This window comes from Flavobacterium panacis (genome assembly GCF_024649945.1).
GTDB classification, from domain to species: Bacteria; Bacteroidota; Bacteroidia; order Flavobacteriales; family Flavobacteriaceae; genus Flavobacterium; species Flavobacterium panacis.
The window spans coordinates 115,343-156,721 of the sequence record NZ_JANKMS010000013.1 but is presented as its reverse complement, the minus strand read 5'-3'; the positions used below and the strand labels follow the sequence as shown (position 1 = coordinate 156,721).

The following is a 41,379-nucleotide window of genomic DNA, read 5'->3' as shown; positions in this document are numbered from 1 at the left end:
GATTTTAGATTTTAGATTTTAGATTTTAGATTTTAGATTTTAGATTTTAGATTTTAGATTTTAGATTTTAGATTTTCTAATAAAAAAACTGGCAAATCAAAAAATGATTTGCCAGTTTTTTTATTAGATTTTGGCCCTTTGAACCTTTATAACTTTGAACCTTTGTCTCTCAAGAATTACGCTCCTCTCTGCTTTCTTCCCTTTTTACTATCTGCAAAATTTCCTATTTTGTAGGCTAGAGAAAACATTACATATCTTTTTAAAACTGTATTCTCTTCATCACGAATCGATGTAGAAGAAATGGTTCTAGTTGCACTTTGATTCTGATTTAAAACATCATACACTTTCACTTTCGCATATAATTTTTTATCTAAGAAACCATAAGACAAACTAGTATTCCAAAGAAAGAAATCTTTCTTAAAATCACCCGAAATATTTGAATTATAAGTATATCCAAAATCATTTCCGAAAATCAAATTGGCTGGCCAATAAGAAGTGGTCTGCATATTAATTCTATGAATTACATTTGAAGTTGCATCTCTTGAAAAGTTTTCATATTTCGTTTCGTTGTATGACAAACTATAAGATGGTGCAATCGAAAGCACTTCTCCATAATCATACGAAGCATAAACACTTGGCGTAACTACAATAGATTTTGCATTGTATAAAACAGCATTCGTAAATCCTTTATCAAAATTATAATTTCCGCTTAAACGAAGACCGTATCTAAATGTATGCGCATCTTTCTTAATCTGCTGATTCCAGTTCCCACCCATAGACATCGAATAAGTTCCCGAAATATTCACATAAGTCGTATTTCTTTTTCCGCTATCGTCATAAATAGAAGTCGAAACGATATCATTATTATAATAATCTCCTCTTAGATAAACGCTATAACCGGAACGCGATCTAAAATCAAAATTTTTGAAATCAATTCCTGCACTATTTTTCTCTACAGGATTTAAATCTGGATTTCCAATTACACTATTCAACGGATTATTTAAGTTTGCTACAGGCATTAATTGATTTGCAGATGGAAGCGCATTTGAATAATCATACTTAAATGTTAAATTTTTTGAACGATCAAACTTGTATCGAAGTTGTGCATTTCCGTAAGGAAGTATATACCTTTTATTTAAATCGGTTGCTTGATTTAAATACAAAGAATGGTTGTCAAACTCTACAATTGAAGTTCTGGAATTTAAATTAAGCGTAAATTTATTCTTCTGTAAAGTAATTCCAACCTTTGGAGAAATCGAATTTTGCTTCGATGAAGTAAAATTTGTTAACGATGTATTTAAATTAGAATAACGATCTGTTGCCTCATCAAAATCAAATGTTTTTTGATCGTTATTTGAATTCTGCCAGTTTAAATCAGTCCCAAAACGTACACGAAGCGAGTCTGTAATTGGTTCAGTATATTCAATATCAAAAGCGTAAGAATTGCTTTTTGAATTATTTTTTGCGTTCTGATTTCTTTCATCATTCGGTTTTCCATCTTGATGAAAAATAGTTTCAGAAATGTTAATTCCGTTCGAATTATTTTTAGAGTTGTTATTGTTAAAAACAACACTCAGATTTCGTGATTTTTTTTCAAATACTTTATTGAAGTTAATACTATTTGCAAAGTTTGTATTTGAACCTTCTGTATGAGAAGTTGATGTACTTTCGTTCAAAGGATCTCCGTTTTGATCTACAGAAGAAGTAAACGAAGAATTGGTATTATTCGAATTTGACTGATTTAAATTTGGAGCCACAACAAGACGCATTGTGGGGTCAATTTTATATTCTAATTGAAAATTGGCATTGTTTCCTGTATTTTCATTCTTGCTTTTAGAATCAGATTCTGTCACAATATTTCCAGTTGGCAAAAAACTAACCTGATTCGATTTACTATCATTTTTTGTCACAGCATTTGTAAAATTGTAACTGCTCATAAACTCCAAATCTTTTGTCCAATCATCGGAATAGTTAATTCCGGCCAAAGTAGATTGTGTAATTCCTTTTCCACCGCTGCTCGCTCCTTGATTGCCTCCTCTTGCATTTCTTCCGCCACCCATATTATCAAAAACCTCATCCATAGAAAATCCAGTTGAATTGATATTATTGGAAGAAGCCAAAACACTAATTTTTTGTTTATTCTTGAAAAAGTTCATCATCAAACTACTCTCGTAGCGCTCGTCCGAACCATATCCGCCAAGAACTTTCCCAAAATATCCCTTGTTTTTCTTTTCGTCAATGGTAATATTGATACTCGAATAATCTGAAGTCGATTCTTGTTTGGCAAGTTCTTCTTTTTTTGTTTTAAAATCTGAAACTTGAACTTTCTTAATAATATCTGCCGGAAGATTTTTAATTGCAATCGCCCCATCTTTATCAAAAAATGCTTTTCCGTTCACTAAAACCTGATTAACTTCCCGCCCATTAACTGTTATTTTCCCTGAATTATCGACATCAAAACCAGGCAGTTGCTTCAATAAAGCTTCCACATTAGCATCTGGGCGGACTTTATATGAAGGAGCATTAAATTCTAAGGTATCTTTTTTAATGGTAATTGGCGGTGCTTCAGATTTTACAATTACTTCGTTCAGAACATTTGCATTTTCGATCATATACAATTTTCCAAAGTCTTTACTTTCTGTAAGTCCTTTTAATTCTTCAAAGTAAGTTTGATAGCCTGTATAATTTACTTTTAGGAAAACTGGTTTCTCAAACTTTTTAGTATTGATAATAAAATTTCCGTTTTTATCCGTCGTAGCATATTCAATCATAGTAGAATCTTTTACTGTGGTAAAATAAACGGTAGCAAGTTCAAGTGGAAGCTGTGTATTGATATCAATCACAGTACCTTTAACAACAATATTGTTTTGGGCATTTGCCGAATAAACAAAAACTAAAAACAATAAAAACGAATAAAATCTGGTCATAAAATTAGGTTAGTTTGAATAGTAAGACTTAAAAAAACACAAAAGGTTTAATTGTGTTTTTCACATTTATTCAAATATAATGCCAATAAAAAATTGATCTTGTAATTTTATAGATACCAAACATAAAAAAGTCCCCTGCTTTAGGGGACTTTCATTTATTTTTCTCTAATATAAATATCGATTGGAACTCCTGCGAAATCCCATTTCTCTCTAATTTTATTTTCCAGATAACGTTTATAAGGTTCTTTTACATATTGTGGCAAGTTAGCAAAAAATACAAACTGAGGCGTTTGAGTTGGCAACTGCATACAATATTTAATTTTTACATACTTCCCTTTTGTTGCTGGTGGCGGATAAGCCTCAATTACTTTCAACATATATTCGTTGAATTTTGAAGTTGCAATTCTTTGTTTTCTATTTTCAAAAACCTGAACTGTAGCTTCAAGTGCTTTTAATAAACGTTGTTTTGTTAAAGCAGAAACGAATAAAATCGGCACATCTGTAAAAGGCATCAATTCTTTTTTGATTTTCTCTTCGTAATCACGAGTTGACATCGTATCTTTTTCTACCAAGTCCCATTTGTTTACCAAGATGACAACACCTTTACGGTTTTTCTCAGCCAACCAGAAAATACTTTGGTCTTGACCTTCAAATCCACGTGTTGCGTCGATAACCAATATACAAATATCTGCATGCTCAATTGCTCTAACAGAACGCATTACAGAATAAAATTCTAAATCTTCTTTTACTTTTGCTTTACGACGAATTCCCGCAGTATCCACTAAGTTAAATTCGAAACCAAAACGGTCAAATTTAGTATCAATTGCATCACGAGTTGTTCCAGCAATATCAGTTACGATATAACGATCTTTACCAATCAAAGCATTGATAAAACTAGATTTCCCAGCATTTGGACGACCTACAACTGCGAAACGCGGTAAATCTTCTTTAACCTCAATCTCTGGTTTTTCTGGAAAAGCTTCAATTAAAGCATCTAATAAATCTCCAGTTCCGCTTCCTGAAATACTTGCGAAAGTATAATAATCACCTAAACCAAGGTTGTAAAACTCAATTGCATCTTTCTCACGCATTGCGTTATCAACCTTATTTACAGCCAATAAAACTGGTTTTGTTACTTTACGAAGCAATTTCGCAACAGTTTCATCCATTGGTGTAATTCCTTCTTCAACATCAACCACAAAAATAATAACATCGGCTTCGTCGATAGCAAGTTCTACCTGTTTACGAATTTCGCCTTCGAAAACGTCATCAGACCCTCGAACGTATCCACCTGTATCAATGACAGAAAACTCTTTTCCGTTCCACTCGCTTTTACCATAGTTTCTATCACGGGTAACCCCAGATACTGAATCTACAATAGCTTCTCTTCTTTGTATCAGCCTATTAAACAGGGTCGATTTCCCTACGTTAGGTCTTCCTACTATCGCAACAATGTTATTATTCATTTTTTTGAATTTTAGATTCTAGATTTACAATTCCAGATTTCGTTTTTGACTAAATCCCAATAAATTATAAATCTAAAATGCCTTATTTAAATTTTTTGCAAAGGTAGTTAAAAAAAGTTGCTGAGCTACTAAGTTTCTAAGTACCTAAGTTTTTATATTTTTTAGTCGCAGTCGCAATCACAGTTTTAAGACTGAGACTGGAAACTGCGGCTGAAAACTCTTTTTATTGATTATATCCGAAACGTTTCAACATATTAGCGTTGCTTCTCCAGTTTTTGTTCACTTTTACGTAAAGTTCAATATGAATTTGTTTTCCGAAGAATTTCTCTAAATCGGCACGTGCATCTGTTCCTACTTTTTTCAAAGCAGCACCTTTATGTCCGATAATGATTCCTTTTTGTGTATCACGTTCTACCATGATTACAGAGCGAATTCTGATAATATTTTCATCTTCGTGAAATTCTTCTGTTACGATTTCTACGGCATATGGAATTTCTTTGCTATAATTCAGCAAGATCTTTTCGCGGATTGTTTCATTAACAAAGAAACGCTCTGGTTTGTCTGTTAATTGATCTTTTGGGTAATAAGCTGGAGATTCTGGCAATAATTCGATAATTCTTCCGAACACTTCTGGTACGTTGAAATTCTGCAAAGCCGAAATTGGGAAAATCTCTGCATTTGGCACTTTTTCTTTCCAGAAAGAAACTTGTTGCTCCAATTGTTCTTGATTCGAATTGTCAATTTTATTTAAAAGCAATAAAACTGGAATCTTAGCGTGAATGATTTTCTTAAAGAAATCTTCGTCTTTAAGATCTTGCTCACCGATTTCTACCATGTAGATTAAAATATCAGCATCTTCAAAAGCTGATTTTACAAAATTCATCATCGATTCCTGCATTTCGTAGGCCGGTTTGATGATTCCTGGAGTATCAGAAAGGACTAATTGAAAGTCTTCTCCATTTACAATTCCCAGAATTCTATGGCGTGTTGTTTGTGCTTTAGAGGTAATAATTGATAATCGCTCTCCAACGAAAGCGTTCATCAATGTTGATTTTCCAACATTTGGATTTCCGATAATGTTTACAAAACCTGCTTTATGTGACATTTGCATACTATTTTAGGATGCAAAGGTAGTCATATCAAGTCAATACAGAAAATAAAACATTTTTTAAAGTTTTCGTTGGATTTCTAAAAAATCGGCGTATCTTTGCACCCGAAACATCGCGGGATAGAGCAGTAGGCAGCTCGTCGGGCTCATAACCCGAAGGTCACAGGTTCGAGTCCTGTTCCCGCTACTAAGTAAAGCTTCAGAGAAATCTGGAGCTTTTTTTATTTTCTAAGTATTTCTTTTAAGATTTTTATTTTCGCTAAGTTTCTGAAACAAGATTCAGAGCTACGACAGCATTTTTTTATAAGTTCTCAGATGTTCCTTTTACTGCAGGACCAATATCCTTAGGTAAATTACGAAGTACAATTTTTAATGCTTCACTTGCTAAACCCGAACCAATTTCATCACCTTCACCATTTCTTACTAGATATTGATCGGTTTCAAAAATTGGTGTAACTGTTGGTGTGTCGTATGTATACGGATAACCAGTACATCGACTAAAACATAATGTCGTTAAACTTGTAAATGGAAAAAGTTTAGATAAAATCTTGTCTTTTACTGCTAGTTCAACAAAACTTTTGATTTCCTTATCGAATTCGTCATGAAGAATTGATTGCCATTTGTATTCAACCTCTTTTCCTTCATCAAAAGCTTTTGCTTTTTCCTCTGGAGCAACAAAAGAAAATTTATCCGCCAATTGCATTGTAGTCACTTTTGAGCTCAATCAAAAGTCAATGCATTCAGCAAGTAGATCAATATCGTTAATACCTCCATGCGCAAGACAAACTCCATCCCGCCAAAAATCGGACAAATAAAGCTTTTTTTCTGACGCAATATAAATTTGCGAAAACTTATTGTCTTTCTCGATTCGGGCATTCGCTCCAGGAAAATAATTATCCTCATTCTCGTTAAAAACCCTTAATTCAGATCCAATTTTATCAAATGCAAAATTTAAAGCAGAAATTAGTCCACCAGCTATTTCAATTTCTGGATAAAGTTTTTTTATCATCGTTGTAGTTCTTTAAATTATGCTGAGCTCTGTAATAGCTACTGCCGGCAATTATTTATCCTAGTTCTTAGAGCAAATTTCAAATACGATTAGATTCAGAAATAAGTTATTTATCAATTAGTTTTGAAACATTCAAGAGTTCATTCAATCCAACTTTATCAAATAAAACGCGGCCTACTTTAATATCTGACCATCCTTTTTTCAGTTTATAAGTAAAAGTAGGTACGTTATTGATCAATTCGCAATCCAGATAAAATGTAGAGATTTTATCATTTGTAAACTCTTTTAATTCCTGAATATGCGTAGAAATAAAAAAATAGGAATTTGTATACTTACTAAGGCCATTTATCGTTGTTTTGCAAATTTCTAAAGCGTCTTCGACATTTGTTCCGCTAAAAAGTTCGTCAAATACGGCAAAACTTCTGTTTCCTTCTGCTGCATTTAGCACAACATCTTTAAGATTCATTATTTCTGTCATAAAATGACTGTATCCGTTTAAAATAGCATCGCGTTTATTAATTCCAATTGAAAAATCATTACAAAAGGGAATTACAGCTTTTGATGCCGGAATAGCAAGTCCGAGATTTCCTAAATAGACACACAAACTAATAGATTTAAGAAAAGTTGACTTCCCAGACATATTGGGTCCATTCAATACAATCACATTACTGAAAGCCGTAAAGTCATTCTTAACTGGATTTTTGACTAAAGGATGAAAAAAATCATTTAAACTTATTTCGCTTTCTTTAAAAGTCGGAAAAGTGAAGTTTCTATTTTTAATCGCCAAGCTGATAGAACAATAGGATTCGAATAAAAACAAATCTTCCCAAAATGTTTCGATTTTTCCTTCTTCCTTTAGCTTCAAAATTTTATGGGTTAATTCTTTAAGATGTTTTCTTTTTAAACGTTTTTCTCTTATCATAAACTCATAATGTCTCAATTCAAAAAACGAAAGAAAAGACAATACTCTGTTTAAATCCTTTCTATAAATTTCAGGAAAATTTATGAGATTAATTCGCGAGAAATAGACCGATTCCAGCCTGTGAAAAAACAACACCATTTGATGCAGTTTGTTATTCAAAAGAATTTCATCAGGACTGGGACCTGAAAACAGAAAACGAGAACTTTTAGAATTTACTTCGCTAAAATTATTTAAGAAAAAATGAACCTCATTTAAATACAAAACGGTATACGAATAACTCTCCAAAACCTTCATATTGGCCATAAAAGCCTTGAGAATATTTTGTCTTTCTGCAATTTTATCCTCACTTTTTAAAGGAGTTTGCAATAAATAAAGAATCTTATTTTTGGTGAAAGAATTTAAAGAATAATCAAATACAGGCAATATCTCATTTTTAATATTTAAATCTTGAATGTTATTCATCTTTAATATTTTAATAAATTAATTTTTAATAGCTGTTGTAGCGATTACTCCAATTACAAAAAATTAAAAACTGTACAAATTCAAAGACATTTGCGCAGTTTTTTTTATGATACTTTCTGAAAACGGATACTATCTTATTTAAAGAAGTTGCTTTAATACTTTTTTACCGTTTTCATTAGTTGGATCTAATTCAATAGATTTTTTATACATTTTAATCGCATCTTCTTTTTTGTCAACTTGAAGTAATGCCTCTCCGTAACTATCATATATGTTGGAACTATTTGGAAAAAGCAAAGTGGCTGAAGCAAAAGTTAATAGAGAATTATCTGTTTTTTGACTTCTAAGAAATTGATATCCCAATCTATTAAAATCTCTTTCTGTTGCTTCATAACTATTTGGATTTTTTAAATATTCTTCAATTAACTGATTCGCTTTTTCTTTGCTTCCGCTCTCAAGCAAATTACCATATACTCTCGAAAGATTCTGCACAGGCATTTTATACGGTTTATTATCCATTATTTTAAAAATTTCATTGGCTGTCACAAAAACGGGATTTGCTGCATTAGACAATAAAATAACTGTTTCGTTTTTTGTAATGTTATGCATTAGCATGGAAGTAAGTCCTGTGATAAAACCGTCATGAAAAACTATTTTTTCATTTTCGTTACTATATATTTGGCAGCCCAGTCCATAAGCTATTTCTTTTTCTTCAAAACGATAAGATGCTGTTTTTCCATCATTAAGTTTTGCAGGTGTTAAAGCTTCTTCTAATTCTTTCTTATCTAAAAGTTTGTAACTAAATAATGCTTTTTGATATTTACCTAAATCTAAAGCGGTACTTACGATTCCTCCATTTCCATAAAAATTACTTCTTCTTTCTACGGGAAAAGTAGCTTCTAAATTTTCAATATTCACCAAATCCATCGAATACATATTGGGATAAGTGTACAACTCTGTCTGATTCTGTTCTTTAACTCTTCGATTTTCAGGAAGAAATGAATCTTTCATATTGGCAGGTTTGAAAATATTTTTATCGAGATATTCCCTAAATGCCATTCCTGATATTTTCTCTACTATTAAAGCTGCAAGACAGAAATTAACATTATTATATTCCCATTTATCTCCTGGTGAAAACGAAAGAGGAACTTTTTGATTGATAAATTCGGGTATAATATCCTGATTTGAAATCAGTTTATCTGGCTGGTTCTTCATTACTTCGGTGAACAAATTATAGTACTGCCCGAGTCCAGAAGTATTACTCAGCAAATGTCTGATGGTAACATTAGGATAAGGAAAATCGGGAAGATATTTCTGAACCCTATCATCAATATTTAGTTTCCCTTTCTGTTGGAGCTGAAGTACTGCCGTAGAGGTGAATGTTTTGGATACTGATGCAATTGGAAATCGAGATTTATCACTTATTTTCTCTCTCTTTTCGATATTAGAATATCCATAATAATTAGAAAAAATGTTTTTATCTGATTTGGAAATTAAAACACTGCCGTTGTAAAGATTATTTTTAGCTAATGTGGAAAAGAAATGATTTAGTTCCTGTCCGGAGATAATACTTGTAAACAGTAAAGCACTAAAATAAAGAAATACCTGTTTTTTCATTTTGATTGATTTGATTGATTGTTGATTAATGATTATCAGGCAAGATATGAAATATTTTTACTACAACAAATACAAGCACTTGTCACTAGCTAACTTATACGAGTATTCAGCAAATACAAAATCGCAAATCACCAAGCACCAAAACAAAACTTAACAATTAAATAATATCTTTTTCTGAATAACTGAGTTTATTTTTATAAATGTTTTCATAAATTTGCAATCTTCTAAGGAAAGTCATTTTTTCAAATATAAAATTATGATTTTCACACAAATACCACGAAAAAATATTTTTAAAAACCTACACTCAAAAACAAATCATATTATAATTAAATACAATGCTTAAAAAAAACAAACCCCAAGTTCTATTTTTTATTCTTTTAAATTTATTTTTTAGTATCACCTTATTTGCTCAAAAAAGCGTTTATGCTGGAATTGAAATCGGACGAAGAGCAATCAAAGTCTCGGTTATTGATGTAAATAATATCAAAAAAGCCGATTATAAAATTCTTTCATTCTGGACAGATAGAATTCCGTTTGCTGATCATATTGGTGCAACTGGAGAACTTACTGCAGAGGACATCAACAAAACCAGCGTTATTGTAGTTGACCAATTGAAAAAAATAAGAGCTGAGTATAAAATGCTTGATGAAAACATTTTCATTGTTGCTGCCCCTGTTTTTTCGAATGCGCGCAATCTTGACGTTTTAAAAAAGAAAATCTCTTCACTTACCAATAAAGAACTTGAAGTATTGGAAGTTAACGAAGAAGCAAAAACTTTAGTAAAAGGTGCTATTCCACCGGTTGATTATGCAAATGCTTTCCTTCTTGATATTGGTGCACAAACTACTAAAGGTGGTTATATTGACGAACTTAAAGACAATAAACTAGAGTTTATTCCTTTAGAGCTTGACTTTGGTACAATGACACTTACTGATGCAGTAGAAAAAACAGTGGTAAACAAAAGTCAAATTAATGATATGTCAACGTATCAGGAAAAATCTTTTGATTATAATCCGATTCTTCGTAAGAAAACACAAGCAATGTTTGATGCAAATCCGCTTTTAACGAAAAAAGATAAATTGTATTTATCTGGTGGAGCAGTTTGGGCATTTTCTACTCTTTATTTTGATGAAAACGTAAAAGATCATTATATCGCTTTAACGCTACAAGACGTTATCGATTACGATGCTATTCTGAAAAACAATTTTGGAAAGTTTACCAACCTTGCTAAAACCAACAAAGAAGCGGCAAGAGTTTTAAATACTTACGACCAGAAATACCTTATTTCGGCTAATAATATATTAGTAACTTGTTTAGAAAGTATTCCGAATGCGGCAACAAAGAAAATATACTTTGTAAAAGATGGTCAAGTAACTTGGCTGATGTCTTACATTGCAGATCGTTCTAAAAAAATCAATACTAATTTTTAGAAATCTACTCTTTTCAATATTTACAAAAGCTTCGAAGAAATTCGAAGCTTTTTTGTTTTTAAATTATAATTTACTAATAATCCAAATTGTATTCACTGATCATTAATTCGGGCTTTTTGTTGGAATATTTTATACTTATCGAATCTCCTGTTTGTTTATTCAGTTTCTTTTGCATTCCGTCAGACTCGATATAAACTTTGTCTTCAACTAAATATTTAATTCTGACATGTTTTCCTTTATACAAGGATATTTTGGTTATGATCCCTTTTGTAATCGAATAATCTTTATTAATAAACGCAATCTCGTCAGCTCTTTGATCACTAAGGTATTTCATAAGGCATGCAAAAAAAGCAATTATCCCCAATAAGATCAAAGCTAACTTAAAATAATCTTTACGAGTGGGTTTAATTACTACCTTTTCTTTACTAATTTGATTGCGTTCTTTCTTCACGAAATTTTGTTTGATTCTGTTGTACTAATTTCTTTTTATTCTACTTCTCTTATATTTTAGAAATTGATAAAGGGAGAATCTAAATACTTGAATGATAAAAAAAGTTATTAGAATCAGGCTTTATTATTCAAACAAGTTCATTTTAAGCAAACTATCTATGTAATCATTGCTTGTCTTGCTTAACATATCAAAATAATAAAACGCATGTCTTTTTAAATCATCTCCAAAAATTTCTGAATTATATAATCTCACCATTCCATTTCCTAAAGATTCTTTTTCTGTTCCCCTATCAATACCCCATTCATTTGGCGAAACCCTATTAATTGTTTTTATCGCAAAATAACCTCCAAAATTATATGCTGGTTGATGAAAGTAAGGGTGCCCAAATAAGCCTAAATTATTTTTTTCTATTAATTTAAATTTTCCATTTAGTTTAAAAATAATCAAATTAAAATAAGGCGTCTCCCAATCACCATCCTTCATTTTTTTAATCGTTTTTCCATAATTAACTTCAATTCCTATGAAATATTCATCTTGAAAATGCTTATATCGGACTTGATTTTTACCAGTTTGCAATATTTCATTAAAATTTTCAAATTTTAAATCCAACAAGTGATCATAATAGCTTATCCATCCTTCTATATTGTAAAATGGGTCTTTTAAATATGCTTTAGAGACATCTTCTTCTCTTACAATTTTGTCTTCGAAGCTATTGAAATTAGAAATTTCTTTATATAAATTGTTCTGCTCAATCGACCAGAATCTTTCTTTGGATAAATTCTCAATTTCAAGTTTTGCATCAGTCAATTTTTCTAATATTTTCGGCTCTCCATTTGTACCGTCGGTTGGAGTGTAATTATAAGAGAAATTGTTATCATCATAAAAAACATCTAAATAATCTAATCGTTTTAATATATCATCATTAATATTATTCATATTAACTGGACTTAAAAGAAATGAATATAATGCTCTTTCTAAGTAAGTATTTTTATATTTTTCAATTAATTTTAATGTATCTTCTTTTAGAATATTTATTTGATAATTCATTCTTTTATAATTCAGTTTCTATATTTAAATTTTGCTGAGGCGTCCTGGTAATAGGCACAACCATAAGATGCATAGGCATGAACTGGTTAGCACAGATTGCAAATCTGAGTAATCGTTGCGAAGATATATCAGCATAATCTTCATTACTTTTTCGCAAACATTTTAGTCCCCCACCAAATTAAACCAATTATCATAAGAAAAACTGCGGGATAAAATGACCATAATGCTATTTCATAAAATAGCATTTCAAAATCATATTTATCATTTATTCCTTGAAATAGGGAAAAACTATCTATTAAATAAGCAGCTAATGATACTTCTACAATATACAACAATCCAAAAAGTGTTAGATATTTATAGATTTTTTTTTCTTTTTTTAAATATAGATAGCTTTTAAAAAAAGAAAAAAAAATCAAGAATAAAAGAATTAAGATATAAATACTATTCATAGTAATTAATTTTTTGTTTTTTGTGAATTTTGTACATCTTTTGTTTTTATCTTCTGTAGTTGAAAATTCAAGTTTTCCAATTTTATTTGTCCAATCATTATAATCATACTCTGTTAGTGGAAATTTGTAGTCTATACCTGAAAAGATGAGTAAACGTAAAAGCTTAGCACTTCATAATAAAATAATAAAAAACATCTAAAATCAAACTCATTAAAAACAAAAGAGGTGACCAACGGGTCGCCTCAATTTTAATTATATCTCACTTAAGCTATATTATTTATCAGCTAGTTAAAGTTTTTTTTCACAAAAACACCTAATCTGAAACATTACCCGATCGGATTTTCCACGCTGTCGTTACGTATATCCGAGTGATCGGGATCAAAAAAAAACTCGATGTTAAACAGTTTGAAATTTCAATATCCTATTATTTTTCAAAAAGATATTTATAATTTCCGCAATCCTTTTTTAAATACATTTTTTTATCCGAAATAAAGTTTGTATAACAATATTTATCACATTTAAAATCAAATTTTGCAATACCAATTAATTTATCTTTTTTATAAAAAAGCAAAATATCTTGATAACAATTTAAACATTGATAATTAGGGTAATATTCCCCAGGATTGTGATTAGTAAAAAAATCATCAATCTTCGAAGAAAACTCATTATCAATTTCTCTTTTTACAAACTCAAATTGAGATAGATCTTTATAATTAGTTTTATCATTTTCATTAACAAAATCGGAATAATAAATCTCAAATCTAGCCGTATTATCTGGTGGACCCGGTATTTTATAGTAATCACTGTGATAATATTCTACCTTGTCGTAGAATCTATTTTTAGTCTTATCTCCTACACAACTAAAGAATACACAACATATCAATATAGTTATCATTTCTTTTTTAAAAAATAATTTATTTTTTTTCATTAATTACATTTTTTACATCTTTACTATTCGGTTTCCAATTCCACGGAAATGATTTTATAAGTTTACCGTTTTTATATACATTCCAAGAACCTTTGTTTTTAGTGCCATTTGTAGCAGTTCCCATATATTCTCCATTTTCATTGTAAAGTACATTCCCAGTAGCTCCTACAGTGACTAATCCTGTACTTTTGTTTTCCTCAGATAGCGTTTTTGCAACTGAATTCTCTCCATAAGCGCTTCTACAGCCATGAAGTATTAAAATATGATCTTTTTTAGATAAAAAATCGGTTTTGACATTATTAATTGTAAGCCAATTTTTTAATTCTTGGCTGTTACTTATACCATAATATTTTTTTTCTTTCTCATAAAAAATTGATAAATAAGAATATTCTTTAGAACTAGTTTTTCCATCTGAATACCATCCATGAGAGTAAATATGCGTGGTATTATTCTCTTTTTTCTGGTTTAAAGCATTGTTGTATATTGAGGTATTTGTTCTAATGTGTGACTGTTCATTAATTCTATCTACTCCTCGTGATAAAGGATTTACAACAGTATTTTTATCTGAATTAAATATGGTTCCATTATTTGTAACTTCAGTTTGTTTTCCATTAGGATCAATATATTTTACAGGATTTTGATAACAATATATATAAGGATTTAAATTCCCATTATAGTAAACACCTCCATTATGTTGTCCATCAAAATAAAACTCATCTTCAAATACAGGATTATAAAGTGCCAATGGATCAACAGACAGCCAAAGTGAAGTCTTCATATCCAAATACCTTGCCCCATAATAACTCAAATTAGTCTCTCTATCCAACTCCTTACCATTAAACAAATATGGACTAGAAAAAGAACTTGAATGCTCCTCAAACAAAACCTCTCCAAAAGCAATATACTCCACATGCTGGCTTATGCTTCCATTTTTGTTGGTAATATACGAAGTACTTCCCAAATGATCAGGGTGGAAATAAAAAATATCATTTTCTGGCATCCCTGTTCCTGTAAACCCCTCACCTCCTTTTACAGTTGTCGGTTCTACAGGTGGTCCAAACTGCACAGGCGGTCCCGGAACATCACCTGGTGCATTGAAAATTGGATTTCTTGGCCAGCCTTCCGGTGGTTCCTGATTTTCCTCTACTGGCTTAATTACTTCACTTGGATACGGATCTCCTGTAAATTCTGGTGTTGCGTAAATTCCCTGCTGTGTTGGCGGTCCAGGAGGTAAACCTAAACTTCTCACATAGGTATCTAACGCTTTTTGTTGTTCTGCTGTAAGTTTACCATAATTAACGCCTCCTGCTGTTAATTTTAAAGGTTGGGCAAAAGCTCCGTTACCCAGCTTACTCACAATACGGCCTACGCCTTCAAAATAATGCTTGGTAAATTTTCCTTTGCTTATTACAAAATAGGGAGAAACGTAACCCGTATAATCATCTGTATGTACAATGGTTGCCGCTGTTTCACCATTTATAGCCACATTCTGGGAATCTCCTGAGCTTTTAATTACTCTTTCTCCTCCTGCATCGTATGTATATTGATGAATTCTTCCACCGTCATTTATTCCCATTAAACGGTTTTCTTCGTCCCATGTCATTTTTCTGAAGTTTTTCTCTTCAGTGTAACTCGTTGGATTTCCGTTACCGTCGTAGGTATATTGTCTTGGTTCTGTTTTTCCTGCCTCTACAATTTTATTTGGCGCATTTGGATGCAGTTCATTATCGTAATTATAGTCTAAAACATAGCCTTTCTGTTCGTTGTTTACAACATGCACCAAATCCTTTTTGGTAATATTATGCATTTTGTTGTAACTCATATTCAGCTCGTAATTGGCTTTGGTAAACTCTCCCTGATAAGATGCTTTTGCCGATTTTAAACGGTAGAAATCATCATATTGGTATTCGTGCGAAGAGGTTCCTCCCAATGTATTGTTTACAATTGGAGCGGTGTTTTTTATACTCAAAACATTCCCTACCAAATCATATCCATAAGCATTGTTCATGACTTGTCTAGAACCGCTTTGCACTTGCAACTGCTGCAATCTCCTCATGACAGGATCGTAGGTATAATTCGTTTCCGTATTATTACCATATTTTAAATACTTGCGCTGTTCAAATTCGTCATAACTCAATTGTTTAATGTAATCGTAGGTATGGCTTTCTTTTTTCCCTTGCATGCTTTGTAAGTTTCCTGCGCGGTTATAGGTATATTCTACCACTTCTCCGTCAGGATAAGTCATTTTCTGGATACGATTCCAGGTATCGTACTCGTATTGCGAGATATAGGTTTGGATATCCGTTGGAGTAATACGAAGTGTTCTAATTTCTTTTTCAACTTCTCCTAATTTTCCATAGAAAAATTCTTGTCCTCCACTGGCATCCTGTACAAACCATAATCTTCCACGACGAGATGGTGTTCCATCTGCTTTTCCATAATTATATTGCACATTATTCTGCGGGTTTTTAGGATATTTTATACTCTCTAAACGGTTGTAATTGTATACGTATTGTATAGCACCTCCATTAGGAACTGTATTTTTAATATCTTGTGTAATACGAGTGACCAAATTACCTGCCAAATCGTACTCCATTTTGCTTGTTCCTGCATCTGGATGCGTAAATTCGATACGTCTTCCAAGCCAATCGTAACTACTTTGAGTAACGTGATCCATGGCATCGGTTACTTTAATCATTTCTCCTAATGCATTAGTATCAAATTTCGTTGTCAAATCGTTTTGCATACTGGCTAAATTCTGTCCTGTAGCATCTACATAAGTCGTATTGGTTTTGTTTAACGCATCAGTTTGGGTTGTTTTTAAAACAGAAAGACCATCATAATTTTCTAATGCAAAAACAACAGTATTGGTACTTCCATCTGGTAATGTTACTTTTATTGGACGGTTTACCTCATCATAGTCCGTTTTAGTTGGTGCAACATTAGAAATAACAGTACTAAAATTATTGTCCATAGTAGTACTGGTAGTAGGGTAGTAACTGCTAATTGTTCTTCCTAAACCATCATAAATTATTTTTCCAGAGATAATGTGTGCTTCTTGATCGGCGCTTCCTGCTGCGGTAAATAAACTAGCCGTTTTCTTTACTTGTAGAGCTCTGCCTAATCCATCAGTATAGGCATAAGTTTCAATGTCTTTATCTAATTCTGGATCATAATTTCTAGTTTTAGCATAGGGCACTTTTGCTTCTGGGAAATACTCGTAAGCAATCGTATACGGTTTACCTGAAGCAATTTCATAAGGCGCACGAATTGTAGCAATACGACCTTTTGCATCCAAAGTGTAATCTGTACTTTGATCGTTACGATCTATTGTTTTGATTGGCACTCCGAAATGGTAATTGTATTCCATTTTGTTTTGGTAACCAAAAGCATCTTTAATTTCCGTCATGTATTGATTGTTTTCGCCATCATATACATATTCTAAAGTCATACGCTGTGCTTTATGATTTTCAGGACCTGTGATTTTCTGCATATTTCCATAAGCATCATAAGCAATATCGGTAATAGCAATCTTATCCGCAGCAGCGTAGTTTTTAATCTGAGTTACTTCTGCCGTCGTTGTATTGATTGTGGTTGCTCTTTTTCGTTTTAAACCTTCTGTAGTAAATACTTCAAGCTGTCTTGGAATTCCACCGTAATAAGGTGTAGTACTTTCGTAATAACTAATTTTTGCGGTTACTTTATCATCAGCAGAACCATTTCCTAAATCTTCATACTGAACAATATTTCCGTTAGCATCGTAAGTATTAAAAGTATTGGTTTCCAGGTAATCGCTTCCTCCTTCGTATACTTTCTGATTCGCATGAATTAAACCAACAAAAATACGTTTGGCATCGCAAGAAGGCAGATTCAATTCTGAAACCGGAACGCTCGCCTGTGTTGCCACATCAACAAAACTATATTCGTTTTCAGATTCCTGACGCATTTTTCCGTTTTTGTCTAAAGTATAACTATGCTTTACAAGATTTTTTCTGAAATAATCCTGATTATAGAATTCCTGAACCGTGGTCATGAAAACGGAATTATCTGCCGCGTCAATCTGTTCCTGAATCACTTTTCCAAAACCGTAAAATTCTCTTTCACGACGATCGTGATAACCGTCTTCATATCTGAATTTTGCAATAGAATGATCAATTCCGTCTCCTGTATGTCCGTCGAATACATCTACAGATTGTAGAACCCATTTTGCAGAAGGATTTTCATAGCTTGGGTTTAGTAATTCGTAATCTACCACGTAGCTGTTTCCTGCGCCGTTGGTAACACTTTTTAATTTGTTAGTTCTTTTGATATTTGAAAGTTGTACAGTAAGATTATTATCATCTCTGGAAACGATGTAATCCAGATTTCCATCACCATCTATATCTGTAAAAGTTCCTTCAGAACGACTCGTGCTCCATCCTTTGCTTTCTCCAATAGTTGGCACTAATCTAAGAGGTAAGAAAGGAATCGGAATCGGAATTTCAAAAGTTATATTTGCACTCATTCCGTAACTAACAGATTTATTCTGTTGCATCTCTGTAGATCTTGGATAATCAACAGGCGCTGCAAAAGAATTCCCCATATTAAGTGATACGAGCATTCTATTGCCCTCGTATTTAATCTTATCCGCCAAACCATCACCATTGATATCCAAAAATGACTCTATTCCATCAGATTCTGATCGCGCATAATTTGCACCTCCTGAGAGAGAGGCTTTTTTTATACTAAAACCTAATCCTAAGCTCCAATCTGTAGAGTTACCTTTATTTATTGAATTTAAGGTATTCCAATTCTCGGCTGGTAAAAATCCATAACCTGTATTCAGAGAGACCTCTCCTGCGCTTGTAATTTTATCAGGTAATCCATCTCCGTTAATATCACTATGAATCATAGTCGATTCGTCTTCACCTGTTCCTACAGAAGCATTGATAGATCCTGCTACTTTTTCTCCAGCCTTTTTTGCTTTATCAACACTTACATCTGATGCTGTTTGTGGTTTTACTTCCGATTTACTGGTTGTTTTAGTATTGGTATTTGCTACTGCTCCGTGGCTGTAACTTCCATCTGTATTAACCCCTTCGGAACTCATTTTAGAATGACTAAAATTATTTCCCAAATCAATTACTTCTTCAGAAATTTTCCCCAAAGGCAAGGTCAGCTGTACATTACTTCCTCTTATATAATCAGGAAAACGATCTCCATTAAAATCGCTCATTGTTTGTGTTACATCAGAGTCACCATCAATAGATTTACTGATCCCAAGACCAGCAGGTCCAACAGAAACTCCTGCAGATATACTTTCACTTTTGCTTACACTGATCATATCAAGAGCGCTTGTGCTTCCTCCTTGTAAATTTGGAAGAGAGAAATCCATGTAATCTGTAACATCGTCTTCTCCTAATCTAGAAGTTCCTATCGTAATATCTTTTATATAAATTCCCTGTTCAAGACCTTCCCATTTAGATTTTGCGTAAGAAGATTGTAAGGAAATAAAATAGGTTTTAGACATTTCATAATCAGTATCTTTATAGCTATCCGGATCCTGATTATTTAGATTGGGTTCAGAGCCATAAGCATCTGATTGCTTCAACTGAGATTCATCGATTGTATCTGATGCCAGATTACCGTTTATAACAAATCCTCCCCATTGACGGTGATGCAATCCTATGGTTTTTTCATCAGAATTTAAAAGACTGTAAATTCCAAAATCGTCTGTTGCACTATTCCATATCACATCATCTGTAAGATCTGCTACATCTTTCAAATCGGTAACCTGAACCTGAATATTTAGCGCATTTGCCTTTGGATAATTTCGAAGGATGTTAATAGATTCAGGATTTGAAATTGTTACCTCAAGCTGAATAGGGATGCCAGCTAATGCTGAAGGATAATCAACTGCATTATCAAAAGCATTAATAACTTCTGTTAAAGATCCTGTTGTTAGTTTATATCGTTTACGAGCTAATAGAGTATTATTTTGTTTCGCCGAAACAATAACGTCTCCATTATAATTATTCAGTGCACCCGGAGGAAAAGCCGTCGCCAAAACTAAATCCTGAGGCAATATATTCAATTTTACTTTTCCACTTACTGTTGAAGTTACGCCTGGAATATCATAATTCCCAGCTCTTTTAGTATACAATAAATGGGATACTTCCATAGGGGTTTCTTCAATTTCTCCTCCTGAAAACACTGGTACAATAACAGTTGGAGCGAACGAAATACTATGCCAGTTAATATTGGTTTGGGTTTCTAATGCAATGCTAACTTGAGTTTCTCTTTCAAATGCAGGCAAGGTTATAGAACTTAGATTAAATGATGCTACCTCATTAGCTAAAAAAGTTTTTTCGAATACTACCACTGGAGCATTGGTCTGATCAAGATATGTTTTTGTAATTCGTAAGGTAATATGATCTGAAGTAACTGGTTTGTTTAAAATTCCTTTTAGAATAATATTTCCTGCTACAGGTATTACTTTACCCGCATTACTACTACTGAAAAAATCAGCACCAGCTTCATACTGAACTAACGAATATAAATTTGCGTCTTTTAATCCTGCTGTTACGGGTACGCTGGATGTTATCTGATTTCCATTGCCATCTCTGTCATATTTTGTTATTTGCGAATAAGTAATAACAGGATTCCAAGTAGCAGTATCAAAACTTCCATCTTTCACAGAACTTACTCTAAAATACAATCTTTCGCCTTTAGCAACTGTAATATTATTATCGGTTTTCGTTTTAAGATCAACATCATTAGGTCCAATAAACTGATTCCATAGTAACTGATTTCCCTTTTGAAAATACAAACGCACTCCATCTGCCTTTTCATCACCAGCATTATTTACATATTCGCTTTGCTTTTTAATTCCTTCGGGACTTAAATCTTTAATTAACTTATATTGATGTGAAACCGTAATAGTTCCCGCAACAGGTGCCTGCCACATTCTTACTACATCATGCAACGGATTTTGTTTCTCTATTTCCTCCTGAGACAATGTAGAAGATCCTGGAATTGTAATAGTACCACCTCCTGCAACAGGAGAAGGAGTTCCCGAACTCGTTCTGTCAAATGTAGGAACACCATCTACCAATCTATTGTAATATACCTGTCCATTTTTTACATAATCAACCAATCCATCACCATTGAAATCCATAAAATAAGATTTCGTTTTATTGGTGCTGCGCAATTTGTCGTATCCAACATTTCCGATACTGATAATGGCATCGACACCCCAATTGAAAGAAGAATTTTTAGAAAGTCCTAAATTGCTAATATTAATTTCCTTAGCCTCACCAAAACCATTCTGACCCGATCCAGCTAAATTTTTACGATAGAAAACACCATTTTTATTTTTAAAAACCTTGTCTGGCAATCCATCCCCATCTAAATCTTCAAGTGTTACTGCTGTTTCTGAATTTCCTATACCGTTTCCACCGTGAGCTCCTATAGTATTACCTTTTAAGCTTCCCATACCAGAACCTAATCCAATACCTATTCTATAATTAATTCCGATATTTTCTCCCTCAGTACTGGTTACCAAAGAGTGTTTTCCTGAATATAATATATCACTAAAAGAAGGAATTGAATTATTCGTTAAGTTATCACTTGGCACATTCCAATTTTGCTCTGGCCCAAAAGGATTATATTTCCCCGAAGCATCACGAACATCATCAAAATAATCCAATGTATTGGTATAGAATAATTTTGACTCCGAATCATATTCTGCAATAGATTCTAATAAAGTCTTTTTAAAAGCACCTTCTTTGTATTTTAATTCATAACTGCGAATCATATCGCCTTTGTAACGAACTTCAATTTTTCGAAGTAACTGATTATTGAGTTGTTTAAAACCTAAACGAGCCGAAACCTGAACATCGGAACGATTGGCTTCTCCTAAATCTGAGTTTTTGACAAAAGTTACATTGTAATTTCCTTTTTGAGAACCAAAACCAGTGTAATACACTTTTTTAATATAGAGTTCTCCATCGCGTTTGTCATATTCATACTCAACTGTATTTCCTTTTAAATCAACCTGAAGACAAAGTGCCCAATGACCAATATTTCCATTTGCATCCTGCAAAACATTATTTGCCGCTAGTCCAGAAGCCGTACCTCCGTAATAACTTGTCATACCACTTTTATCTTTTACTACCCAATAGTAATTTTTAGGCGATGATCCTTTACGAATAATCTGCTGAAAAGCACTTTCTCTTCTTGGATAAAATTGTTTGTCTGAGGTTCTGCCAATCCATTCCGCTCTATGCGAATTCGGAATTAGCGCTTCGCCAGCAATACTATAACTTTCTGTTTCATTGGTTGCATCGTATCTCGGTGCTCCCCAACGTGTCTCAATATTGACAGAAGGCGCCGAAAGATCCCAGCCAGTTCCTGTCCAACTGTGTCCACCATCACTATCGTATTGCATATTAAATGAAGGCTGCATTCCTCCTCTTCCGTTCGGAATGACAATAGAAAATCCTGTACTCATGGTTCCTCTTCCATTGGCTGAAGGAGGAGCGATAGATTGAATTCCAACCAAAGGACTCGCCGCTTTTAAATCTTTGATGCTTGTTGGTGTATAACCTGAAGTTTCAGGAGATTCGGGCATTTTTATAATTCCAGCAATGAAATCGGTAAAATGAGTTGTTTTTACCTTAATTATTCCTTGTTTGATGTCTAAAGAATCTTTCGAAACTTCCTGCCACAAACGTTTGTTTTCATCAAAATAAAATACATTGATGTCTTTTTCGGTATAGCCTTCTGGGATTGTTTTTTTATCGTATGGAAGTGAAAGTGTAACGGCTTTTTCAAAAATAGTTCCGTGTGGTAACAAACGAAAACCAGCATTTACAGCTGTAACGTTTACCATTGCTGAGTTTAAAGGTGCAATATCAATTTTTCGTAAACCACTTACCGAAACTTTGACATTATTTTTTAAAGCTCCGGCAGGAAAAACAGCTGAGAAATCTTTATAATCTAAAACATTTACTGTTTGAAAATCAATCGTCTTTGAAACTTTTTCCTTTGCATTTTCAATTGCTCTGAAATCTGAGACTGCTGAAAAATGGTCAATTTCTAGTTTTTCGTTTACTACAATTCCAGATTTAGTTTCTTTTACAACGGAGATTGATTTTTGGACATTTTTCGCATCCAAAACCAATTCAAATTCCGGTTGATTCACATCTACAGCAATTCCTGCAATAGTCATTTTTTTGATCACCGAAGGAAAATTAGTTCCTTTTATATACAATTTATCTTCTGCTTTTAGAAGTGTCAAGTTTGAAGATTGATCGCCGTTTTTATATACTATTCGTACATTTTTGATTTTATATTCAGTCGAAATTCCTTCTGAAGCCGTAAACAAAAGCACGTTATCTCCTTTTCTCAGAGATTTCTCAGACAACAATTCTGATTGTTTTGTCCAGCCTTTATTGTACGACAAAAATTGTCCTCCAATACTTGGTTGATTGTTTAAACTTCTAGAAATAGAAGCAGCCTGATCATAACCGAATAATTCGTATTCTAGATAAGCGTTCTCATTTTCTACTGGCAGCTCATCGATTTTTAAATGAAAAACATTATCGTACGCATCATCAATATCATCGGCATCTTTAACTCCGATTGTACCTTCTTTTATATCTGCGGTAAATAATTTTGTGGTCTTATTTTCATTTTTAAAAACAACCGTAGAATCAGCAATAGCAACTGTTTTTACTTCAGGTTTGTTTTCAGAAAATAGTGTTGTTATTTTATATTCTCCAATATTAGCTGCAAACAAAAATGCACCTATAAGAAATACCAATATTATAATTCTATTTTTCATAAGCAGGTTAAATCGATTTGAGGTAATCGGTTTATTTTATTTAATTAATCTGAACAAATTTTCTTTGTCAGATTATTTCACAATCACTTTAAAGGTTTTATTTCCAAACTCTGAGCTCACATTTACCAAATACATTCCCGAAGCTTCTTTTATGCTGTCTTCATGCAAATAAGTTTCGATCTGATTGTATTTCTTTTCTTTTAAAAGTGATCCTGTAAGCGAATAAATACGAATGGATGCATCTGTCTTTTTAGGAAACTGCATGGCTATTGCAAATTTCCCGTCAGTAGTTGGATTTGGATATAAAATCAAGATACTCGAATCTGTAATGTCTTTTCCATCAGTCGCAACTGCAATCATTTTAGAAGTTTTACATTCTTGTCCGTTTATCAATCGAAGTTCGTAATTACCAGGTTGATCGATTAATATCTTTGGATTATCATCTATAAAATTGCCTTCATAAAACCATTGATACTGGTAATTTCCAGTTGGTAAATCTTTGCTTGCGTCGAGAGTCAAAGCATTTCCGTCGGTAAGCAAATACTCTGATTTTAGATTAGGAAAAGTTCCTTCTTTGTCGGCCACAAAAACGGTTTCATTGTATAAATTTCCTTTTGCATCTTTAACGATATAATCATAAGTTCCAGATGAGAGCTGTACTCCATTTTTACTTTTTGCAGCTTGGCTCCATTGTTTTACAACGGCTTCGCTTCCTTCTTTTTTAACGGTAACCGTAAAAGGAGCTTCCCCACCTTCAATCGTATAATTCAGTTCACCAGATCCCGAAACTCCGCAAAGTGCCTCCGTAATCCAGACTCTGCTAAACATTTGCGGCGCGACTTTTAGAGTAAATTTCGCAGTTCCCGATTTATGTTTGTTCCAGTCAAAATCTTTCAAAACCAATTTTTCTGAACTTGAAGTACTTGCCAGACGAATGTATTCTGAATCATTTTCATCGTACGTTCCTTTTCCTGAATAATCTACTAAAAGCCAGTAATAAGTGTCTTTGGGCAATGTCCCTTTTACAAATGCAGGATTAAATGTCCAGTCTAAACTTAAATCTGTCGGATTAGCAAAATCCAATTGCCATTCTCTTGAAACACCAATAGGTTCGCCTTGTTCCTGTTTTTTAACTAAAAGATTTTTGCCATTATCGCTCCAAAAAGCAAAATAGTTGTTCGGAATCACATTTGATTTGCTTTTTACTTCAAAAGTCATTAAGCCTTCATCAATCATATTATTACTTTTAAGCTGCAATAATCCGCTGGCGTCATCGCGTCCGACTGCTGTGATTGAAGAAGTAAATCCTTTATGTTTTTCAACATCCCAAATGGTTTCACCCTGGCTGTTTAAGTAGTTTTTGTTATCAAACTGAGAAAGCGAAATACCATATTTTATAGCCAAATAACTGGCTGCTTTTTGCGTTTCTAATCCAGATAAAACACGATTATAAATCAAAATCTCGCTTATACTTCCTTTAAAATCTTCTGGCGGAAGTTTTTCTAATTTTGATTTTTGTCCAATCGTCAGCGAAGATAACTTTGCAACACTATCTGTAACATTTTGCTGAAAGAAATGAATATTGGCTTTGTGCGGTTTTATCTTTTCCTGATAAGACTGATAGGAGTATTTTTTTAAATCGACCAAACGTTTGTTCGTTCCTGCCGAAATTATTTTTTGAGGATCATTGATCGTCCATAAAAACTGTTCTTTCAAACTGTCTTTAACCTTGTAGACCATAAAAAGCGTCTGACGTCTTTTGCTGTTTACACCCAATGGCACAATTAAAGAATCCTGAGCGGTATCAAAAACAATACTCGGATTAAAATTAAAAACAGCTCCATTGTGTTTCTTTGCTGATAGCTTTGCTTCTTTATTGTTTACGAGGCTTTCCCAATAATAATTATCTCCAGCATTTCTAGATTTAATCCAAAAAAAAGGATCTGAAACTGCTCCAGGAAGTACTTTATTCTGAGAAAAAGCAAAATCTGTTGCAAAAAGCGTTATTAAATTTACCAGTAAAAAAATCCTTTTAGTCATAGTGTAAAGTGATTTTTGTGATGAGGTCTGTTAGAAATTGCCTAAATCATCAAAGTCAAATGAATAACCAATAATCAGTGAAATGCTATTGATTTTGTTTTTGTTTTCGCTGTAACGATGCCCGTTTTCTTCTGTCATTAAAGCATCGGTAAGTCCTAATGCATATCTGGCTCCAACAGAGAAATTAGAACTAAATTCATATCCTGCAGATAAGACTCCGTAGAAATAATTTTTACCCGTAAAAGATTCTTTTAAAACCTTTTGAACATTCGCATCCGGCTCAAAATAAACTCCTGAATTCCCGAATATTTCTTGAGCATTTGAACTATACTTTATATTATCACTTGCAATATTAAAACCAACATAAGGACCAGCTCCAATATAAAATCCTTCTGTTGGATAAAATTTAAACTGAGCTCCAACATTAATGTAACTATAACCAAAAGTCATTTTATATTTAAGTCCTTTTGCATCTTCATAATTCAAATCGGTTCCCTGACCCGAATACGATATTTCTGTCTGAATAGCCACTTTTGCATAAGGATATTTCCAATTGATGAAAAATCCTCCGGTACCTCCAAACTTCCCTTCGTCTTTTAAAGTATAATTTTCATAAATACCTTTTGGCACTATCGCATCTGGAAGATTAGACATTTTAGAAAATATTCCACCACCAAAAATACCATACGTAATTTCGCGGTCGCCTTGTGCCAATACAGATTTTGTGCTTACTAATAAAAGAAGCAAAATAAGTTTTTTCATTTTTTTATAAATTACCATTGATGAAAACTATAGCCTAACGAAAAGCAAAAAACACTGCTTTTGTTTTGATTTTCGATAAACTGAAAAGAAGATGCATTACTCTTAATCATATCTTTTACGCCCAAATAATAGCGAAAGTCAAAGTGAACGCTTTTATGAAGCTCGTAGCCTAATGCAAAACATAACGAAAAATCATCAGCACCATCAAGACCATCTTTATAGAACTGTCTCGTGGCTACATCGTACATTCCGCCAGCTTCGTTGGAAGTATATGTAATATCATTTGGAGATAAATTGATTCCGTAGAAGGCTCCAATTCCGAAATTCAAACCTTCGTATGGATAGACTTTATACAAAGCTCCAATCTGCAGAAAAGAATAATTGATTCCAAGTTCAAACTCTTTTCCAACCGTATCGTGGTACTGAACTGTTTCTCCAGATTGTCGGAATAAGATTTCCGGCTGAATCGCAACGCGCGTATCGTGAAGTTTAAAATTTAAAAAGAAACCACCTTCAAGACCATATTTGCCTTTGCTTTCCATAACACTATTATCAAAAGTGTTATCACGGCCTTTAATGCTTTCGGGAAGATTACTAAATGTAGAATGTAATACCCCAAATTTTAGTCCATAGGTGATATTGGTTTCGTTTTGGCTGTAAAGTGTGGCATTAAAAAAACAACAAAATATTATTAAGTGTAATATTACTTTCATTCAAAAAATTTTTGCGAATATATGTATTAATTATACATAAATCTTAAAAATAATCGACAAAAAGTATAAAAAAGCCGTCCAATAGCAATATTTCATTTAAAACCTCAAAAAACAAGATTATCTTCAAAAAATATTCTTTAATTTAATTTATGAAAAATAAACTTATAAAAGCGTATTTAAAAATGTAATTTGGTAGATTGCTTGATGTAACTCATAACAAAAGAACTTTGTACTTTACTAATATTAGGAATGTTGGAAAGCTTTCGGATAAAATCATTAAAAGCTTCAGGATCTTTGACCACAACTTTCAAAACATAATCAAAAATTCCGCCTGTTACATAACCTTCCACAACCTCATCAAGTGCCGATACTTGTCTTGAAAATTCTTCAACCAATTCTAAACGCTGACTGTTAAGTGAAAGATTGATAATCACCGTAAAATTTAAGCCTACTTTTTTAGGATCAATAATCGCGACATAATCTTTGATGTATCCTTCGTTTTCTAGTTTTTTAATTCTATCGTAAACAGAAGTTCTCGACATGTTGAGTCTTTCTGTCAAATCTGTAATATCGAATCGGGCGTTTTCCTGTAAGATTCTGAGTAGTTCTATTTCTTGTTTGCTTAATTCTTGCATCGGATTTTTTCCAGTTAAAGTATAAAAAACAATTCAATTTAGGACAAAAATCTAAAAATATTTCATTTTAAAGGATTAAATACATATTTAAATTAAAAATTTCGTTCATTATACTACAATAAATACTTTTGACGGAACAAAACATATTTTTAGCATACAAAATGAACAAATATATTATTATCGTTGCTTTAGGCGCGTTGAGTTTCGGAATGTTGTCTTCATTCGCCAAAATCGCTTATGGGGAAGGTTATAGCCCAGCCGAAATTACTTTGACACAAGCCCTTATGGGAACTTTAATATTATGGTCAATTGTACTTTTTAGAAGAATAAAAAGCGGTAACAAACTAAAACCAGATTGGAAATTACTTTTAGCTGGAACCACAATGGGTTCTTCGGCTTTTACTTATTATTTGGCTGTTGCTTATATTCCGGCATCTTTGGCAATTGTTTTACTAATGCAGATTACATGGTTGAGTATTTTGGTCGAATGGTTATTTTTTAAGAAAAAACCAAGTTACATTGAAGTCGGTTCTGCCCTATTTATAATTTTAGGAACAATCCTTGCCGGAGATCTTTTAGAATTAGGTAACGCAAATATTTCTTTTACAGGTATTCTTTTAAGCCTTTTATCAGCTTTACTTTATACGTTGTATATCGTTTTTACAAGCAAAATCGGAAAAGAAACACCTATGTTCGAAAAAAGCGCCTTAATGACCAGCGGTTCTGCCATGATTATATTTTTAATCAATTGTGAAGCCATTGCCACAAGTACTCATTTAGATTTCGGATTATTACAATGGGGAACTTTTCTGGCTGTTTTCGGAACCGTGATTCCTCCTATTTGTTTTTCGGTTGGAATGCCTAAAATCGGTCCTGGATTAAGTTCTGTTTTATTGACTTTAGAATTACCCGCTGCGGTTTTCTGTGCTCATATTATTCTGGGTGAAAAAGTTACTTTTTTACAGATTATCGGAATAGCTATAATGCTTGGTGCGATTATCTATCTTAATATTGCAAAAGCCAAAAAAGAAAAAGTAATTCAAAAAGAAGCTGCAATATGTTAATCGACAGCAACGGAAGCAAGCTTTACGCTGAATATCATACTATATTTAAAAACAGACCTACGCTCGTATTTTTACATGATTCTTTAGGTTGTGTAAAACTTTGGCGCGATTTACCTAAAAGAATTGCCATAGCCTGTAAATGCAATTTGTTGGTTTATGACCGTCTTGGTTACGGCAAATCTGATGCTATGCCTACATTTGAAAGGCCTTTACATTATTTGGAATTAGAAGCTGATGTTTTAAATAATATTCTTGAAAGTTTACAAATAGAAAATGCGATTTTATTCGGACATAGCGACGGCGGGTCAATTGCTTTGATTGCTGCGGCAAAATACCAAAAGCGTATTAAAATGGTAATCTCAGAAGCCGCACATATTTTTGTTGAAGAAATTACACTGAACGGAATTCGGCAGGCTGTTCACTCTTATGAGACAACAAATCTCCCTTTGAAACTTCAAAAATATCATGTTCAAAAAACCGAAGCTGTTTTTAAAGCATGGACTCAAACATGGCTTAGAAATGATTTCAGAGATTGGAACATAGAAAATTTACTCCCTGAAATTAACGTTCCTTTGCTTTTTATTCAAGGTGAAAATGATGAATACGGAACGCTAAACCAAGTTGAAAAAACAATAAGCTTAGTTAACGGAAAATCGGAGAAATATATAATCCCAAATACAGGACATACCCCTCACAAAGAAGTGCCGGAATTAGTATTAGAAAAAGTCAGTGCTTTTATAAAACACTATTTTTAAGCTGCCTTTTTTAGACTGCGTTTTTTCTTCTCCAATAATTGAAGATCATTTTCTGCACAGAGAATCTTTTCTGTTGTGCCATTTTTTTGAATTTCAATCAGATAATGAAAATCTCTTTCTTTGTAAGTCGATTTTATTATCAGCCCTTTTTTGAAATCCATTTTTCTTTCTAGTACTTTTGCTTCATAAGCTCTCCCACTCAAGGCAGTGTAGGTCACCTCTTGTCCTTTTAGAAATTTCATCGTTTTAGCTATTCGGTTTATTATTATTCGCTAATACTCGCAAGTCTTTTTACAGTCAAAAATCAATAGCTAAGGGGGATAACCGATTTTTTCTTACTGACGCGCAATATAAAAAGTTTGAAAAAACAAGCACCCCGTATTTATACCTGTTTTTAAACCTTAAAAAGTTAATTTTTAAAACATGATTTTACTCTTGGTAAACGTCGGATGAAACAGAATAAAATACTTTCATTCACAAAAAAAATCTAATCTGATCTGCTGATATCTGTGTAAATCTGCGTGAAATACTTTTTGTGCATAGATTTTTCACGCAGATTTACACAAATTAAAGCAGATTTAAACAGATTTGAATCTAAACTGTTGAGTAAAATCGAATAATAATAATTTTGTTGAACAGTCTCTTCTTATAAAATTTGATACAATTTAGAACAGTCATTTTCAAGTCATTTTTAGGTTCAATGAGTAATTTTGAAGAGATAAATTTTCATTTCAAAAACAATTAAATCAAGATCAAAATGGTACAGGAAAGAGTAATGGAGAAACTGGCGATCTTAGCTGATGCAGCCAAGTACGATGTTTCTTGTTCTTCGTCTGCAGGTCAGAACAAGCGGAAGAATCAAAACAAAGGATTGGGTGATACAGGAAATGGAATTTGTCATGCTTACACTGAAGACGGACGCTGTGTATCATTACTCAAAATTTTACTAACCAATCATTGCATTTTTGATTGTGCTTATTGTGTCAGCCGAAAAAGTAACGATATCAAACGTGCGGCTTTTACCGTTCAGGAAGTCGTAGATCTTACTATTGGTTTTTATAGAAGAAATTATATTGAAGGTCTATTTCTAAGTTCAGGAATTTTTGACAATCCCGATTTCACAATGGAACGCTTGGTGCGCATTGCAAAAAAACTTCGATTAGAAGAAAATTTCAATGGCTACATTCATTTAAAAGCAATTCCAGGCGCGAGTGACGAGCTTATACGTGAAGCTGGTTTATATGCTGATCGTTTAAGTGTCAACGTAGAAATGCCAACAGAAAAGAGTCTAAAATTATTAGCCCCAGAAAAAAATCATGCTGATGTCATCAAACCGATGGAATATCTGAAAAATGAAATCGTGGGTTACACAGAAGAAAAAAAATCGAATAAAAAAGCGCCCATTTTTGCTCCAGCGGGACAAAGTACACAAATGGTGATAGGTGCAACGCAGGAAAATGACATGGAAATCTTGGGAATGGCCAATTATTTTTATGACCAAATGAACATGCGACGCGTTTATTATTCGGGTTATGTACCGATAAGTTATGACAACAGACTTCCTCAAATTGGAACTCCTGTACCTATGATTCGGGAAAATCGTTTGTATCAAGCAGATTGGTTGCTTCGTTTTTACGGATTTAATGTAAACGAAATTGTAGGTTTTGATCAACCGAATTTGGATCTTGATATTGACCCGAAATTAGGATGGGCTTTGCGAAACTTACATCAATTTCCAGTTGATGTTAATACGGCTGATTTAGAGTTAATTCTGCGCATTCCAGGAATTGGAGTAACAAGCGCTAAAAAAATTGTAACTGCCAGAAAATTCAAAAGATTACAACCAGAAGATTTGCAAAAATTAGGAATTGCATACAATCGTTCCAAATTTTTTCTAGCTTTTGCCTCACCTTTTCTTTTGCAGAAAGATTTGACTTCTATTCAAATAAAAGAGCAGATTTTGAATATTCAAAACAGCAAGTATAAAAACGATTTTTCGAATCAACTTTCTTTATTTCAATAATGATACAAGTAATTTATGACGGCACGTTTGAAGGCTGGCTCACAGCTGTTTTCGAAATCTACGAATACAAATTCAAAGATGTTGTATTTGCTAAAGATGAATTTTCAAATGCCTTGCTTTTTTCAAAAAACCACATTGTAGAAACGGATGAAACAAAGGCAAATCGAGTTTTAAAAGGTTTAAAACAACGTCTTTCTCAAAATGGAATAGCTAATGTTTACAATGCTTTTTTTTCTGAATTGCCTCAGATCGAAGAAAGCTTATTCCGTTTTGCTACCTATGTTTTTTCAAGTTCCATAAACGTAGAAGGAGATTTGAGCAATAATGATGTTCTCAACATTCAAAAAGCCGCGCATTTAACAGGCAAAGAAAGTCATAGAATGAAAGCTTTTGTTCGTTTCAAACTTACCAAAGACAATTTATATTATGCCATTGTTGAGCCCGATTGTAATGTTTTACCGCTTATTCAAGAACATTTTAAAAATCGGTATGCTGACCAGCGTTGGTTAATTTATGACACCAAACGTAAATATGGAATTTATTACGATCTAGACAATGTTTCAAAGGTTCAACTCACATTTGATTCCAATCCTTCATCTTCTAAATTTCTAGCTGAAATCTCAGATGAAGGAGAAGAATTTTTCCAGAATTTATGGCGAAATTATTTTAAAAGCGTCAATATTGAATCCAGAAAAAATACCAAACTTCATGTACAGCACATGCCGAAACGCTATTGGAAACATTTGACAGAGAAAATTCCCGACTTTAAAAACAGAAAATAAATTATTTGCTTTTTTTGAGTGCATCCAACAATTCCACCATATCTACAACGCCATAAGTTGAAGAATAATCAGAAACGGCATAAGGCAAAATCAAGCTATTGTTATGAATAATGGCTCCGCAAGAATACACAACATTTGGCACATATCCTTCACGCTCGTCTTCCAATGGTGCTAGCAATGGTTCTGTAAGTCTTCCTATTTCTTTAGAAGGATCATCTAAATCAAATAGAGAGGCACCAATGCAATAACGCCTCATTGTACCAACGCCGTGTGTAATCACCAGCCAACCTTCTTCCGTCCAAAGTGGAGAACCGCAATTTCCTATTTGTGTTAATTCCCAAGTAAAACGTGGTTCTTGGAGTAAAATGGGCGTATTCCATTGCGTTGCTCTATCCGAATACATGATGTAATTATTAACACCATCTATTCGCGCCAACATCGCATATTTCCCTTTAATCTTGCGAGGAAACAAAGCTAAATTCTTATTCTGAGCACCTTCGCCATGAAGCGGCATTACTCTAAAACTATAAAAATCTTCAGTTGAGATTAATTTTGGTAAAATCGTATGTCCATTGTAGGCCGTATAAGTCGCCATGACACGAACCGAATCGTCATCGTCTGTAAAACGAACAAAACGGGCATCCTCAATTCCACGGCTTTCAGAATCCGAAATCGGGAAAATAACGCGTTCTGTAATATCCGAATCGTGTTTGAATTGCAAATCGTAAAATGAATTCGCCAACCATAATATTTCCTGCAAAGCCGTTTTTCGTTCTTCACGGATTGATGGATCACTCAAAGCTGTTGTCAGCATATTTTTAAGAACCGTAAACTCAAATTCTTCTGGAAGATCGTGCATAATCTGGGCGATATATTTATCCGTCGTATGCATTTCAATTAACTTGGTCAAAAAGCGTTCTTTATTAAACAATGTTTTATGTTCGATTTCTGCCTTATCAATATGATTTCCAATTTTCATGATATGCAGATTATTATCACGATCCAAGATTCCTCTTCTAAAAACAATTGACGAAATATGGCCTTCTCCTGTCGCTCTAAAAGAAATCACGACACGTTTTTCACCAGCTTCCAATCCAGTTTGGTCAAAATCTTCCACAATCGACGGATTAAAAATCGCAGCCGATTCAATTGCATATTCCATTGTACAATAAGAACCAATCAACATTTTACGATCAAGAGACATGCCTTCATAATCAATATTCATTTCCTCGATTATTGGTCTTATTCTTTCGCAATGTCTAAAGAAAACTGCCGAAATATTTCGATGACGTCTGGCAAATTCACGCAGTGTCTGCTCTAAAGTTTGTAAAACTTGTTTTTCGTCCAGCAGCATAATTCGAAGCACCATTTGTTGGGTCCTTTCGTTCCCATTCATAAAATATCGGGCAACAACTCTTCTTGAATCTGGTGTAAACTTTATGTTTTTTCGAACTACTGATACTCGCATAGTGGTATTTTTTTTTAGGGTATTTAATGTATGTGAATCGTTATTCTACAACAAGTTAATAATTTTGTTAAAGAAAAAAGCCTAATTTTTTATTAAACTTTAAATTCTCTCTTATTTCGAAAAGAAAATCGACCAAGAAAACTTTTTTTTCTAATTTAGTCCGCACACCAGCAACCACAAAAGATGAACAAAGTAAAATTTTTGAGAGAAGAAAAAAACATGACTCAAAATGAATTGGCCGAGAAATCCGGGCTTTCTTTGAGAACGATTCAGAGAATCGAAGCTGGAAACAGTCTCAAAGGATTTACCTTAAAAACTATTGCTGAATCTTTAGAAACCACAACTGAAAATCTTATTATCAAGAAAGAAAACAGTCCTGTTGAAAGAGCCAAAATCATTAATCTTTCTGCTTTGACTGGACTTATTATTCCTTTTGGAAGCTTTATTTTTCCTTTAATTTTAACTTATAAAACTAAAGATTTACAAAACAGGGAAATCGGAAAACAGATCATAACAATTCAAATATTTCTGAGTTTGATACTTTCGTTTTTAATGATTTTGAGCCCCTTTATTCAGAACGCTTTTTCCATCCAATTTCCGCTTTTTCTTATTCCGCTACTAATGATTCTTTGCTTAAAATTAGTCATTGTGGTCCTCAATGGCATCAGTTTAAACCAAAAACAAACTTTAGCTATCAAAATGAAAAACAATTTCTTATAATTCTTGTCATGCAAATGTCGTAAAACTGTCGTCTTGATTTTGCACGAAAATCGGAATTGAAGTCCGAATCTTGCAGAAAAATTTAGACATGAAATTATTTAAGAAAATTATCTTCGCTGTTTTAGCCGTTATTGTTTTATTTCTTCTTGGAGGCTATTTTTATTTTCAAAAGAAATTTACACCACCCGAAAACTATTTGACCATTTCTGGAACCGCAGAAAACATTCCTTTGAGATGGATTTCTTCTGATGAAAATTCGCATTCAGCGCTTCTTTTTCCCATAAAAATTAATGGAATCGACCAAACTTTTTACATGCAGTTTGATTCGGGATCTGCAACTACGGTTTTCTACAAAAATTCATTAGAATCGATTGCTGAAAAATTTCCAAATCAGATTAATATGAATGTAAAAGAAATGGAACTTTCAACGCATTGTACCATCGGAAAAATGCAAATAATTTCCAACGCTTTTGAAGTTTTAGATTATGGAGAAAAAATCGATTTTGACAATCCAAATGCCGAAAATATAATTGGCACTATCGGAACCGATTTATTAGAAAAACGCGTTACAATTCTAGATTTCAAAAACAATCAATGTTCATTTCTAAAGCAAATGGAAGAAAAAGGTTTTCTGAATTTTGAATTCAAAAAACGTAAAATATTAATTACAGCAAAAGTAGACCATGAAAATATAAAATTACTTTATGATTCTGGAACAAGTGGTTACGAATTGATTACTCAAAAAGAAATCTGGAGAAAATACAAAAATCCAAATAGTCCAATAAAAACAGAAAAAGGAAATTCCTGGGGAAATACGTTGGATGTTTTTTCCGCTTCCGCAAATAAGCAAATGCTGCTTGGAAATAGTGCATTACAAATTTCTGAAGTTACTTACATTGAAGGCACTTCAGAACTGCAAAAATTCTTGATGAAACGTTCCGGAATGCAGGGAATGATTGGAAACAAACTTTTCCTCAATCATAAGCTAATTCTGGATTGTAAAAACGAAAAATTCAAACTAGAATAAAAGTAATTTTCTTTCTATAAAATATTTTAAGAATTGATTTCAATGATCGTTTCAACGTTTTTTATAAAGGCATCGGTATCTTTAATTTCCTTTTCAATAGACAAATGATGATCTGACAAATTGTATTGTTCCAGCATGTCTCTTTTCAAATATTTAATCATAGATTCTAGACTTCGAGTATCATTTTCTCCTTGTCTATTTAACTCTCTTTGTTTGCTTTGCAGATAATCTAAAGTTTCTTTTAACCTTTGAACGTTTAATTTTCCAGTCATTAATTTGTCTTAAAATTTATAAAACAATAGTGGCCAGAAATGCGGTAAGATTCAGTTGCTCCAAAAACTAATTATCATTTGAATTTACCTCATTCCCGGTCACTATCTTCTCACACTTACGTTCAAACTGACCATTTGGTTTGAAACAAATAATATTTTTTTGACAATCCTTTAAAAACACAAAACAACCAACTGATTTACAATAACTTAATACTTTAAAATATTTTTACTTTTTTTAAATTTTAAAAGAATGATAAAGCTTACAAAGTCTTTTTTACGTGCAAAAGCGCAACTTTCAGAACCTCAAAACATTACCAAAAATGCTTTTAAATTGTGAATATCTATTTGAATATTTAACTATTTATTTTCCAGTAAAATTTATCTTTGACATCCTTAAAAATTAAAAAAAATGAGCGCAGTTTGGTACGAATGCAAAGTAAAATATAGAAAGACAGATGAAACCGGCGGACAAAAAGTATTAACTGAACCGTATTTGGTTGATGCCTTGTCATATACAGAAGCCGAAAAAAGAATGACCGAAGAAATGGCTGCTTATACAAGTGAGGAATTTAAAATCACGGCTATAAAAGTGGCAAATTATGCTGAAATTCATCCTTTTGAAAATGCAGATAGATGGTTTAAATCGAAAATCACTTTAATTGCTTATGATGAAGAAAGTGGTAAAGAAAGAAAAACAAGTATGTATATGCTGGTTCAGGCAAATGATGTTCGCGAAGCTTACGACAATACACTTCACATAATGAAAAGTACAATGGGCGAATACTCTATTCCTGCTATTACAGAAACAGCAATTATGGACGTTTTCCCTTATTTCAGTGGTGAAGAAGGCGAAACGGAAATGTTGGAAAGATTCAACGCCCTGAAAGCTTCTAAACCAGACAAACCAGAAGTTGAAATAATCGACCACATGGAATTTGAAACTGCAACAGAGGAATAAAAATTCCACAAAAGCTTCAGAGAAATCTGGAGCTTTTTTTTTGTTCAGATGACAAAATAAAAAACTCTTGCAATTAAAATAAATTTTATATTCGTTATACTTTTAAATTCTAGCAAAACCCTAAAAACAAAAACTTTATGAACAAGAAAACACTGATTTTAATTGGTTTTATTATTCTAAAATTTGTTTTGCAGTACGTTTTAATAAGTCCTGAATACGATTTACAGCGAGATGAGTATTTACATCTTGATCAAGCGCATCATCTTGCTTGGGGATATTTATCTGTTCCTCCAGTAACTTCTTGGTTTTCGTGTCTTATTTTATTGCTTGGAAATTCAGTTTTCTGGGTTAAGTTTTTCCCTGCTCTGTTTGGTGCTTTAACACTTTTCATAGTTTGGAAAACCATCGAGCTTTTAAAAGGAAATCTCTACGCCTTAATTCTGGGCGCTCTCGGAATTTTGTTTTCTTGTTTGTTGCGTCTCAATACACTTTATCAACCCAATTCTCTGGATGTTTTATGCTGGACAGCATTTTACTACATAATTATACAATACATCACAACCGAAAAGAATAACTGGCTGTATTGTGGAGCTGCTGTATTTGCATTTGGTTTCCTTAACAAATACAATATTCTATTTTTACTTCTCGGATTAGTCCCTGCTCTTTTGATTTCTAAACAAAGAAAAATACTGACCAAAAAAGAACTTTATTTTGCGTTCATTATGGGATTTCTTTTCATACTTCCCAATCTCTTATGGCAGTATAGAAATCAATTTCCGATCGTGCACCATATGAAAGAATTGGCAGCAACACAATTGGTAAATGTCGATCTGTTAGACTTTTTAAAAGAGCAGATTCTCTTTTTTATAGGTTCTTTTTTTGTAATTCTAAGCGCGCTTTTTGCTTTGTTATTTTACAAACCTTTTCACCAATACAAATTCTTTTTTGCTTCGTTTGTCTTTACGCTTTTAATCTTTATTTACTTTAAAGCCAAAGCTTATTATGCCATTGGACTATATCCAATTTACATCGGATTCGGCGCTGTTTATCTATCCGAAATTTTAAACAACGGATGGAAACGTTTTCTAAAACCTGTTTTTATACTGATTCCGTTATTGTTTTTCATTCCGATGTATAATATTGCTTTTCCAAACAAAAGTCCTGAATACATGGCTACAAATCCTGAGAAATACCGGAAATTAGGAATGCTTCGTTGGGAAGATGGAAAAGAACATCAATTACCACAGGATTTTGCCGATATGCTAGGCTGGAAAGAACTTGCGCGCAAAACAGATTCGATTTATGCCTTGTTTCCAAAAACAGAAAACACTTTAGTGCTTTGTGACAATTATGGTCAGGCGGGAGCTATAAATTATTACTCCAAAAAAGGAATTAAAGCTGTTTCATTCAATGCCGATTATGTGAATTGGTTCAACTTAAATATCTACTACACAAACTTGATTCGCGTTAAAGATTTTAGCGACACTAGTGATGAACTTGCAAAAACAGGAGCATTTTTCGAAACTTCTCTTTTTGGTGGCGAGATTACCAACAAATATGCGAGAGAATATCGAACTACTCTTTTTGTTTTTAAAAAGGCGAAAATCAACATCAACAAACGATTAGAAGACGAAATCAAAAAAGTAAAAAACCATAACGACTAATATCAGAATGACTGATTTCAAGAATATTTCTTATTTAAAAACAGGCAATCAAAAACAGCAATTGGCTTTTGAAGTTTTGACGAAACACAAAATTTTAGAAAACCTCACCGATTTTGATCCTATTTTAGTGGGAACAATCCCAATTAATATTGATATTGAAAACAGCGATCTTGATATTATTTGTTATTGGAAAAATAAATCTGATTTTATTAAAAGAATTAAAGCGCTTTTTGAAAAAGAAAACAACTTTGGCATTCAAGAAATTGTAATTGACAATCGAGATTCTGTAGTCGCCAACTTCCATATTGATGCTTTTGAAATCGAAATCTTTGGGCAAAATGTTCCAACGGAGCTACAAAACGGCTACAAACACATGATTATTGAAGATAAAATCCTACGTTCTAAAGATGAGAACTTCCGATTAGAAATCATTAAATTAAAAGAAAAAGGACTAAAAACAGAACCCGCATTTGGCTTATTACTAGGCTTAAAGGGGAATATTTACGAAGAATTATTAGATTTTAAAATCTGATTATTCTGCTCTTCTTCAAAAATTAATAAAAATAAAATACAAATTTTACTTGCATAACCGTATTTAGTGTGTATCTTTGCACCCGAAACATCGCGGGATAGAGCAGTAGGCAGCTCGTCGGGCTCATAACCCGAAGGTCACAGGTTCGAGTCCTGTTCCCGCTACAAAGACAAAGCTTCAGAGAAATCTGAAGCTTTTTTTGTTTCTGATTCTCTTAGCGGAAACAGATTGCAAATCTGCGCTATCATAGTTATTAATTCTCTGCACTAGTTAAATTTACTATAAATTATATATCGTTTTTAATATATATTGCAAAAATGTTATATATTTGCAATTCAATTTAAATGATTTAGGAATATGAGCAGCGATGAATTGTTTAAGATGTTGAAAGCCGATGGCTGGGTCTTCATAAGATCTAAGGGAAGTCATCATACATTTAAACACCCAGTGAAAAAAGGAATAGTTGTGCTGCCTCATCCTAAAAAGGATATTCCGAAAGGCACGGAGCATGGCATTTTAAAACAAGCGGGGCTGATTTAGTTCAGTCCCAGACTTGTTGGGATTCATTGCAATATATATATTGCTAACTAACCAATAAAAACCTCGAGTAAATTTAACTTGGGAAAAAGACTTGTATAATTACGTAATGTACAATGCGATAAGGCTACAAGTTTATTATTAATCACTCGAATTTAGTATTCGGAAAAACAAATGTTTAACTAAAATTTATCATGAAAAAAATGAAAAAAATTAAAACTTCCTCTGAATTAAAAGGTAAAAAAACTTGAAATTACCATTATAGTAAATAAACCAAGAAATAGAACCAATAAAGAGCAGGATATGGCAATCAAAGTTAAGATTGAGAAATCTGACGGTCGCTATTGGGGGACAACACAAAATGTACCTGGTGTAGTGGTGGCCGACGGTGAGAGTATCAATGAATTAAAAGAAAATATGAAAGAAGCTGTTGATTTATACATTGAAACAGCTGAAGAACATGATACTGAAACTTATGAGTTATTTAAAAATGGATTTGAATTTGAATACGATTTAGAAGTATCAGAAATATTCAACGATGTTTTTGAAGTAATTAATAAAGGAGAATTTGCAAAAAGTATAGGCATAAATCCAACATTATTTAGACAATATACAAATGCAAATAAACAGACATATATATCTGAAAAAAGAGCCAAAGAAATTGAAAACGGTTTACATCGTTTAGGAAAGGAGCTTTTAAATGTAAAGCTCTAAAAATAAAATTTCTCATAAATTATTATTTATGCTACTTTTACCCCTCAAATTGAGGGGTTTTTTATTGTTAAATTTGATTAAAATCAAAGTATTACAAAGTAATCTAAGTTAATTAATGAAAGATTTTTTTAAAGAAAACAAGGTAGTTACATGGTTGATAATAATATCAATCTTAATCTGTTTAATTCCCATATCGTGTTATATAATTAAATTTGCAGGTCATAGATTATCAAATGATCCCGCAGTTTGGGGAACTTTTGGTGATTATTTGGGAGGGACAATTAATACAATTCTTTCGTTGAGTAGTTTAATTATCTTGGCAATTTTAACCAGTTCGATTAATAAGCAATCAAATGCAGAAAATAAGAAAAATAGTTTTTTACTTAGAAGATTAGACAGTTTTGATCAACTGTCTTCTTATTTAGATAAAATTGGTTGTATAACAGTTTATGTTGGTACGGTCTTAAATGAAAATAAAGTAACTAAAAAATTGAGTGATGAACATGAGGTTATGAGGCTAAAAGAGTATAGGCATACTCTAATAGAAATTACTGTTTATTTAGGTACTTTTCGCCAAAGGTATGGACATTTATATGAATATGATTTTTACTCAACTGAGTATCTTGAACTTCTTAAAAGTTCAGATAAATTTAAAGACCTTTTTGATACGATTATTTTAATTATTAATGGAAAGGATAACCATAAAGAAATAATAAGTGATGATTATGAAAAATTTACAACAAAATTTGATCAAGTTCTGATAAATTTATCAAAGGAATTGAAATAAAATTTTTAAATAATTTTTAGCAAAAACTATCAGGACTTTTACTTTAAATGAAATTAATCTTCTTTAAATCATCTGTAAAACGGTTCGATAATTGTCCCATTAGGGCTACTAAGAGAAAGAGCTTCAGAGAAATCTGGAGCTTTTTTTGTTTTTAGCCTGTATTGATTTTTTTTGCATTTATCACATCCACAAAGTGAACATTTACAGCTGCATCATTAATTTATTATTCTTTAACTTTGACTTTGCATCATGTTTGCGCAATCATTTTTATTGCAGATCCTAAACCA

The 41,379-nt window shown here is 32.7% G+C and carries 32 protein-coding genes and 2 tRNA genes; 15 read left to right on the top strand and 19 right to left on the bottom strand.

The annotated features are described in order from the left end of the window. Positions 1–176: 176 nt before the first annotated feature. The 3 genes from NQQ59_RS22660 to era form a co-directional block, all read right to left on the bottom strand. Positions 177–2,927: an outer membrane beta-barrel protein gene (locus tag NQQ59_RS22660; RefSeq protein ID WP_144215213.1), complete on the bottom strand. Its 2,751-nt coding sequence runs from the start codon at positions 2,925–2,927 to the stop codon at positions 177–179. 155 nt (positions 2,928–3,082) lie between these two features. Further along, positions 3,083–4,393 carry a ribosome biogenesis GTPase Der gene (gene der, locus NQQ59_RS22655; protein WP_144221519.1) on the bottom strand — a complete coding sequence of 437 codons (1,311 nt, stop codon included), beginning with the start codon at positions 4,391–4,393 and terminating at the stop codon, positions 3,083–3,085. Between the two features lie 223 nt (positions 4,394–4,616). Next, positions 4,617–5,498, bottom strand: coding sequence for a GTPase Era (era, locus tag NQQ59_RS22650; RefSeq protein WP_144215214.1), 882 nt, complete (start codon positions 5,496–5,498; stop codon positions 4,617–4,619). Between the two features lie 117 nt (positions 5,499–5,615). On the opposite strand from era, the gene NQQ59_RS22645 reads away from it, so the two are divergent. Continuing rightward, a tRNA-Met gene (locus NQQ59_RS22645) sits at positions 5,616–5,688 on the top strand. 114 nt (positions 5,689–5,802) lie between these two features. Here the strand turns inward: NQQ59_RS22645 and NQQ59_RS22640 are convergent. The 4 genes from NQQ59_RS22640 to NQQ59_RS22625 all read right to left on the bottom strand — a co-directional run bounded on the left by NQQ59_RS22640 (position 5,803) and on the right by NQQ59_RS22625 (position 9,508). Then, a complete protein-coding gene (locus NQQ59_RS22640) occupies positions 5,803–6,204 on the bottom strand; it encodes a DUF6193 family natural product biosynthesis protein (RefSeq protein ID WP_257698438.1) in 402 nt (133 codons plus the stop codon). A 21-nt stretch (positions 6,205–6,225) separates the two neighbouring features. Next, positions 6,226–6,510 (bottom strand): hypothetical protein, encoded by a 285-nt coding sequence (locus NQQ59_RS22635; protein WP_144215216.1) that lies wholly within the window; start codon positions 6,508–6,510, stop codon positions 6,226–6,228. Between the two features lie 106 nt (positions 6,511–6,616). Further along, positions 6,617–7,894: a MutS-related protein gene (locus NQQ59_RS22630; protein ID WP_144215217.1), complete on the bottom strand. Its 1,278-nt coding sequence runs from the start codon at positions 7,892–7,894 to the stop codon at positions 6,617–6,619. A gap of 138 nt (positions 7,895–8,032) precedes the next feature. Continuing rightward, the gene (locus tag NQQ59_RS22625) at positions 8,033–9,508 is read right to left on the bottom strand and encodes a serine hydrolase (protein WP_144215218.1); all 1,476 of its coding nucleotides are present in this window, start codon (positions 9,506–9,508) and stop codon (positions 8,033–8,035) included. 335 nt (positions 9,509–9,843) lie between these two features. Here NQQ59_RS22625 and NQQ59_RS22620 point away from each other — a divergent pair, with 335 nt between their 5' ends. Beyond that, positions 9,844–10,938 carry a Ppx/GppA phosphatase family protein gene (locus tag NQQ59_RS22620; protein WP_144215219.1) on the top strand — a complete coding sequence of 365 codons (1,095 nt, stop codon included), beginning with the start codon at positions 9,844–9,846 and terminating at the stop codon, positions 10,936–10,938. Between the two features lie 73 nt (positions 10,939–11,011). On the opposite strand, the gene NQQ59_RS22615 is transcribed toward NQQ59_RS22620, so the two are convergent. The 9 genes from NQQ59_RS22615 to NQQ59_RS22575 all read right to left on the bottom strand — a co-directional run bounded on the left by NQQ59_RS22615 (position 11,012) and on the right by NQQ59_RS22575 (position 27,789). Further along, positions 11,012–11,389, bottom strand: a complete 378-nt coding sequence (locus NQQ59_RS22615; protein ID WP_257698437.1) for a hypothetical protein — start codon at positions 11,387–11,389, stop codon at positions 11,012–11,014. 123 nt (positions 11,390–11,512) lie between these two features. Then, the gene (locus NQQ59_RS22610) at positions 11,513–12,436 is read right to left on the bottom strand and encodes a hypothetical protein (RefSeq protein ID WP_144215221.1); all 924 of its coding nucleotides are present in this window, start codon (positions 12,434–12,436) and stop codon (positions 11,513–11,515) included. A 143-nt stretch (positions 12,437–12,579) separates the two neighbouring features. Continuing rightward, positions 12,580–12,885: a hypothetical protein gene (locus tag NQQ59_RS22605; protein WP_144215222.1), complete on the bottom strand. Its 306-nt coding sequence runs from the start codon at positions 12,883–12,885 to the stop codon at positions 12,580–12,582. A gap of 424 nt (positions 12,886–13,309) precedes the next feature. Then, positions 13,310–13,813 carry a hypothetical protein gene (locus NQQ59_RS22600; protein WP_144215223.1) on the bottom strand — a complete coding sequence of 168 codons (504 nt, stop codon included), beginning with the start codon at positions 13,811–13,813 and terminating at the stop codon, positions 13,310–13,312. After that, positions 13,800–23,639 carry a SpvB/TcaC N-terminal domain-containing protein gene (locus NQQ59_RS22595; protein WP_144215224.1) on the bottom strand — a complete coding sequence of 3,280 codons (9,840 nt, stop codon included), beginning with the start codon at positions 23,637–23,639 and terminating at the stop codon, positions 13,800–13,802. Before NQQ59_RS22595 ends, NQQ59_RS22600 begins: the two co-directional genes overlap by 14 nt. A 72-nt stretch (positions 23,640–23,711) precedes the next feature. Continuing rightward, positions 23,712–25,679 (bottom strand): T9SS type A sorting domain-containing protein, encoded by a 1,968-nt coding sequence (locus NQQ59_RS22590; protein ID WP_257698436.1) that lies wholly within the window; start codon positions 25,677–25,679, stop codon positions 23,712–23,714. A gap of 30 nt (positions 25,680–25,709) precedes the next feature. Then, positions 25,710–26,441: an outer membrane beta-barrel protein gene (locus tag NQQ59_RS22585; RefSeq protein ID WP_144215226.1), complete on the bottom strand. Its 732-nt coding sequence runs from the start codon at positions 26,439–26,441 to the stop codon at positions 25,710–25,712. A gap of 11 nt (positions 26,442–26,452) precedes the next feature. Then, on the bottom strand, positions 26,453–27,154 hold the full coding sequence (locus NQQ59_RS22580; RefSeq protein ID WP_144215227.1) for an outer membrane beta-barrel protein: 702 nt from the start codon (positions 27,152–27,154) through the stop codon (positions 26,453–26,455). A 176-nt stretch (positions 27,155–27,330) separates the two neighbouring features. Then, the gene (locus NQQ59_RS22575; protein WP_144215228.1) at positions 27,331–27,789 is read right to left on the bottom strand and encodes an Lrp/AsnC family transcriptional regulator; all 459 of its coding nucleotides are present in this window, start codon (positions 27,787–27,789) and stop codon (positions 27,331–27,333) included. Positions 27,790–27,950: 161 nt separating this feature from the next. Here NQQ59_RS22575 and NQQ59_RS22570 point away from each other — a divergent pair, with 161 nt between their 5' ends. Together NQQ59_RS22570 and NQQ59_RS22565 are read left to right on the top strand one after the other, a co-directional pair. Beyond that, positions 27,951–28,853 carry an EamA family transporter gene (locus tag NQQ59_RS22570; protein ID WP_144215229.1) on the top strand — a complete coding sequence of 301 codons (903 nt, stop codon included), beginning with the start codon at positions 27,951–27,953 and terminating at the stop codon, positions 28,851–28,853. Beyond that, a complete protein-coding gene (locus tag NQQ59_RS22565) occupies positions 28,847–29,608 on the top strand; it encodes an alpha/beta fold hydrolase (protein WP_144215230.1) in 762 nt (253 codons plus the stop codon). The genes NQQ59_RS22570 and NQQ59_RS22565 overlap by 7 nt, the downstream gene beginning before the upstream one ends. On the opposite strand, the gene NQQ59_RS22560 is transcribed toward NQQ59_RS22565, so the two are convergent. Beyond that, entirely contained in the window at positions 29,605–29,850 is a 246-nt protein-coding gene (locus NQQ59_RS22560; RefSeq protein ID WP_144215231.1) for a hypothetical protein, read from the bottom strand. The genes NQQ59_RS22565 and NQQ59_RS22560 overlap by 4 nt on opposite strands. A gap of 515 nt (positions 29,851–30,365) precedes the next feature. Here NQQ59_RS22560 and NQQ59_RS22555 point away from each other — a divergent pair. Both NQQ59_RS22555 and NQQ59_RS22550 read left to right on the top strand, forming a co-directional pair. Next, positions 30,366–31,631 (top strand): putative DNA modification/repair radical SAM protein, encoded by a 1,266-nt coding sequence (locus NQQ59_RS22555; protein ID WP_144215232.1) that lies wholly within the window; start codon positions 30,366–30,368, stop codon positions 31,629–31,631. Further along, on the top strand, positions 31,631–32,413 hold the full coding sequence (locus tag NQQ59_RS22550) for a TIGR03915 family putative DNA repair protein (protein ID WP_144215233.1): 783 nt from the start codon (positions 31,631–31,633) through the stop codon (positions 32,411–32,413). Before NQQ59_RS22555 ends, NQQ59_RS22550 begins: the two co-directional genes overlap by 1 nt. A gap of 1 nt (position 32,414) precedes the next feature. On the opposite strand, the gene NQQ59_RS22545 is transcribed toward NQQ59_RS22550, so the two are convergent. Next, on the bottom strand, positions 32,415–33,881 hold the full coding sequence (locus NQQ59_RS22545) for a glycoside hydrolase family 130 protein (protein WP_144215234.1): 1,467 nt from the start codon (positions 33,879–33,881) through the stop codon (positions 32,415–32,417). 183 nt (positions 33,882–34,064) lie between these two features. Here NQQ59_RS22545 and NQQ59_RS22540 point away from each other — a divergent pair, with 183 nt between their 5' ends. Then, the gene (locus NQQ59_RS22540; protein WP_144215235.1) at positions 34,065–34,601 is read left to right on the top strand and encodes a helix-turn-helix domain-containing protein; all 537 of its coding nucleotides are present in this window, start codon (positions 34,065–34,067) and stop codon (positions 34,599–34,601) included. A gap of 88 nt (positions 34,602–34,689) precedes the next feature. Beyond that, positions 34,690–35,628 carry a hypothetical protein gene (locus NQQ59_RS22535; RefSeq protein ID WP_144215236.1) on the top strand — a complete coding sequence of 313 codons (939 nt, stop codon included), beginning with the start codon at positions 34,690–34,692 and terminating at the stop codon, positions 35,626–35,628. 26 nt (positions 35,629–35,654) lie between these two features. On the opposite strand, the gene NQQ59_RS22530 is transcribed toward NQQ59_RS22535, so the two are convergent. Beyond that, the gene (locus NQQ59_RS22530; RefSeq protein ID WP_144215237.1) at positions 35,655–35,900 is read right to left on the bottom strand and encodes a hypothetical protein; all 246 of its coding nucleotides are present in this window, start codon (positions 35,898–35,900) and stop codon (positions 35,655–35,657) included. Between the two features lie 409 nt (positions 35,901–36,309). Between NQQ59_RS22530 and NQQ59_RS22525 the strand changes: the two genes are divergently transcribed. The 7 genes from NQQ59_RS22525 (at position 36,310) to NQQ59_RS22495 (ending at position 41,092) form a co-directional block, all read left to right on the top strand. Next, the gene (locus NQQ59_RS22525) at positions 36,310–36,858 is read left to right on the top strand and encodes a DUF4494 domain-containing protein (RefSeq protein ID WP_144215238.1); all 549 of its coding nucleotides are present in this window, start codon (positions 36,310–36,312) and stop codon (positions 36,856–36,858) included. Between the two features lie 137 nt (positions 36,859–36,995). After that, positions 36,996–38,522 (top strand): glycosyltransferase family 39 protein, encoded by a 1,527-nt coding sequence (locus NQQ59_RS22520; protein WP_144215239.1) that lies wholly within the window; start codon positions 36,996–36,998, stop codon positions 38,520–38,522. Positions 38,523–38,529: 7 nt separating this feature from the next. Beyond that, positions 38,530–39,054: a DUF4269 domain-containing protein gene (locus NQQ59_RS22515; protein ID WP_144215240.1), complete on the top strand. Its 525-nt coding sequence runs from the start codon at positions 38,530–38,532 to the stop codon at positions 39,052–39,054. 91 nt (positions 39,055–39,145) lie between these two features. Continuing rightward, positions 39,146–39,218 (top strand) — tRNA-Met (locus NQQ59_RS22510). Between the two features lie 193 nt (positions 39,219–39,411). Further along, positions 39,412–39,594: a type II toxin-antitoxin system HicA family toxin gene (locus tag NQQ59_RS22505; protein WP_144215241.1), complete on the top strand. Its 183-nt coding sequence runs from the start codon at positions 39,412–39,414 to the stop codon at positions 39,592–39,594. 300 nt (positions 39,595–39,894) lie between these two features. After that, positions 39,895–40,305, top strand: a complete 411-nt coding sequence (locus tag NQQ59_RS22500; RefSeq protein ID WP_144215242.1) for a type II toxin-antitoxin system HicB family antitoxin — start codon at positions 39,895–39,897, stop codon at positions 40,303–40,305. A 115-nt stretch (positions 40,306–40,420) separates the two neighbouring features. Continuing rightward, positions 40,421–41,092, top strand: coding sequence for a hypothetical protein (locus NQQ59_RS22495; RefSeq protein WP_144221520.1), 672 nt, complete (start codon positions 40,421–40,423; stop codon positions 41,090–41,092). Positions 41,093–41,379: the final 287 nt, after the last annotated feature.

Coding starts and splice junctions, on each gene's coding strand:
- NQQ59_RS22660 (WP_144215213.1), bottom strand. CDS start 2,927: ATGACCAGATTTTATTCGTTTTTATTGTTTTTAGTTTTTGTTTATTCG.
- der (WP_144221519.1), bottom strand. CDS start 4,393: ATGAATAATAACATTGTTGCGATAGTAGGAAGACCTAACGTAGGGAAA.
- era (WP_144215214.1), bottom strand. CDS start 5,498: ATGTCACATAAAGCAGGTTTTGTAAACATTATCGGAAATCCAAATGTT.
- NQQ59_RS22640 (WP_257698438.1), bottom strand. CDS start 6,204: ATGCAATTGGCGGATAAATTTTCTTTTGTTGCTCCAGAGGAAAAAGCA.
- NQQ59_RS22635 (WP_144215216.1), bottom strand. CDS start 6,510: ATGATAAAAAAACTTTATCCAGAAATTGAAATAGCTGGTGGACTAATT.
- NQQ59_RS22630 (WP_144215217.1), bottom strand. CDS start 7,894: ATGAATAACATTCAAGATTTAAATATTAAAAATGAGATATTGCCTGTA.
- NQQ59_RS22625 (WP_144215218.1), bottom strand. CDS start 9,508: ATGAAAAAACAGGTATTTCTTTATTTTAGTGCTTTACTGTTTACAAGT.
- NQQ59_RS22620 (WP_144215219.1), top strand. CDS start 9,844: ATGCTTAAAAAAAACAAACCCCAAGTTCTATTTTTTATTCTTTTAAAT.
- NQQ59_RS22610 (WP_144215221.1), bottom strand. CDS start 12,436: ATGAATTATCAAATAAATATTCTAAAAGAAGATACATTAAAATTAATT.
- NQQ59_RS22605 (WP_144215222.1), bottom strand. CDS start 12,885: ATGAATAGTATTTATATCTTAATTCTTTTATTCTTGATTTTTTTTTCT.
- NQQ59_RS22600 (WP_144215223.1), bottom strand. CDS start 13,813: ATGAAAAAAAATAAATTATTTTTTAAAAAAGAAATGATAACTATATTG.
- NQQ59_RS22595 (WP_144215224.1), bottom strand. CDS start 23,639: ATGAAAAATAGAATTATAATATTGGTATTTCTTATAGGTGCATTTTTG.
- NQQ59_RS22590 (WP_257698436.1), bottom strand. CDS start 25,679: ATGACTAAAAGGATTTTTTTACTGGTAAATTTAATAACGCTTTTTGCA.
- NQQ59_RS22585 (WP_144215226.1), bottom strand. CDS start 26,441: ATGAAAAAACTTATTTTGCTTCTTTTATTAGTAAGCACAAAATCTGTA.
- NQQ59_RS22580 (WP_144215227.1), bottom strand. CDS start 27,154: ATGAAAGTAATATTACACTTAATAATATTTTGTTGTTTTTTTAATGCC.
- NQQ59_RS22575 (WP_144215228.1), bottom strand. CDS start 27,789: ATGCAAGAATTAAGCAAACAAGAAATAGAACTACTCAGAATCTTACAG.
- NQQ59_RS22570 (WP_144215229.1), top strand. CDS start 27,951: ATGAACAAATATATTATTATCGTTGCTTTAGGCGCGTTGAGTTTCGGA.
- NQQ59_RS22565 (WP_144215230.1), top strand. CDS start 28,847: ATGTTAATCGACAGCAACGGAAGCAAGCTTTACGCTGAATATCATACT.
- NQQ59_RS22560 (WP_144215231.1), bottom strand. CDS start 29,850: ATGAAATTTCTAAAAGGACAAGAGGTGACCTACACTGCCTTGAGTGGG.
- NQQ59_RS22555 (WP_144215232.1), top strand. CDS start 30,366: ATGGTACAGGAAAGAGTAATGGAGAAACTGGCGATCTTAGCTGATGCA.
- NQQ59_RS22550 (WP_144215233.1), top strand. CDS start 31,631: ATGATACAAGTAATTTATGACGGCACGTTTGAAGGCTGGCTCACAGCT.
- NQQ59_RS22545 (WP_144215234.1), bottom strand. CDS start 33,881: ATGCGAGTATCAGTAGTTCGAAAAAACATAAAGTTTACACCAGATTCA.
- NQQ59_RS22540 (WP_144215235.1), top strand. CDS start 34,065: ATGAACAAAGTAAAATTTTTGAGAGAAGAAAAAAACATGACTCAAAAT.
- NQQ59_RS22535 (WP_144215236.1), top strand. CDS start 34,690: ATGAAATTATTTAAGAAAATTATCTTCGCTGTTTTAGCCGTTATTGTT.
- NQQ59_RS22530 (WP_144215237.1), bottom strand. CDS start 35,900: ATGACTGGAAAATTAAACGTTCAAAGGTTAAAAGAAACTTTAGATTAT.
- NQQ59_RS22525 (WP_144215238.1), top strand. CDS start 36,310: ATGAGCGCAGTTTGGTACGAATGCAAAGTAAAATATAGAAAGACAGAT.
- NQQ59_RS22520 (WP_144215239.1), top strand. CDS start 36,996: ATGAACAAGAAAACACTGATTTTAATTGGTTTTATTATTCTAAAATTT.
- NQQ59_RS22515 (WP_144215240.1), top strand. CDS start 38,530: ATGACTGATTTCAAGAATATTTCTTATTTAAAAACAGGCAATCAAAAA.
- NQQ59_RS22505 (WP_144215241.1), top strand. CDS start 39,412: ATGAGCAGCGATGAATTGTTTAAGATGTTGAAAGCCGATGGCTGGGTC.
- NQQ59_RS22500 (WP_144215242.1), top strand. CDS start 39,895: ATGGCAATCAAAGTTAAGATTGAGAAATCTGACGGTCGCTATTGGGGG.
- NQQ59_RS22495 (WP_144221520.1), top strand. CDS start 40,421: ATGAAAGATTTTTTTAAAGAAAACAAGGTAGTTACATGGTTGATAATA.